This is a genomic window from Novosphingobium sp., assembly GCF_025351285.1.
GTDB lineage: Bacteria > Pseudomonadota > Alphaproteobacteria > Sphingomonadales > Sphingomonadaceae > Novosphingobium.
Window position 1 is genome coordinate 1 of sequence record NZ_JANXWG010000038.1, and the last position, 55983, is coordinate 55983.

Here is a 55983-nt window from a genome sequence, read left to right on the forward strand (position 1 = left end):
GTTTCAGGCAGCGAAGACGATGTCGTCGACCACACGAACGGCGTCCGTTGGCTGTTCGAAAGTCTCACCAATAGCGATCGGCGCTTGCTGACCTATCGCGAAGCGCGCCACAACATCATCGGCGATCCCTTCGATCTGACCGACGATGTGCCCTTCGCGGCTTACGAATTCCTGACCGAACCGGTCTGGCGCAGCGACCGGCTGAACGCCATCAATCAGCATTTTGTCACCGCATTCCTCGATCTTCATCTCAAGCAGAAGGTTGAGCTTGCGCCATATCTCGACGTACCGACTGCTGTCGCGAGTCTCGGAAGCTGGCCGCTAGCTCCCGGAGAGATGCCTGGTGACACTGTGGCCTCCGCTGCGCAGCCGGAATACTGGAGGGGCTTTCAAAGGCGGTGGGCGACGGGGCTTGAGCTGGAACGCTTGCATCCATGACCGTCAGACCCTTTGCCCAGCATCCGCGTGGGCAAAGGTTGGGATTGACCACCGCGGCCATCTCCACTATTGACGTTTTATATATTAAGCAAACTGAGTCGCGCAATTGGGCGGGCTGCTGCCGCTCTTCGCGACATCGGGAGGGGAGGGCAGCTCATGACATACGCCGGACAGCGCAGGATCATCGATGTGGACAGCCACCTGATTGAGCTGGAGGATTTCCTCTACCAGACCGCCACCGAGGCCGAAAAGGCGGCGATCCCTTCGATGCTCGACCAGAAGCCGGTGATCCAGAAGCGCGAACGGCTCGAACTGGGGCGCGAGCAGCACGCCGCCCGGCAGTCCGATCCCGCGCTGGCCGCGCGTTTCGAGGCGCAGATCCTCGACAATACGCAAGTCGGCTGGGGCCGGCTCGGCGCATTCGATCCGGCCGAGCGGTCGCGCGCGCTCGACTTGTTCGGCTATGAAATCCAACTGATCCTGCCCACCTTCACCTTCCACCAGTTCTATAACGACCCCGATCCTGCGGTGCGCGAAGCCGGCACGCGCGCGCTCAATCGCGCGATGGGCCGGTTCTGCCAGCACGATCGACGGATGCGCGCGGTGGGCTACATCCCGCTCGGGTTCGGGCAGGAACGGGCGCTCGACATCATGGCGGAGGGCCTCACCGACGGCTGCTACACCTTCGCGATCGACACCAACGAGAGCAACGATGCCGCGCGATCCTACACCCATCGCGACTTCGACCCGGTGTGGGCGAAGTTCGTCGAATGCGGCATCCCGGTGGTCTCGCACGTGGCGCTCAACGGCCATTACGATCCGGTTTCGCCCAGCTTCCGCAACAACGGCCGCGTGTTCCACGAAATCGGCGACGATGCCCCTGCCGGCGAAGTGGGCGTGCTCACCATCGCCAATTCGGTGCAATTGTTCCTGGGCGCGATGATTTTCGACGGCGTGTTCGAACGGCACCCCGCCTTGCGCGTGATATCGATGGAGCATGGCTGCATCTGGCTTCCCGGCTGGCTGAAGATGCTCGATTTCACCGCCGGCGTGTTCAAGCGGTTGCGCCCCTTTGCCGAGGCGCCGTCGGAAACCGCCCGGCGGCACATCCGCGTTGCGCCGTTCGCGGGCGAGCCGGTCGGCTGGGTGATCGACCAGGTCGGGTCAGGAATGCTGGTCTACGCATCCGATTATCCGCACCCCGAAGGCTCGGCCGACCCGATCGGCAAGTTCGAGGAAACAATGACCAACTGCGATCCAGCGGTGCTCGACGCGTTCTATTTCGGTAACATGGCCGAAATCCTGCAACCGGTCGGGGCCTGATTCGGAATGTCGGAAAAAGTACACAATCCCTGGCCCAATTCCGGAAACGACAAATTGGTTGAACTCGATATCGCTGCGATACGCGCGCACCTTGCAGCGAACAACGGCCTCAAGGGCCTCGACGTCTTGCGACCCGCAGACATGGCGCGCGCGGTCGAGCTGTTCCGCCGCGACGGCTTCGTGGTGATCGCCGATGTGCTGAACCCCGAGCAAACCGACTTTCTCAAGCGCGGCTGCGATGAAGTCGCCGCCGAGATCCTGGCACTCGATACCGCGCGCAACGGCAACCGCGGTTCACACCGCTATTCATTCGGCGGATCGAGCCTGACCCGCAGCCAGTTACACCGGCCCGAATGGCAGATGATGCTCGAAGTGCCGTTTGTCGATGACCTGGTCAGCGCGATTTTCGGATCACCGCATTATGCCTTGCGCGCGGCGAGCGGCGATTTCTGCCTGCCCGGCGCGCTCGGCTACCAGCCACTGCATTCTGACGTGGGCGACTGGCGCAGCACCGAGCAATCGCCGTTCAGCGCCTTCGTCGATCCCCGCGGGCAGATGACCGTCCGCGACCTGCCGTGCCCTTACGTCTGCGTCAATTTCCTGCCGCAGGACATCACCCCGCTCAACGGGCCGACCCGGCAGATCGCCGGCACCCAGCATTCGCGCGCACCGATCCCGACGCTGGAGGACGAGCCCGAATGGATGCGGCTCAGCACCGTCTGCCCGGCGCCGGCCGGCGCGATCATGGTGCGCGACGTGCGTGCATGGCACGGTGGCACGCCCAATGTTTCCGATGAAATGCGCGCGATCCCCAACCTGGAATTCTACGCGCCGTGGTTCCACGAACCGATCGTGCCGGGCATCGGCTTTGCCGAACACAAGCAGCTTTCGTCGCGCGCGCAATATCTCAGCCGCTTTTGCGTGGCGGATTCGGGCGCACCGCTGGTGACCGGTGCGACGCTGTGGGCGCCGTGACGTGAACCACCGTCGTCTCGGCCGAACCGCACTCAAGGTCAGCGAACTGTGCCTGGGCACGATGAACTTCGGCCCGCGCACTGGCGAGGCGGACAGCCACGCCATCCTTGATTCCGCAATCGACCTCGGCATCAATTTCATCGACACCGCCAACCAGTACGGCGGGGATGGCGGCGTCGGCACGACCGAGACCATGCTCGGCACCTGGCTGGCGCGCGATCCCGCGCGGCGCGATCGGATCGTGCTGGCGACCAAGGTTTACGAACCGATGTCTGCCGACATCAACGATCGCGGCTTGTCGGCCCGGCACATCATCATGGCCTGCGACGCCAGCCTGCGCCGGTTGCGCGTCGATTACGTCGACCTTTACCAGTTTCACCACATCGACCGCGCCGCGCCGATGGACGAAATCTGGCAGGCGGTCGACCGGCTGGTGGCGCAAGGCAAGATCATCTACGCCGGATCGAGCAACTTCCCCGGCTGGAAGATCGCGCAGGCCTGCGAAACGGCCAAAGCCAGCCACCGTCTCGGGCTGGTCGCCGAGCAAGGCCTCTACAACCTGATCGAACGCCGCGCCGAACTGGAAGTGATCCCCGCCTGCGCCGAATACGGGCTTGGCCTGCTGGCGTGGAGCCCGCTGGCGGGAGGTCTGCTCGCCGGGGCCGGCGAAACTGGCGATCGTCGCCAGACGGGCGCCATCGCCGATGCCCGCGCGGCGCGCGCCGATCAACTCGTGCGGTTCGAAGCGCTTTGCGCCGATCTGGGCGAAACGCCCAGCGCAGTCGCGCTGGCGTGGACACTGCACCAGCCGGGCGTGACATCCGCGCTCATCGGCCCGCGTACGATCGACCAACTGGCGGCAGTGGGCCATGTGCCCGAACTGAAACTGTCGCCCGAGGCGCTAACGCGGCTCGACGCGATCTTCCCGCCTTGCGGCCCCGCGCCTGAAGCCTACGCGTGGTGAGCGAGGCCGCCTGGCAAAGCGGGACGGTTCCAGTCAGCGGCGGGCGCATCGCGTGGCATCGTACCGGCGGTCCCGGTCCGGCGCTGGTGCTGTCGCACGGGTTGAGCGACAATGGCCTGTGCTGGGCGCGGTTGGTTGAATTGCTGCCGCCGGTGCTCGACGTGGTCATGCTCGATGCGCGCGGCCACGGTGGCAGTTCCCGCTTCGTCGCGAACGACGCATTCGAGCCCGCGCGTGACATAGCCGAGGCGATGGACGGGCTTGGCCTGCAATCGGCTGTGATTATGGGCCATTCGGTTGGCGCGCTGGCAGCTGCGCGATTCGCGGCCACGTACCCCGAACGAACGCGTGCGCTCATCCTCGAAGACCCGCCATTGCTGCCCCAGCTTTTGCCCGCCGAATTGACCGAGCGGCGCGCCCGCTTTGCTGAGCAGATGCGGGGCTTGCAGGCGATGAGCGATGCCGAAATCGTCGCGGTCGGGCGCGCGCAATCGCCCGGCTGGCACCACGCCGAATTCCCCGCCTGGGCCTCAAGCAAGCGACAAGTCGATCCCGATGCCCGGATCGCGCTCGATCGGTCGTGGCAGGAGATATTCGCCGCCATCCGTGCGCCCACCTTGTTGCTGCATGGCGATAGCGAGCGTGGCAGCATGGTCGACGCGGATGCCGCCGGCACCGCCGGCCGGATCAATCCGAGGATCCGCTTGCAGGGCATCGCCGGCGCCGGCCACAACGTCCGACGGGAGAATCTGGACACTTTTGCCGCAGCGGTGAACACATTCCTGGCTCAGGAATTGCCGGAAATTTCAGGGGAAAAAGCAGAATGGCCGAGATGACCATCGCGACCGGGAATCGGCCATCGCTGATCGCCGCGCCGCGGCCCCCGGTGCTGGTCAAGCTGGCCTATTGCCTTGGACAAGCCGCGCAGAACGGAGGTTTCGACGTGGCTGTCGGCTTCGTCTTCTTCTATTATTCGGCCGTCCTGGGCCTTTCGGGCACGCTGGTCGGCGCGGCACTCGCGGTCAGCCTGGCGTTCGATGCGGTGGTCGATCCAGTGGTCGGCTCGTGGTCGGACAACACGCGATCGAGGCTGGGGCGGCGCTTGCCGCTGATGATTGCCTCGATCCCGCTGATCGTGATCGCGATCGCGCTGCTCTTCGCGCCGCCCCGTGGACTGGGCTCGTCCGGCCTGTTCGTGTGGCTCGCGACGTTCTCGGTGGCAGTGCGCAGCTGCATTTCTCTGTTCAACGTGCCTTACATCGCGCTCGGGGCCGAATTGACCGCGGACTACAGCGAGCGGACCAATATCGTCGTCTATCGCGCATTCGCCGGGCTCTTTGCCGGGTTGGTGGTGACCGCGATGGGTTTTTCGGGCTTTTTCGCCAACGGTGGCTTGCAACGGCCAGACAGCTATCCCGGCTTCGGCCGGGCGGTCGCGGTGCTGCTGGGGGTGTGCCTGACGCTTTGCTGCCTGGGCATCGCGCGCTATGCTGCCGCACTGCCGCAGCCCGAACAGAAGCCAGGATCGACGCTGCGCCGCCTGCCGGGCGAATTGCGCGAAATCTTCGGCAACCGCAGCTTCCGCCTGCTGTTCGGATCGGCGGTCGTCACCTTCGTGGCGATCGGCGTGAACATGAGCCTCAACAACCATGCCTTCGTGTTCGTGTGGAAGATCCGCAGCGAGCAGATCCAGTTCATCGGCTATGCCTACCTCGCGGGCATCCTGCTGGGCGTAATGGGCGCGCCGTTGCTCCAGAAGGTGATGGAAAAGAAGCACGCGGTGATCATCGGGTTCCTGCTGCTGATCGGCAACTGGCTGGTGATTCAGGGGCTGATGCTGACCGGTCTCTATCACCCGGTCGGTGACACCGCGCTGCGGGCGATGGAGATCAATTCGTTCGTCGCCGGGATCGGCACGGGCTTCGTGTCGGTCGCCTATCCCTCGATGATGGCGGACGCGGCGGACGAGCACGAATTGCTTTACGGCCACCGGCGCGAAGGACTCTATTTCGCCGGGCTGGGCTTTGCCGGCAAGGCTGCGACCGGCCTTGGCGTGATGGTCGCGGGCGTCGCGCTAGACCTGATCCGCTTCCCGCACGATCCTTCGCATTCAGGGCTTACCGCATTGCCAGGGGCGATGCAGTTCCGGTTGGTGATGATCTGGGGGCCGGTCCCGGCGGTGTTCGCGCTGGTCTCGCTGGTGATCCTGACCGCCTATGGCATCAGCCGCGCGCGCTACGCCGAGATCGCGCGCGCATTGGCCAAGGCGCGCAGCGAGGTCTGATTCAGCCGTCCAGCACGCAGACCCCGGCGGGCGGCAGCAGCCGTTCGCCGATCAACACATTGCCGCCAACGCTATCGGGTAGCTCGACCGCGCGCGCGGAGTAGTTGAACGCGAATGTCCGCGATCCGGCTCGGCGCAAGCGCAGGCCTTCGGGCAGCGCGTGCCACTCCAAACGCGCATCGGCCGTCGCCCGGCCCAGGACCGCATCGGTCAATGCGCCACCCGGCCAGGCGGCAAGATAGCGGACGTTGCCATGGTACCAGCCCGCGACCGTGCCATCATCGGCGATGAATTCGGCCGTCGCGTCACCCTCGACATGGTCGAGCCAGCGTTCGATCGTCCAGCCCGGCCCGACGTGGATCAGCCCCGGCGGCAGGCTTTCGACATGCGTCACCCGGATCGGCATGAGTCCTTGCAGGACTCCGGGCGCTAGTTCCGGCGGAATCGCAAATTCGGCAGTACGGCTGCCGCTGCGTGGACCGATGACGACTTGCCCAGCAAAACCGGCAAGCTCGCGCACGAGATTATCCGGAACGTGCGGCAGGCACGGAATGACGCACAGCGCATAGCCATCAAGCGAATGGCCGGACGGCACGATGTCGATATCGAGCCCCATCCTGCGCATCGACGAATAGCAATCGAACGCGGCCCATAGCGCGGACAGTCCCTTGCCCTGCGGCTGGATCGCGGTGATCCAGTCAGCGTCGTAGGCGAACACCAGCGCCACTTTGCGCGCGGGCTCGCCCGCGGGGCCGAGCCGGGCAATGTCGTCCGCCGCCGCGCGCGCCTCGGCCAGCCCAGGCGCCGCCACGCTGTCGGGCCGCAGCAGCCCGGCGTGGTTCTGCTCCTGCGCCTGGGGAAATTGCCGCCAGCGGAAATAGCTGACCAGTTCGGCGCCGTGCGCCATCGCTTCGAGCGTCCACAACCGCACCATGCCGGGCAGCGGGGCGGGATTGTGCGCCGACCAGTTGACCGGGCCGGGTTGCTGTTCGGCCACCCACCACCTTCCGTCGGGGCGGCAGCCACGGTAAAGATCGTGGTGGAATGCGGCGATGTCGGGATGGCCCTGCCGGGCGTAAGCCAACTTGTCTTCCGGGCTGAAGCGGAAGCTGTCGAGGAAGCCCAGCGGATAGCTGTCCCATCCCACCACATCGATATCCGCCGCGACGTCGTGATGATCGAACTGCGTGAAGAAGCCCATGAAGTTGTGCATCACGTCGCGGCCCGGCGCGTTTGCGCGCAAGATCTCGACTTGTGCGCGGTTGAACGCGACGACCTGGTCCGAGGAGAAGCGCCGGAACGCCAGCCAATGCGCGGGGTTGGCCTCGGTGACGGTCAGGTTGGGCAGGTCCACTTCGGCAAAGCTGCGGTATTCCATGCTCCAGAAGCGGTTGCCCCATGCGGCGTTGAGCGTGGCCACATCGTCATAGCGCGCTACCAGCCACACCCGGAACGCAGCGCGTGCGGCGGACGAGTAGCTGATGGCGGTATCGTGGCAGCCGTATTCGTTGTCGGTCTGCCAGGCGACGATTGCGGGATGCTGGCCATAGCGATGGGCTAGTGCCTGCGTGATTCGCACCGCCTCGGCGCGGTAGCCGGCGTGGCTGAAGCAGTAGTGGCGGCGCGACCCGAAGCCACGCGGGCGACCTTCGGCGTCGATCGCCACCATGTCGGGCATGCGGTCGACCAGCCATTTCGGCGGTGTCGCGGTGGGCGTTCCCAGAATTACGCCTAGCCCGGCACGCTCAAGCGTCGCGATGGCACGATCGAGCCAACCCCAATCGTACGTGCCGGGTTCGGGCTCGATCAGGCTCCACGCGAATTCGCCGATCCGCACGCGGCTGAGCCCGGCTTCGACCATGCGCGTGGCGTCATCGGCCCACTGCGCCTCGGGCCAGTGTTCGGGGTAGTAGCACACGCCCAGCCGCATAGCGGTTCCGCTCGCTTCTGCAGGCCTGTTCATGCGGTCGCCACTCCTCAGCTTATTGACTTATTGTATAATAAAGCGCAGACATTCCTGCAAGCTTGGAGCAGCAAGTATCATACCGGGAGGAATGCCATGTTTGATCTGAAAGGTCATGTCGCGCTGGTGACCGGCGGTAACATGGGCCTGGGGCTGGGCATGGCGCGGGGCCTCGCCAAGGCAGGGGCGTCGATTGCAATCTGGGGCCGCAATGCCGAGCGCAACGCCTCGGCAGCGGCCGAACTGCGCGAGCTGGGTGCAGATGCGGCGGACTTTGCCTGCGACGTCACCGATGCGGCGGCGGTCGATGCGGCGATGGCCGCGACGCTAGAACGGTTCGGCCGGCTCGACAGCTGCTTCGCCAACGCCGGCGGATCGGGTGTGCGCGGACCGTTCCTGAGCCTGGAACCACACGCCTGGCGCGATACGATGGATCTTAACTTCCACAGCGTGGTCAATACCTTGCGCGCGGCTGGCAAGCACATGGCCGAGGCCGGACACGGCGGGCGGCTGGTGGTGACTTCGTCGGTCGCGTCGATCATCGGGCTGCCGGGTGGTGGCTATTCGTCTTCCAAGGCGGCGGTCAACGGACTGGTGCGGCAACTGGCGATCGAGCTTGGCCAGGCGCAGATCACCGTCAACGCGATCCTGCCAGGCTATATCGAAACCGAAATGTCGCTTGATACGCCGACCGCATTCCGCGCCGCGCCGCTGCGGCGGACCCCGTCGGGCAAGATCGGCACGCTCGAGGACATGGAGGCAATCGCGGTCTTCCTCGCTTCGCCCGGGTCGCGGTTGATGACGGGGCAATGCCTGGTGCTCGACGGCGGATACACGATCTTTCCGATGTAAGTGCAGCGGCGTTGCAAGCGCGGAGCAAGGCGCTTGCAACGCTAGCGACCGGCCTCGATCCGGGCGACCACGTCGCGATCGGCCAACCCGGCCAGGGCCAGATCGCTGCTGGCCATGCGCACGAATTCGATCAGCACACCATCGGGTCCGCTGACGAAGCGCGAGTCCAGCGCACCCGGCGTGGGCCGCGGTTCGATCGCGCGATCGGCGGGGATCGCCCCGAGCGTTATCGCGCGTTCCATATCCCGCGCCGGATCGTCGCTCTCGAAGGCGAGATGACTGAAGCCCGGTTCGTAGAAGCGGCTTCGGTCGGCCGCGCCGTCATGGACGGGCTCGCGAAATTGCCAGAATTCCAGCCCGATGTTGCCCGCCGAGAGCCAGGCGCCGTTGAGGATCGCCCCGCTCATGCCGCCCATCCGATCGACCGCAGGTGAAGGTCCGACTTGGCGCGGCCCCGACGCTTGTGTGCCGAGCAGCGCGGAATAGAAGCGCAGCGTCGCGTCGATATCGCAGGTGACCAGCGCCACGTGCCCTGCCCAGTTCGGTTGTTCGGGCGGCGCGTAAGGGAGGCCCTCGATCTCGACGATGTTGCCTTCGGGATCGCGTGCATAGGCATACATGTTGCCCGTGCCGAGATCGAGCGGCGGCGCAATCAGCGAACCGCCGTTGGTGATCACCGCGGCTTCAAGCCTGCCGCAATCGAAGTTCTGGACGCAGAGATGGCGGATTCCGGGCCGATTGAGGGCGGGCACCGTGGTGGCCGGGCCGCTTGCCTGGTGGAGCTCGATCCGCACGTTGATGGCGGTCAGCAACCCGCCAGCCACTTCGTTCGGCGTGGCGCCCGTCAGCGCGCCATGGAACCGTGCGGCGGTCGCGATATCCGCAGCCGCCAGCCCGACGTGATGCAATCCGGAAATCATGTCGGTGCATATCTGCGTGCCCGCAGCGGCTTGGGTCCCGAGAGAGAGATCGGAACGCCGGCCACTGCGGAACCGCGGCGTGAGGCGTCAGAACTTGAAATGGACGCTGACCTTCCAAGTGCGCGGATCGCCGATGAACTGCGCCGAGGTGGTGCCGTCGAGCGCCGAGTACGAACTGCGCAGGATGTAGTTGGCGTAGACCTTGTCGGTCACGTTCTCGACCGAGAAGGTTATGCCGTAGCGATTGCCCGGAGCGTTGAGCCCAACCCGCAGGTTGAGCAGTCCGTAGGCATCGACATTAGCGAAAGCGCGGCCGTCGAGATCGGTATTCTTGGCGGACTGCCAGGTGTATTCGGCGCGGCCGAACGCCTCGAAACCCGATGCCGTGATCGGAGACCGATAATCGCCGACGATCGAGTAGAAATCGTGCGCGTTGTCACGGAACCGCTTGCCGTTGAGATCGGGGCGCGCGGTGAACTTGTCGATCTTGATGTCGTTGAGCGTGTAGGCACCCGACAGCGTCAGCCCCGGCAGCGCGCTGGGCCGCAGGATCACTTCGGCTTCGATGCCGCGCGATTTCAGCTTGTCGATCGACAAGTTGAGTGTCGCGCCGACGGAATTGCTGCTGATCGTCTGAAGGTTGCGGATCTGCTGGTCATAAATGGTGACGTTGGCGGTCAGCGACTTGTTGAAGAACGACGAGCGCACCCCCGCCTCGAACAGCCGCGGGATTTCGGGCGGCAGCACCGGCAAGCCGCCGGGGGTGGCGATTGCACCGACGTTAACGCTTTCAGCCACGTCGATGCCCGGTCCCTTGTACCCCTTCGAGTACGAGACATAGGTCATGAAATCGTCGGTCCAGAAGTACCGGCCGATGACCCGTCCCGAGAAGTTGTCGTTGCGCACGACCTGGAAGCCCGTGACATCTGGGCCGAAGAACGCCCCGAACGGCGCGGCCGTATTGAGCGCGACCGACTTGCGCGTGTAGTTCGCGGTCAGCACGTCATGCGTGTAGCGGCCACCGAAGATCAACGAGGCCTTGTCGGTCACGTTGAAGGTCAATTCGCCGAACGTGGCATAGCTTTCGGTCGTGACGTTGCGGTTGGCGAAAGTGCGCACGTTAAAGAACGGCGGGAACGGCAGGCCCAGGTTGATGTCGACGCGACCCTGCGCGGCAAGGTTCTGGTGGAAGAAATACAGCCCGGCGACATAGTCGAGCACTTTGCCCACTTTGCCGTTGACCCGCAGTTCCTGCGAGAACTGCTCGGTCTGGACGGCGGTGCCGTTGCGGTCGTTGACGCTGGAATTGGAAACGCCGTCGGCTTCGTTGAATTCATCGATGTTGAATTTGCGCCAGGCGGTGATCGAACTCAGCGACGTGCTGCCGATGTCGTAATCGATGTTCAACGCCACGCCGCCCGATGACGTGCGTTCGCCGATGCGGTCACCGCTCACGGCCACCATGCGGTTCGAGGGGCTGGCGACAATGCCGAGCGCGGACAGCGCGCTTTGCAATTGCAGCGCGCCGCTGTTGGTGGCGAACGGGATCGCGCCCGATGGCGGGCCGGCGACGCGGAAAGTCGGCAGGCAGCAGCGCGCGTTGCCGTGTTCGATATCTCCGGTCAGCTTGATCTTGAGTTCGGGGATCGGCTGGAACAGCAGCTTGCCGCGCAGCACGTAGGAATCGCGGTTGTTGATGTCGGGCTGGCCGGGGATGGCATTCTTGAGCACGCCGTCGCGGCGATCGTATGTGCCGGTCAGCCGGAACGCGAGCTTGTCGTCCAGGATCGGGCCGGTCACCGTGCCGCGCAGTTTGAGTTCGTTGAAGCTGCCGTAGCTGACATCGCCGTTGCCGCCGAACGCGAACGCCGGATCGTTGGTCTGGATGTTGATCACGCCCGCCGAAGCATTCTTGCCGAACAGCGTGCCTTGCGGGCCCTTGATCACTTCGATCGACTTGATGTCGAGAAAGTCCGAGAAGCCCTGCGCCTCACGACCGAGCACCACCCCGTCGACCACCGTCGAGACGCTCGATTCGAAGCCGTCGCTGAAACTGAAGGTGGAAATGCCGCGTATTTTGGTGCCGGTGGCGCGCGCGGTGTTGAGCGGCGAGATCGACACACCTGGCACGAACCGCGCCACTTCGCTGACCTGGGTAAAGCCGGTGCGTTCAAGCGATTCGCCAGTGATCACCGATACGGCTATCGGGGTATCCTGAAGCGTTTCCTTGGTTTTGCGCGCCGAAACCACGATTGCGTTGGGATCGTCGTTCCGGTTGGCCGCGCTGGCGGCATCTTCTGCGGGTTTTTCCTGAGCATGCGCCTGGATGGATGCCAGTGGCAACGCCACCAGAGCAACGCTTGTGCGCAACGCGATCGTAAGCAGCCTCGACATCGATAATCCTCCCTGGTTCATGCAGCGGATTACCCGCTTCCATCAGCGACTCGGGTGCTTTCAGGAAAGCAGCCCTTGCCAAGCTTAGTCATCTCTTATTATATAGATCGTCAATTGTCAAATGGGCTTGTGCAAAAAATGCCGAATATCCGGCGAGTGGTAGCGGCACCCGATATGCTAGGAATGTTTCATAGTTGACGAATCATCGATCCCGGCCAGAGCCGGACGGAACGGGGCAGCATCACATGAACACTCGACGGCTTAATGGATTGACCATCCTGGTCACCGGTGCGGCGCAAGGCATCGGGCTGGCTGCCGCCACCCTTATGGCACGCGAAGGCGCCGATATTGCAGCGGTCGATCTGCCGAACGCCGATTGGGCAGCGCTGGAACAAGCGATCGACGACACGGGCCGCAAGCTGGTGCGGATCGGCGCGGATGTAGGTGACGAGACGGACTGGGCCCGGATCGAAGCGACCGTGCGCAAGGAATTCGCCGCGCTTGATGTGTTGTTCAACAATGCCGGCATTTCGGGACCAAGCACCCCGCTTACCGACTATCCGCTCGCGGCATTCGACCAGGTGATGCGCGTCAATTGCCGCGGTGTGTTCCTGGGATTGCAAAGTGCGGTTCGGCTGATGGGCGAAAGCGGCGGCTCGATCATCAACACCTCGTCGGTTTCGGGCCTGGGCGGTGGACGCAACCTGATTGCCTATAACGCCAGCAAGCACGCGGTGATCGGGCTGACCAAAGTGGCGGCGGTCGAGCTTGCCTCGCGCAAGATCAGGGTCAACGCGATCTGCCCGGCGATGACCGAAACGCCGATGATGCTCGGTGCGGGAGCCGGGCGATCGCCCGAGCAAGCGTCCGCGATTCGCAATCTGCTGACGGCGATGATCCCGATGGGGCGCTATGCGATGCCCGACGAGATCGCAGCGGTGGCGGTGTTCCTCGCCAGCCCGGAATCATCATTCGTCACCGGGGTTGCCCTGCCGGTCGACGGCGGGCTGAAGGCACAATAAGCCCGGTTGGGCGGACTGCATTCAGGGCTTCGCGAATTGCCGACCAAGCGACTCCATGCTGCCGTCGAACAGGCAGAGGATGATCTCCTCGACTTTGTCGCGGCTGATGTCGCCGCGGCTGATCATTTCGCCTGCTGCGCCGGTCATCGCCATGGACAATTCGGTTGCCACCTTGGCCACGCGCAAAGGAACCTGGTGCGTTTCGGCCATCTGCCGCGCCAGCGAATTGACGATCCGCGCACGCTCTGCCCGATCATGCTCCTCGAACGCGGCGGCGACGTTGGGCTCGTTCAGGAGCCGCTGCAGCAGAACGCCGTTTTCCTCGAAATAGCGCAAGTAGGTGCGCGTGGTGTTCTGGATCCGGCCCTTGAAATCGCCCGCACGCCCGACCGCCGACGATTGCTGTTCACTCAGCCGGCGCTGCTCGCGCAGCAGAAGGGCTTGCAGCAAGGCGGTTTGGTTCTTGAAATAAGCGTAGACGAGCGCCTTGCTCACCCCGGCCTCGCGACCGACGCGCTCCATTGACACCGCCGACACACCTTCGCGCGCGATCAACACCGCGGTGCGGTCGAGGATCATGTTCTTCCGCTCTATGGGGTCCAGCCGCTGGCCCGGCGACTTTGCGGGTTTTGTTTTTGTCATTGTCCTAACCTGGTGCCTGAATTGCGGTCAGCCATCAGTACGAGCGTTAGTGGCCAACTCGCACTCTAGCAAGTTTACACCAACAGCCATTGTCGGCGACTGCGAACCGACTCGATGCATGGTGAAGATCAATCTGGCAGGCAATTTTTTCTGTCCAAACTGCTGATGCACCGTTTTGGTAAGTGCATCGCTTGTCGTGCATGATTTGTCGCATCGACAGGACCTACATGAACCAATGGCGGCTAAATTTGATTGGCACTCCAAAGGAGCAGTTCCGGAGTGTCCGCATTAGCTGACCTTTAATCCTGGTCGGCTCGGAACGTCGACTGCTCGTCCAATGGGTTCCAGAGGGATGCAAGGACCCAAGCGGCTGCGGTTCCCCCTCAAGCTGATTGTCCGTTTTGGTCCAGACTCGTTCGAAAAAAGCCGCGCGTAAAGTGGGCACCGGAGTGGGCACGAAGTAAAAAAAACTCGAATTTATTCAATAAAATCAGATATTTTTGGCGGAGCGGGAGGGATTCGAACCCTCGATACGCTTTTGGCGTATACTCACTTTCCAGGCGAGCGCCTTCGACCACTCGGCCACCGCTCCGCATGCTTGGAGAGGGGCGCCTAGCCGTTGCGGAGGGCTTTCGCAAGGCGTGGTGCGGTGGCAGAGTGCAGGGATGAAAAAGCTCATCCCGCTCGCCTCGCTGGCCCTGCTGATGCAGAGTACCGTTGCTCCCCCCGTGCTGGCGCAAGCCTCAGCCGCGATTGCGGCCGGGCGCGCTGCCCCATCGCCGCTGGCGCCGAGCGAAATCGTCGCCGCGGCGCCCGCGGGCGACTGGACGCCGATCGCGGCGGCGGACTTGCTGGTGATGACTCTGGCGCCCGACGCAAAGGGTGCTGCGCGGCGGGTGGTGATCCAATTGATGCCGCCGCCGTTATCGCAAGGGTGGGTTGGCAACATCCGCAAGCTCGCCGCCGCGCATTGGTGGGACGGGCTGAGCGTCAACCGCGTGCAGGACAACTATGTCGCGCAGTGGGGCGATGCGAATGCGGAGGAAAAGGCGAAGGCGAGGGCGCTGCCGAGTGGATTGGCGGTGGTGCCGGAGAGTGAGTACTACGGTTTCTCGCCGATGGAAGTTTTCTACACAATTCGTACTTTGAAGACGCCATCGGCGGTGCGAACAAAGGACGCTTATGCCCCGGTGAGCAGCTTCGTTCGTGGTTGGCCGGTAGGAATAAACGACGGCGGCTACCGGTTCCGTGGCAAAGTACCCCGCCGAGTCGTTGCGGACCCGCCGCCAGCGCCTGCGATCTGGCCCGTCCACTGCTACGGCATGGTCGGCGTTGGCCGCGATCTTTCGCCAAACACGGGCTCGGGCGCCGAACTCTACACCGTGATCGGCCACGCGCCGCGGCATCTCGATCGCAATATCGCGCTGGTTGGCCGTGTGATCGAGGGGATCGAGCACTTGTCCTCGCTGCCGCGCGGGACCGAGGCGCTGGGGTTCTACAACACCGCTGCCGAGCGCACGCCGATCGTTTCGATCCGGCTGGGTGTCGAGGTGGCGGATTTGCCGCGATATGAATACCTTTCGACCGAGAGCGGCAGCTTTGCGAAGTATGCCGATGCGCGGGCCAATCGGCGCGATGCGTTCTTTATTCGGCCGGCGGGTGGGGCGGATATTTGCAACATTCCGGTGCCGGTGCGGCGGGTGAAGTGATTGGAACTGCACTCAGTTGAAGAAAGTGCCCACCCCCAGCCGCTGTTCCTTCGAAACGCCTTCGGCTCCCCGCAAGCGGGAGGGGGGCGATACGTTGCTTCACACGGGGCCGTTGTGGCGGTGGACCACGCCGGCCGCACCGGCGGCCTGGTATTTCGTCACGATCGACGGAAAGGCGGGCGAGGCGCTTTCGGCGATCGCGCTGATGCGGCGGCTCGAGGGCGGGCGCAAACCGGGGTGGGGTTCGCTCAAGACTACCGTTACTGTGGACGACAGCCGGTGGAGCACGTCGGTGTTCCCGTCGAAGGATGTGGGCTGGATGCTGCCGATCAAGGCTGCGGTGCGCAAGGCCGAGGCACTGGGCGAGGGCGATCAGGTCTCGCTCGAATTCGAGATGTGAGGCTCCAACAGTTCGATGCGGTTGCCGAAGGGATCGTCGACATAGATGCGGTCGAAGCCTTCGAGCAATTCGTCGTCACGCACCGTGCAGCCAGCCGCCTTGAGCCTTTCAGTCAGCCTTGCCAGCCCGTCGACCAGCAGCGCGGGATGCGCCTTGCGCGCCGGGCGAAAATCGGCCTCGACGCCCAAGTGGAGCCTGACCGCCTCACTTTCGAACCAGCAGCCGCCACGCACAGCAAGAGCGGGCGGCTTGGCGCGTTCTACCAGTCCGAGCAGGCCGACATAGAACGCGCGTGCCGCATCCTCTTTGCCCAGCGGCATCGCCAGTTGAACATGATCGATTGCCCGCAGCGTCATGTCCGCTCCGCCTGCGCCACCGCGTCGCTGGCGCGCAAGGCTGCGACGATGCGGGTGAGGTGGGCCAGGTCGGTCACCTCGAAATCCACCTCGTAAGTGCCGAATGGATCGTCGCGCTGGACCATGCGCAAGTTGGTGACGTTGGCCAGGTTCGAGGCGAATATCCCGGTCATTTCCGCCAGCGTGCCCGGGCGGTTGTAAAGCACGGTGCGCACCCGCCCGACCGCGCCGTCGCTGCGTTTGTCCCACGACAAGTCGATCCAGTCGGCATCGACACCATCGGCAAGCGACAGGCAGTCGATCGAGTGGACTTCCACGCCGCGGTCCTTGTGGCGCAAGCCCACGATGCGATCGCCTGGCACCGGGTGACAGCAATCGGCAAGCTGGAACGCCATGCCCGGGGTCAGCCCGCGCACCGCTACGGCGCGTTGCTGCTTGGGCCAGGCGGCCTGTTCGGGCAAGCCGACGGCGCTGCCGGGCAGCAGCGCTTCCATCACCTGCCGATCATCCAGCCGGGCCGAGCCGATCGCCACCATCAGGTCTTCTTCGGTGGCGAGCTTGAGGCGCTTGAGCGCTTCCTTCAGCGCTTTCTTGCCGATCTTGCTGGGCAGCCGCTCGGTAATTTCCTCGTAGAGCTTGGTGCCGATCGCGGCGATCTCCTCGCGTTCCTTCTGGCGCACCGCGCGGCGGATCGCGGCGCGCGCCTTGCCCGTCACGACGAAGCCCAGCCATGACAACTGCGGGCGCGCGGTGCGGCTGCGAATGATCTCGACCACGTCGCCGTTGGTCATCTGCGTGCGCAGCGGCATGTGGCGGCCGTTGATCTTGGCGCCCACCGCTTGCGCGCCAAGATCGGTATGGACCGCGAAGGCGAAGTCTATCGGGGTCGCGCCCTTGGGCAACTGGTAAAGCGCGCCCTTGGGAGTGAAGGCGAAGATACGGTCCTGGTAGATGGCCAGCTTGGTGTGTTCGAGCAGTTCTTCCGCGTCGTGGCTGGCTTCGACGATTTCGAGCAGATCGCGCACCCAGCCGACCTGGCCGTCCGGCTGAATTGTCCGGTTCGGGCCACCCTGCTTGTAGGCCCAATGCGCGGCAAGGCCATATTCGTTGGTGCGGTGCATTTCGTGCGTCTTGATCTGCACTTCCACGCGCATCGATCCGCCGTAGATCAGCGAAGTGTGGACGCTTTGGTAGCCGTTCATCTTGGGGGTGGAGATGTAATCCTTGAACTTGCCCGGGATGCACTGCCAGTTGCGGTGGAGCAGGCCGAGCGCGCGATAGCAATCGTCGGCGCTGTCGGTCAGCACGCGGAATGCCATGATATCGGTGATCTGTTCGAAGCTGACGTGGCGTTCGGCGATCTTCTTCCAGATCGAATAGGGATGCTTTTCGCGTCCGGTCACTTCGACCCGCAAGCCCGATTCGGCCAGCGACTGCTTGATTTCCAGCGCGATCTGACCGACTTGCGCGCCCGCCTGCTCGCGGATCGAGGCAAGCCGCCCGGTGATCGTGGCATAGCCTTCGGGTTCGAGCTGTTCGAACGCCAGCAACTGCATTTCGCGCATATATTCGTACATGCCCACGCGCTCGGCCAGCGGCGCGTAGATATCCATCGTTTCCTTGGCTATGCGGCGGCGTTTGTCCTCGCTTTTGATGTAATGCAGCGTGCGCATATTGTGCAGCCGGTCTGCCAGCTTGACCAGCAATACGCGCAAGTCCTCGCTCATCGCCAGGAAGAACTTGCGCAGGTTTTCGGCCGCGCGCTCGGTATCGGTGAGCGTCTCGATCTTCGAAAGCTTGGTCACGCCATCGACCAGCCGCGCCACATTCGGCCCGAACAGCTTTTCGATTTCCGCCGTGGTGGCGAGCGTATCTTCAACCGTATCGTGCAGCAGCGCGGTGACTACGGTGTCCTGATCGAGCTTCAGCTCGGTCATCAGCCCCGCCACCTCGATCGGGTGCGAGAAATAAGGGTCCCCGCTCGCGCGCTTCTGTGATCCGTGCTTCTGCACGGTATAGACATAGGCGCGGTTGAGCATGGCCTCGTCGGCCCCCGGATCATAGGCCAGCACACGTTCGACGAGTTCGTATTGACGCAACATCAGGCCAGTGTGCGGGGGCGAGGGGGGCTAGGGCAAGGCCTTATCCGCCCGATTGCCAACAACTAGGTATTAGCAGGTGGCGGTGTGGCCGATCCGCACACCGATCGACGCGCCGAATAGCGCACCGATCAGCACACCAGCCAGCTCCGGCCACCTGCTTCAAATCAAGACGTCAGTGGCCAAGCGCGGTCAGGACCGCAACCACGACCAGCGCCAGGTTGGGCACCATCGTGGTGATCATGCCGATCGGGCGGCCTGCGGAAAAGTTGCCATCCATGCCGATGGCGTGGCAGATCCGGCCAATCATGTAGACCGCGCCGAGCGGCGCCAGCCACATTCCGCCTTTGCCCGCAGCTTCGATTGCCGCGAACAGGATCAGCGAAAGCGGCACGTTCTCGACGAAATTGGCCTGCGCGCGCATCCGCCGCATGACCTGTTCGTTGCCACCATCGCCGACCGAGATCTTGAGCGTGGTGCGCAGCTTGCCGATCCGCATGCTCAACCAGAAATTGATCAGCACGGCGGCCGCAGCCAGGCACAGAGTGGTCTTGAGTAACAGCATCGCGATCCCCCATTGGTGGCGCCGGCATAGCTGCCGTGCCATTATCCGCCGCGCACCGGTGACCCCCTGCCGCCGTCGTGCGCGAACGATCGCGGGTGACTAGCCCCCCGGTGCTTGCAACGCACGCGAAATTCGATATAGGCGCGCCTTCGCTGCCCCCGGTTCCCGCAACCGGATGGCTCTATACTTCATTACCAGACTCCGCAGGAACAGGTGCCGCAATGGCCGTCCCAAAACGCAAGACATCCCCTTCACGCCGCGGCATGCGTCGCAGCCACGATTCGCTCACGCCCGACGCATTCCATGAATGCTCGAACTGTGGCGAACTCAAGCGTCCGCACAATTTGTGCAACGCTTGCGGCCACTACAACGGTCGCGAAATCCTCGCCATTCCGGCTTAAAAGCCGGGCACTGGGGGAGGTGCTCGTACCATGACATTGCCGCGGATCGCCATCGATGCGATGGGCGGCGATGAAGGGGTCCGCGTGATGATCGAAGGCGCGGCCCTGGCCCGCCGGCGCCATGATCGCTTCCAGTTCCTGTTGGTGGGTGACCAGGCGCGCATCGAAGCCGCGCTCGAACAGCACCCGAACCTGCGTGCCGCATCAGAAATTCTCCACGCTGACGATGTTGTCTCGGGCGACGAAAAGCCGACTCAGGCGCTTCGCCGTGCCAAGACTACGTCGATGGGCCTCGCGGTCGATGCGGTGAAGCGCGGCGTCGCTGGCGCTGCGGTCAGCGCGGGCAACACCGGTGCGCTGATGGCGATGGCCAAGATGTCGCTGCGCACGATGCCGGGGATCGACCGGCCCGCGCTTGCCGCGTTGCTGCCCACGCTCGGCAAGAACGATCTGGTGATGCTCGATCTGGGCGCCAACACCGAATGCGATGCGCGAAACCTGGTGCAGTTCGCGATCATGGGCGCCGCCTATTCGCGGATCGTGACGGGCCTGGCCGAACCGCGCGTGCGGTTGCTCAACATCGGCAGCGAAGAAACCAAGGGCACCGGCGAACTGCGCGATGCCGCCACCCAGCTCAAGATCGCCACCGCCGAACTGGCGATGTCGTTCGATGGCTTCATCGAAGCCGACAAGATCTCGCGCGGCGATGTCGACGTGGTCGTAACCGACGGGTTTTCGGGCAATATCGCGCTCAAGGCGATCGAAGGCGCAGCGCGCTTTGTGGGTGACCTGTTGCGGCGCAGCTTCATGAGCTCGCTGCGGTCCAAGTTCGGGTTCCTGATTTCGCGGCCGGCCACCAAGCTGCTCAGCCACCACCTCGATCCCAACAACCACAATGGCGCAGTGTTCCTGGGCCTCAACGGCATAGTCGTAAAAAGCCACGGTTCGGCCAGCGCGGCTGGCGTGGCCAACGCGGTTGCTGTCGCGGCGCGGTTGCTTGAAGAAAGTCTGACCGAACGGATCGCCGCCGATCTCCATCGCGTCGGCGCCGACGTGATCCGCAAGCCGGTCGCGCGCAGCGGACCAAGCCACGAGCCCCGCAGCGGAGCAAGTCATGAGCCCCGCAGCGGAGCAAGTCATGAGGACGCAGCGTGACTGAGCAGACGGTTCGGCGCGCGGTGATTTGCGGCAGCGGCTCGGCGTTGCCGAAGCGCGTTGTCAGCAACGCCGAACTAGCGACCACCGTCGATACCACCGATGAATGGATCGTCGAGCGCAGCGGCATCCGCCAGCGTTATATCGCTGGAGAGGGCGAAACCACCTCCACGCTGGCGATCGAAGCCGCCACCAAGGCATGCGAAGCGGCCGGCTTCGATCCGGCGTCGATCGATCTGATCGTGCTGGCCACCGCCACGCCCGACCACACCTTTCCGGCGACGGCCACGCAAGTCCAGCACGCACTGGGTGCGCACGGTGGGATCGCTTTCGATGTGGCGGCGGTGTGTTCAGGCTTCCTCTACGCACTGGGCGTGGCGGATTCGATGCTCAAGACCGGCATGGCCAGACGAGCGCTGGTGATCGGCGCCGAGACTTTCAGCCGAATTCTTGATTGGGAAGACCGCACCACCTGCGTGCTGTTCGGCGACGGCGCCGGCGCGATCGTCCTCGAAGCGCAGGAATTTGCGGCCGACGATGCAACCGCGCCGGGCGTGATCGCCACGCGCCTTCACGCCGATGGCCGCTACAAGGACATGCTGCTGGTCGATGGCGGCCCGTCGACCACCGGCACCGTCGGCAAGTTGCGCATGAAGGGCCGCGAGGTATTTCGCCACGCGGTCGTCAACCTCGCCACCGTGCTGCAGGAAGTGTTGACCGACGCGGAATTGACCGCTGCGGACATCGACTGGGTCGTCCCGCATCAGGCCAATGCGCGCATCCTCGATGCCACCGCGCGCAAGCTCGGGCTCGATCCGGCAAAAGTCGTGGTCACGGTGGACAGGCATGCCAACACCAGCGCTGCGTCGGTGCCGCTCGCGTTCGATGTTGCGATTCGCGATGGGCGGATCAAGGCAGGAGACCTGGTGATGTTCGAAGCGATGGGCGGCGGCTTCACCTGGGGCGCCACGTTGGCCCGGATTTGAAACTATCCATCGGTGAGTCGCTTGCTGCAACCGATTGTAGAAATCTTGTCGTGCTGCGTTGCTATCGCATAGAGACCTGATAAGCTTACAAGCGGGTTGTTTTGGAAATTTGTGGAGAGACGGCGCCATGCGCTCTGTCGGTACGCTTACTCGCGCAGATCTCGCGGAGAGCATCAATCGCCGTGTCGGATTGTCGCGTGCTGATTCGCTCAGCATGGTCGAAGGCATTCTGCGCCACATGTGCGAAGCCCTGTCCGAAGGTGAAAACGTAAAGATTTCAGGCTTTGGCACGTTCCTGCTGCGCGACAAGACCGAGCGCGTGGGACGCAATCCCAAGACCGGGGTCGAAGTGCCGATCACCCCGCGCCGGGTGCTCACCTTCCGCGCCAGCCAGATGCTGAAAGACCGCATCGTCGCCGGCAAATGAGCCAAGGCGTGCCCGAATCGGTTGATGCCAAGGCGCCTGAAGCCTTCCGCACGATCGGTGAGGTCGCCGCTTTGCTCGGGGTACGCCAGCACGTCTTGCGCTATTGGGAAGACCAGTTTCCGCAACTGCGCCCGCTGACCCGCGCCGGCAGTCGCCGCTATTATCGCCCGGGCGATGTCGCGCTTGCGGCTGAGATCAACCGTCTGCTCCACAGCGAAGGCTTCACCATCCGCGGCGCAAAGCAATTGCTGGCCGCGCGGGGTGGCAAGTCCGCGTCGGTCGATGCTGTCCCGGTCGAGCCTGAAGTCGCTGCCGATCCAGCCATCGCAAGCTACTTGCGCGTGCTGCGCAACCGGCTCGCATCGGCCCTGGAACGCGATTCCGCCGCAGCCTAGTCGATCAGTTCCGGCCCCAGCGACGGATCGAGATCGCGCGGCCGGGTCAATTCGACCATCGCGGCGGTGCCTTCCTGCAAATCGGCCCAACGATCGATCGGCAATTGCAGCACCGCGAACGTCGCGGTCGGGAACTTGATTTCGACTTCGTCGCGCAACGGGCTGGAACCGTCATCGGGCACCAGGTCGAAAATCACGTCCTCGGTGCCGGGATTGTGGCCGACCAGCAGCACGCTCGGCAGCGAATCGGGCAATTCGCGCAGCAGTTCGATCAGCGTCTGCGAACTGGCGAGATAGATCCGCCGGTCCCACTCGATCGCAAAGCTGCGGCCCCAGGCTTCGCCCGCCAGTTCGATCGTTTCGGCCACGCGCACCGCCGGGCTGGCGATCACCCGCGCGAACGGGTAGCCGGCGGCCTTGATATGCTGGCCCATCAGCCGCGCGCCGCGTGCCCCTCGTTCGTTGAGCGGCCGGTCGAAATCGCGGGCGCGCGCGTCGGTCCAGTCGGACTTGGCGTGGCGAAACAGGCCGAGGGTTTTCACACAAGTCTCGCTTCGGGGAGGGTCGCTTGCGGACCAGAAACACCGCCAGAAGAAACACTGGACGCCACGCTTTGTAAAGCAGCATCCAGCGTCACCCGTCGGATCGGCGTGCCTGGCGGGAACGCGCCTAGCAGCCGGCTGGGAAATGCCGCTGAAAGCACGACGAAAGTTCCATGATCGTCGGCCGAACGGATCAGGCGACCAAACGCCTGCGACAGCTTGGCGCGAATCAGCCGATCGTCCCAGGCTTGCCCGCTACCGCCTGATGCGGCGAAAGCGGCACGGCGAGCGCGGTGGAGAATCGACGGCTTGGGCCACGGCACCTGCTCCATCACCACCAGCCGCAGCGAATGGCCCGGCACATCGACCCCGTCGCGCAAAGCATCGGTGCCGAGCAGAGAGGCGCGCGGATCGTCGCGGAAAATGTCGACCAGCGTGCCGGTATCGATCGGATCGACGTGCTGCGCGTAAAGCGGCAGCCCATCGCGTGCCAGCCGGTCGGCGATCCGGCCATGTACCGCGCGCAGCCGCCGGATCGCGGTGAACAGCCCCAGCGCGCCCCCGCCCGATGCCGCGATCAGCCGCGCATAAGCCGCCGCCAGCGCTGAAATGTCGCCCTTGGGCACGTCTGTCACGATCAGCACTTCGGCCTGGTTGGCGTAATCGAACGGGCTGTCGGCCGAAAAGCGGAACGGCGGCGAATCGAGGTGCGCCGCCCCGCTGCGTTCGATCGCGGCGGTCCACGCTGCGCCGTCGCCCAGCTCGACAGCCGCCCCCGATTCGCCGACGCGATCGCATAGCGTGGCGCTGGTAACCAGCGCGCCATGCGCGGGCTTCAACACCAGTTCGGCGAATGGCTTGGTCGGGTCGAGGTAATGGCGGTGCAGCCCGAAATCCCATTCGCGCCCTTCCGATCGGTCGACTGCCAGCCAATCGACGAAGCTCGGATCAGCCGGGCCGCCCAGCCGCGCCAGCAAGGCGATCCACCCCGACAGCAGGTCGCTGCGCCACTGGATCGCTCCGCGCGCACCTTCGATGCGCGCGCGGGCTGGGCCGTCGAGCCAGTCGGGCGGCTCGCTGACGATCGCCTCCAGCCGCAACGAGAGCCGCACCAAAGGCTGGCGTAGCGCCTCCAGCGCCGCTTGCGCAGCGGTGGTTGCCTCGATGAATGCGCCATCCAACTGCGCAGCTTCGGTCTCGAGCCCATAGCCCGATTCCTGTCCGCCGCTTTCATCGCGCGCATAAACCGTGGCGCGGGTGGCGGCGAGCAGCGCTTCGACCGGACCCCACGGCGCGTTCTCGCTGATCCGTTGGAGCCATCCTTCACCGGGCAGCGCATCGGCGGCGGCGCGTGCATCGGCAATCGCGCGGCCGCCGTCATCGTCGTAGCTGGCAACATCGGCCAGCCGTGCCGCCAGGCCCCGCCGTCGCCCGCGCGACTTGCCCTCGGGCCCGATCACCCAGCGGCGCAGTTCAACGGTTTCGGCGCCGGTCAGCGCGGCGGCGAAAGTCGAATCCGCCGCGTCGAACAAGTGGTGGCCTTCGTCGAACAGGATACGCGTCGGGCGTTGCGCGGCATCGCGTCCTCTGGCGGCGTTGACCATCACCAGCGCGTGGTTGGCGATCACCAGTTCGGCCTGCGCCGATCCGCGCGCGGCGCGTTCGATGAAGCATTTGCGGTAATGCGGGCAGCCGGCATAGATGCATTCGCCGCGCTGGTCGGTCAGCGCGGCGATCCCGCGCCGGCGGAACAGCGGGCCGAGCCAGCCGGGCAGATCGCCGCCGATCATGTCGCCGTCCTGGCTGTAGCCGGCCCAGCGCGCGACCAGTTGGGCCATGATCGCAGGCCGGCCGGTGAAGCCGCCCTGAAGTGCGTCTTCGAGGTTGAGCAGGCACAGATAGTTCTCGCGGCCCTTGCGCACCACGACGGCGGGCTTGCCCCCCCCTTTTTCATTGGCGCGGGTTTCCGAGAACGCGCGGCGGCTTTCGCGGCGAAGCTGGCGTTGCAGGGCCTTGGTATACGTCGAAACCCAGACCGTGCCGCCCGATGCCTGCGCCCACAGCGCGGCGGGGGCGAGATAACCGAGCGTCTTGCCGGTGCCGGTGCCGGCCTGCGCAAGCAGCATGTTGGGTTCGCGCTCGCGCTTGCGGGGGGCGAAGACCTGGCCGACTGCTTGCGCATAAGCCTGCTGCCCGGGGCGGACTTCGGACCCGGCGCCGGTCAGTTCATCGAGCCGTGCGGCGATCTGGGCTTCGGTCAGCCGGACTTGCGCGGGCTGGGGGCGTTCGGGCGCTTCCTCCCATTCGGGCAGGCGCGAGAACAGCCAGCGTTCGGCGCGTTCGGGCTGCCTGATGTGCGGGCTGAGCAGCCCCGCCCACGGCCAGCGCAGCCGCGCCAGCGATTGCAGCGCGCTCCATGCGCCCTCACGCTCGGCCCATTCGGCGCTTTCGCACACCGCGAACAGTGCGGCGGTGGCTTGCTGGAGCAGCGCGGGCATATGTTCGTCGCCCGCCGGTTCGGGCAGGCCCAGCGCGTGCGCCAGCCCCTTGGGTGTAGGCACCATGAACTTGGCCGGATGGATAAAGGCGTACAATTCGAGCAAGTCGAGCCCCGACAGATCGGGATAGCCCAGCCGGCTCGCCACCAGTGGCGCGTTGAGCATCAGCAGCGGTGTATCGGCGGCGGCGGTGATCGCATCGCCTTTGCCGACGCCCCGGGTCGAAGTCGATTCACGCAGCCAGCAGCCGCCGTGGCTGGCATGAAGCGCGGGAATCGAGGTGGCCTGCATCGGGCGACCCTAGAACGGAACTGGAACAGGGGGCAAGCGTGCGCGAAGCCGGGGCTTGCGCTTGTCGCCCAAAGCCGCAAAAGCCGCGCGATGACTGATGAAGCCCTGATTGCCGCCGCCCAAGTGTCCAAGGCCTGGCCGTTCGAGGAAGCGCGCAAGCTCCTCAAGCGTTACCCGAACGGGAAGCCCGACGCACCGGTGCTGTTCGAGACCGGTTACGGGCCATCGGGCTTGCCGCATATCGGCACGTTCCAGGAAGTGTTGCGCACCACGCTGGTCCGCCGCGCCTACGAGACTTTGACCGGCGGCGCGCCGACGCGGCTGGTGGCGTTCAGCGACGACATGGACGGTTTGCGCAAGGTGCCCGACAACGTGCCGAACGCCGATATGCTGCGCGAACACCTGGGCAAGCCGCTGAGCCGCATTCCCGATCCGTTCGGCAAGTTCGAGAGTTTTGCCGCGCACAACAATGCGATGCTGCGGCAATTCCTCGATCGCTTCGGCTTCGAGTACGAGTTCGTCTCGTCGTCCGATCGCTACAATTCGGGTGCGTTCGATGCGGCGCTGGCGAATGTGCTGCGCCACTACGATGCGATTCAAGGCGTGATGCTGCCGACATTGCGCGCCGAACGCGCGGCGACCTATTCGTCGGTGCTGCCGGTCAGCCCGACGACAGGCGCGGTGCTGCAAGTGCCGGTGACCGTGATCGATGCCGAGGCTGGGCTGATCCGCTTCGACGATGGCTGCCAAACGGTCGAACAATCGATCTTCGGTGGGCGGGCCAAGCTGCAGTGGAAGGTCGATTGGGCGATGCGCTGGGTCGATCTGGGCGTCGACTACGAAATGTACGGCAAGGACCTGACCGACAGCGGCGTGCAATCGGGCAAGATCGCGCGCATTTTGGGTGGCCAGAAGCCCGAGGGGCTGATCTACGAACTGTTCCTCGATGAAAACGGCGAGAAGATCAGCAAGTCCAAGGGCAATGGGCTGACGATCGAGCAATGGCTCGACTATGGCAGCAACGACAGCCTGGGCTTTTACATCTATCGCGAGCCCAAGAGCGCCAAGTCGCTGCATCCCGGCGTGATCCCGCGCGCGGTGGATGAATACTGGCAGTTCCGTGAAAAGATCCCCGCGCAACCGGTTGAGCAACAACTGGGAAATCCCGTGTGGCACCTGCTGCGTACGAACGGCTATCAGGGCGGCGCGGGTGATACCTTGCCCGTCACTTACGGCTTGCTGCTCAACCTGGTCGGCGTGCTGGGCGCGGGCGCGACGCGTGAGCAGGTGTGGTCCTATCTGGGCAATTACGTTACCGATGCCGACCCGGCCGCGCATCCGCAAATCGATACGCTGGTCGACAAGGCCATCGCCTACAACCGCGATTTCGTGGCGCCCACGCTGGTGCGGCGCAAGCCCGAGCCCAACGAGGCGAGGGCGCTAGCCGCGCTCGATGCTGCATTGGCGACGCTGGGCGAGGGGGCGAGTGCGGAAGATATCCAGACGCTGGTTTACGAAATCGGCAAGGATGAAACGTTCGAATTCAGCGGCTTGCGCGACTGGTTCAAGGCGCTTTACGAAACCCTGCTGGGATCGTCACAAGGCCCGCGCATGGGCAGCTTCATCGCGCTTTACGGCGTGGCCAACACCCGGGAACTGATTGCGGAGGCCCTCGTTCCGGCTTGATGCCACTGGACACCAGCCCCGAAGCGCTTGCCGAAGAACTGCTGGGCCGGTCTTTCGAAGACCTCGACGAAAGCGAGCAGCGCGCGTTGCAGCGAGTGGCCTCGAGCAAGATCGAGCTCGACGACGACGAGCACGAGTTCATCAACGTCAAGCTGGGCGATCGCGTGGCCGATCGGGTGGCGCGCGTCGGCGGAAGCTGGGGTTTCATCATCGTATTCGGCTGCGTGCTGTTCGGCTGGATGCTGATCAACAGCGCCGAAGGCCAGCGCCTGGGCACGGTGTGGGACCCATACCCTTACGTGTTCCTCAACCTGATGCTGTCGACCGTCGCCGCATTCCAGGCGCCGGTCATCATGATGAGCCAGAATCGCGAGGCCAAGAAGGACCGCATTTCCAACCGCCACGATTATGAAGTGAACTTGCGTACCACGGTCGAATTGCTCAAGCTGCACCGCAAGATGGATGTGCTGATCGCGCGGATGAGCCGGTTCGAACAGCGCGCCGAACCGGTGATCAGCAACGCTGTGGACGAGGCGAACAACAAGGCCGACTGAATGGGCCTAGCGCACCGCGGTGATGGGTGCGCCACCGCCACGCGCGATCCAGCGATCGATCTTCGCTTCGAGCACCGGCAGCGGCAGCGATCCCGAATCGAGCACTTCCTCGTGGAACCGGCGGATGTCGAAGCTTTTGCCCAGCGCGGTTTCGGACTGCTTGCGCAGCCTTTGTATGGTCAGTGCACCCAGCTTGTACGCCAGTGCCTGGCCCGGATTGGCGATGTAGCGCTCCACCTCCGCAGTTGCGTCGCTGCGGCCCATGCCCGAATTGGCGAGCATGTAGGCGATGGCCTGGTCGCGGGTCCAACCTTTGGTGTGCAGGCCGGTATCGACCACCAACCGCATCGCGCGCAGGATTTCATCGTCGAGCGTGCCCCAGTGCTGCCACGGGTCCTTGTAGAAGCCCATCTCGTAGCCGAGCGTCTCGGCATAGAGCGCCCAGCCTTCGACGTAGGCGGTATTGCCGCCGAACCGCTGGAAATCGGGCAGGTTTACGTTCTCCTGCGCCAGGCTGATCTGGAAGTGATGCCCCGGCGCACCTTCGTGAAGATAAAGCGTAGTCACCCCGGTCAGGAACCGGCTCTTGAGATCGTACGTGTTGTAAAAGAACGTGCCCGGGCGGCTGGCGTCGGCGGCGCCTTCGCTATAGCTGCCGCCGGCTTCGAATTTGGCGCGGTATTCGGGGTAGGCCTGGATCGACAGCGATGTGCGCGGCACGTGGAGGAAATAGCGCGGCGCAGCATCATCCACCGCGCGGCCGACCTTGCGGAAGCCGTCGGACAATTGTCCTGCGTTTTGCGGATGATAGCGCGGATCGTTGCGGATGTTGTCGAAGAACGCGGATAGCTTCCCGGTGAAGCCCATTTCGGTTTTCACACCATCCATTTCGGCATGGATGCGCGCGACTTCGTCAAGCCCAAGCTGGTGGATCTGCGCCGGCGGCATATCGAGCGTGGTGTGTGCGCGGACCAGTTGGCGGTATAGCGCCGGGCCACCGGGCATGGCCGATAATCCCACGCTGGTGCGCGCGGCAGGCAGATATTCATCGTGCAGGAAGCCGCGCAACCGTTTGTAGGCGGGAAGCACGTCATGTGTGAGGACGGTGCGATAGTCGTTCGCCAGCCGTGCGCGCGTAGCCGTGTCGAAGCTTTTCGGGAACGCATTGACCGGTTCGAGGAACGGCGATTTGTCGAGCGGTTGCGCCAACAGGCCATCGATCTGCGCGATCATGTTCTGCACGGTCAGCCGCGGCTCGGTCTGGCGCCCGGCCAGACCTTCGCGGAACCGCGCGATCGCATTGTCGAGCACCGTGGCGAAGGCCTTGTTGCGCGCCAGGGTGGCTTCGTAATCGGTGACGGTGCGGAACGGTTGCGCGCCTGCGCCCGAGGCGATGCCGGCGTATTCTACGTGGAACCCGCCAAAGTGATCGAACGGCTGGACGCTGGTGATCGCAACGATCTCGGGGCGCAGTTCATCGCGTTCTTCGAGCTTCATCGCGCGGAACACGTCGAGCGAAATCCGGTGCGCCGGATCGAGTTGTGCGGGCTGGAATTGCGCAAGGCGCGCCAGTGCGCGCGTATTGAGCGCGCGACGCCGCGCCGCCAGTGACGGCGTGTACAGCAGCCGCAACTGATCGGCGCGCACCGGCTCTCCGCGTTCGAGCGAACCGATCGGATCGAGCGCGGCGCCAGCGCGCTCCTGCTGCGCGAAGAACTGGTCCAGCTCGGCATCGGCGGCGGATTCGGCCGCATATACGGGCATTGCGGCCGTCAACAGCGCCAACGCCATCATTACATTGCGCCCGTTCAAGCCCAAGGCCGCGACCGATACCACTTGGTCATCACATATTTGACACCGGCCTTGACCGGGGTGCCGGCGTGCAGGCTCGACAAGTTAGGCGTGCCGTCCGGCTTCATGTTGTTCCACACCAGCAGCGCGCCGGGCTGCGCGGGAACCGATAGCGGCAGGCGCGGAAAGTCGGTCGATCCGCCTTCCTCGACCGCGCTCAGATACGCCATCGCGGTCCAGCTCCGCTGCCCGCCGCGCGTGGTTTCTTCGGGCCAGTAGCTGGTGTTGGTATTGAAGAAATCGAAGTGCGCGCGAAATTCCTGGCTGACCTGATAGCGCTGGCCCTGGATCGTCTCGCCAAGCTGAGGCTCGATGCCGAGCAAATCGTCGATCCGGCGCTGGATCATCAGGATGAACGGATCGGTGGGATCGACATCGCCCGAATAGCTGGTGCGCCCGCCATCCTCGTTGTTGTTGTACGTGGGCGAGGGGCGGGCAACCGAATCGACCATCCGGCACAACCGCTCGCACTGGGTGGGCGACAGGAAATCGCCGACACCGTAGATTTCGAGATCGTCGACCGGCAGGCGATAGACCGACGGATCATCGGCCAACCGCGCGCGCACTTCGTGGCCCAACCGCTGCAGCGCGGGGGCATCGCTGTTGTCGACCTTTTTGAAGCGTTTGGCTCGGAGCATGGCTACAAGGTTCATGCCGCAATCGCGTATTCTGAGCAAGAGGCCCCCGTCCTTGCGGGCGGAGGCCTCAGCGTGGTCTTGGCGTTGTCGCTTACCAGAAGAAGTCGTGGATCTCGTCGACCACTTCGCCGGTATAGACGTTCACCAGCAGCACGTCATCGTAGTAGCGCACCCAGCGATACGGACCCGATGCCGGGGGCAGGCGGTAGTAACCGGGATCGCCGATCCAGTAGTTTTCACCGAAGAACGCCTGATCGAGGAAGAACCCTATGCCCAACTGGCGGTACGAATAGCCGTTATAAGGCGCATAGTACCGGCCGCCGCGGAAGATGTCGCGGTTTTGGCTGCGATAACCCTGCCAGTTGTAGCGCTGGTCCCGCCGCCAACCGTTGTTCCATGCCTGGTTCTGCCCGCGGTTGTACTGGGTTCCGCGATACTGGTTGCCCTGGTACTGGCTACCGTAATGGCCCTGATACTGGCCACGGTTGCCGTCGCGATATCCTTCGCGCCGGTCGCCACCGTAAGCGCGGTTGCGCTGCCCATCGACATAACCCTGGTTGCGGCCCTGGTACTGTCCACCCTGCCAATTGCGGCCATCCGCGCCGCGTTCGGCCCTTTCGCGCTGGACGGGAACGGCTTGCGGAGCCTGGGCCTGGCCCTGATAGCGGCCCTGCCAACCGGTTCCGGGCTGCGGAACGGCCTGCGGCACACCTTGCGGCCGAGCCTCGGTCTGGCCCTGACTCTGACCCTGATTCTGGCCCTGCCAGCGACCTTGCCAACCACGCTGCGCCTGACCTTGGGCCTGCGCTTGCTGCTGGGCCTGGACTTGGGCCTGGTACTGTTGCTGACGCTGCATCTGCTGCGGCATCTGCTGTTGGCGCTGCACCTGCTCGGCCTGCGGCCGCACCATTTCCGGGGTGCGTTCGCGGTTGGAGCCGCCGCCACCACCACCACCACGTTGCTCGCCGCGGTCACCGCGCTCGTGCCCGGCATCCTGCGCATGGGCGATGCTCGGCAGCGCAACCGTGGCGGCTGCCAGCGCCATCAGGGCGGAAGTTTTCAGAATAGTCGTGCCGGACATCGCCGTTCTCCATTCGCTCGTGCCGCAAGGGGCGGCCTCGTTGAAACCGATGTAGGCGAGTCGCGCTGACACGATACTGAACGGGTTGTAAGGCCTCCTGTTCATATTCGTCGCGACTTGTCTGAACGTGCTTCGGGTCAACGTCGGCCTGCACAAGCTGGTTCCGGGCCGGAGTTATCCTATCGCGTCAGCTTCTTGTATGCCAATCGCGTCGGCCGATCCGCCGCATCGCCCAGACGGCGGCGCTTGTCTTCTTCATAGGCCTCGAAGTTGCCTTCGAACCATTCGACGTGGCTGTCGCCCTCGAATGCCAGGATGTGCGTGGCGAGGCGATCGAGGAAGAAGCGATCGTGGCTGATCACCACCGCGCAGCCGGCGAAGTTCTCGATCGCCTCTTCCAATGCGCGCAGCGTTTCGACGTCGAGATCGTTGGTCGGTTCGTCGAGCAGCAGCACGTTGCCGCCGGTCTTCAGCATCTTGGCGATATGCACGCGGTTGCGTTCGCCGCCCGACAGCTTGCCGACGTTCTTCTGCTGATCCTGGCCCTTGAAGTTGAACGCGCCGACATAAGCGCGCGTGCTCATGTCCTGCTTGTTGACCTTCATGTAATCGAGCCCGTCCGAGATTTCCTGCCACACGTTGTTGGTGGGGGTCAGGTGATCGCGGCTCTGGTCGACATAGCCCAGCCGGACGGTCTGGCCGATCTCGATCGTGCCTTCGTCGGGGGTTTCCTGCCCGGTGATCAGCTTGAACAGCGTGGATTTGCCCGCGCCGTTCGGCCCGATCACCCCGACGATGCCGCCCGGCGGCAGCAGGAACGACAGGTTCTCGAACAGCAACTTGTCGCCATAAGCCTTCGACAGGTTCTTGGCCTCGATCACCTTGCCGCCCAGCCGTTCGGGCACCTGGATGACGATCTGCGCCTTGTTGACGATGCGGCTTTCGGACGATTGCACCAGTTGGTCGAACGCCTTGATCCGCGCCTTGCTCTTGGTCTGGCGGCCCTTGGTGCCCGCGCGAATCCAGTCGAGTTCGTCCTTGATCGCCTTCTGCTTGCTGGTGTCCTCGCGCTCTTCCTGCTCCAGCCGCTTGCCCTTGGCCTCCAGGTAAGTCGAATAATTGCCCTCGTAAGGGAAGTATTTGCCGCGATCGAGTTCGAGAATCCAGCCGACGACATTGTCCAGGAAATAGCGATCGTGGGTGATCATCAGCACCGCGCCGGCGTATTCTTTCAGGTGGTTTTCCAGCCAGTTGACGCTTTCGGCATCGAGGTGGTTGGTCGGTTCGTCGAGCAGCAGGATGCCCGGCTTCTGGATCAGCAGCCGGGTGAGCGCGATGCGGCGTTTTTCACCGCCCGAAAGGTTGTCGACCGCCCAGTCGCCCGGCGGGCAGCGCAGCGCTTCCATCGCGATTTCGAGCTGGTTGTCGAGCGTCCAGCCATCGACCGCGTCGATCTTGTCCTGCAGTTCGGCCATCTCGGTGCCGAGCGCGTCGAAGTCGGCGTCATCCTCGCCCATCTCGATGCCGATCTGGTTGAAGCGGTCGACCATGTCGGCGGTTTCGCGCGCGCCGTCCTTGACGTTTTCCAGCACGGTCTTGCTGTTGTCGAGCTGCGGTTCCTGCTCGAGATAGCCGACGGTGATGTACTCGCCCGGCCAGGCTTCACCGGTGTAATCCTTGTCGATCCCGGCCATGATCTTGATCAGCGTGGATTTGCCCGCGCCGTTGGGCCCGACGATGCCGATTTTGGCGCCCTGGTAGAATTGCAGGCTGATGTTGCTCAACACCGGCTTGGGCGCACCGGGGAAGGTCTTGGTCATGTTCTTCATGACATAGGCGTACTGGGCGGCCATCGGCGTCCTTACGGGATCGTTGGAGCGGGGAGGAGTTTTGGTTCGACGCGCTCATACAGGGGCGGACGGCGGCTCGCAAGCGGGGGTAGCGGAGGCTCTAACCCGCCGTCCGTTCCTTGAAGAACGCGATCACCGTTTCCTCGACCGACTTCGTCACCGAGCCCGGTTCATCGATCAGGTGGAAGGTCAGCACCGAATGCGGGTCCATCGGCGCTTCGGTACTGGCATCATCGTCGGTCAGTTCCACCGCCTCGAAGCGATCGCCGAAAGTGTCCTTCAGCATCGCGAAGCGTTCGTCGGGAACGAACTTGTCGCTGGTGAAGCGCAGTCCCATCATCGACAGGTCCTCGGTCTCGAAGCGCGCCTTGGCGCAGGCGATTTCTGCCGCGCTGCTGTCGATCATGCCGCGCCCCTTCTTGCCCAGCGGCAAGGACGGTTGCGACAGCACCGGTGCTACCACCGCGGGTTCGGTCATCATCGCCAGCGCAAATCCGCCGGTGAAGCACATCCCAACTGCGCCCACGCCGCGCCCGCCGCAATCGGCATGGGCTTTCCTGGCAAGCGCGCGCAGCCAGTCGACGATCGGGCTGGACCGGCCGTTGGCCCAGACGTTGAATTCGCGCCGCACGCAAATGCCCAGGAGCATCTGGCCGAGCGCATAAGCCTTGGACGGCACCCGGCCATCGGTCCCGAACAGGCTGGGGAGATAAACCGTCATCCCCGCCTCGACGATCCGATCGGCAAAGCGCACGACTTGCGGGTGCAGATTGGGCATTTCGTGCATCACGATCACCGCCGGACCGGTGCCCTTGCGATAGACGTTGCGCGTCCACGGCCCGTCAGTGAACGCAAACCGTTCATAGCTTGCCAGCACGTTCGATACGCTCGTGTCCGTCATTCCTGTTCCCCATGCCGACCCACACTCAAGCTGGCGCAATCGCAGCCCCGCGTCTAGCGTTGCCCGAAATCAGGAGAGGATTCGCCCATGCTTACCGTCCACCACCTTGGCATCTCGCAGTCGGAACGTATCGTCTGGCTGTGCGAGGAACTCGGGTTGGAATACACCTTCAAACGCTATGAACGCCGCGCCGACAACCGCCTCGCGCCTGATGACTACAAGGCGCTCCACCCGATGGGCATCGCGCCGGTCATCACCGATGGCGATTTCGTGCTCGGCGAAAGTGGCGCGATCTGTGACTACATCAACATGAAGTACGGCCAGGGCAAGCTCACACCGCCGGTCGACGATGCCGATTTTGCCGATCACCTGTTCTGGTTCCACTGGTCGAACGGCACGTTCATGGCCACGCTGATGATGCAACTGGTGCTGTCGATGACCAAGGACGAAGGCGGTTTCGCCACAGGCTTCGTTACCGACCGTTCGACCAAGGGCTGGGCGATGATCGAACAGCGGCTGGGCGAAGCGGAGTTCTTCGGCGGCCGGCACCTGACGCTGGCAGACATCATGATGGTCTACTGCCTGACCACCAGCCGCGCTTTCCGCGATTCCACGCTCGACGCATTCCCGAACATCCAGGCCTATCTCGCCCGCATCGGCGCGCGACCTGCGTATCAGCGCGCGATGGCCAAGGCAGAGCCCGGGATGGCGCCACTGTTGAAGTAACGAAACCCTTCGTCACCCCCACCGCGATCGGGGGTGACGAAGGCCTTGCCCGACCGGCTCCCCGCCGATAGGCACGGTTTCATGCGAAACAAACTGCTTGCGCTTGCCGCGCTCTCCGCCCTGATCCCCGCCGCTGCCCATGCCGAGGATGCCGCCAGGAACATGGGGGGCGATGTGGCCTGGGACATCGTCTCGGGACTGACCACCGAGATCGGCCAGCGCCTCGCCGGCTCCCCGCGCGAAGCGGCGGCGCGCGATTGGGGCAAGGCGCGGCTGGAGAAGCTGGGCTTCGTCAACGTCGCGATCGAGCCGTTTTCGATTCGGGGCTACGTCCGCGGCACCGATGCCGCCATGCTCACCGCGCCGGTGCCGCAGCACCTGGCCGTGGCCGCGCTCGGCTACAGCGGCACCACGCCCGATGCCGGAATCGAGGCTGAAGTGGTCTATTTCCACACGCTCAACGATCTCAAGGCCGCGCCTGCCGGTTCGCTCGCGGGCAAGATCGCCTTCATCGACCACGCCATGCGCGCCAACCAGGACGGTTCGGGCTATGGCCCATACGGCCAGGTGCGCCGTGTTGGCCCGTCGATCGCCGCCAGCAAGGGCGCGGTGGGCGTGGTGATCCGCTCGGCCGGCACCGATCACAACCGCGATCCGCACACCGGCGCCACCAACTGGGCGGCGGGCGTCACCCCGATCCCGGCCGGCGCGCTGAGCAATCCCGATGCCGACCTGATCGCGCGCACCGTCAGGCTGGGCAAGCCGCTGCGGCTGACGCTGACGCTGACAGGGCATACGCAGGACGGGCTGCCTTCGGGCAACGTGATCGGCGAATTGCCCGGCCGCGATCCGAAACTGCCACCGGTGCTGGTCGGCTGCCACCTCGATTCGTGGGATCTGGCGACCGGCGCGATCGACAACGCCGCGGGCTGCGCGATCGTCACCGCCGCCGCGTTGAAGGCACAAGCGGGTGGCAAACCTTTGCGCACGATCCGCGTACTGTGGGCAGGCAGCGAGGAACTCGGCGGTTTCGGCGGCGCGGCATATGCCAAGGCGCACGCCGCCGAACCCCACGCGCTGGCGATGGAAAGCGACTTCGGTGCCGACCGGGTGTGGAAGGCGCGGATCAACCTTGCCCCCGCCGATAAGGCCACGGCCGATGCGGTGATCGCCGCGCTCAACCCGATGGGCATCGTCGCCTCGGTCGATGTGGCCCAGGGCGGCACCGACGTCGAGCCGATCATCGCCGCGCAGCACTTGGCCGTGATCGACATGGCGCAGGACGGTACCCGCTACTTCGATTTGCACCACACGCCGGACGATACGCTCGACAAGATCGACCCCGCGCAACTGGCGCAGAATGTCGATGCCTGGGCGGCCGTGCTGAGGGTGGTGGCCAACGCGCCCAGCATCGCGCCGGTGACCTCGGCAAAGTAGGCTCGGCGCCATAATTCGACGGTACTCGAAATATAGATTGACGCAGGAGCGCCGATCGATATTTCGAGCCGCGTCGAAAGGTTGCGCGTGTGTCCGATTCCGATCTCCAAATATGGGCCGTCGATGCGCTTGGCGCGCTCGCGCATGAAACGCGGCTGGTGGTGTTCCGCATGCTGGTGCAGGCCGGCCCCGATGGCCTGATCGCGGGCGCCATTGCAGAGCGGGCAGCGGTGCCGCCCTCTACGATGTCGCACCATCTCGCCACGCTAGAACGCGCAGGTCTTGTCCTGTCCGAGCGCGAGAGCCGCACGATCCATTACCGCACCGATTTTGCCGGAATGCGCCGCCTGCTCGGCTTTTTGCTGCAGGATTGCTGCAACGGCGCGCCCGAGATGTGCGCCGATCTGCTTACCGGACTCGATTGCAAAGCTTGAGGAAACCGCCCCAATGACCACCGATATCACCGTCTATCACAATCCCAAGTGCGGCACGTCGCGCAACACGCTGGCGATGATCCGCAACGCCGGGATCGAACCGCACGTGGTCGAATACCTCAAGACCCCGCCCTCGCGCGCGCTGCTCGAAAGCCTGATCGCGCGCGCCGGCATGACGCCACGCAACCTGCTGCGCGAAAAGGGCACGCCATACGCGGAACTCTGCCTCGGCAGTGCCGATTTGACCGACGCGCAACTGATCGACGCGATGATGGAGCACCCGATCCTCATCAACCGCCCCCTGGTGGTCTCGCCGCTGGGCGTGAAGCTGTGCCGCCCGTCCGAACTGGTGCTCGATCTGATCCCCGCCGCGCAGCAGGGCGCCTTCGCCAAGGAAGACGGCGAGCAGGTGATCACCGCCGATGGCCAGCGAGTCGCCCCCGCATGAACCATCGCGCGATGTGGGCCGAAGCGCTGGGCAGCTTCCTGCTGTTCGCTTGCGTGATCGGTTTGGGCGTGATGGGCGAGCGGCTGTCGGGCGGCAACGTGGCGGTGGCGCTGATCGGCAACACGCTGGCGACAGGCGCGATGCTGTTCGTGCTGATCACGATGCTGGGTGCGATTTCCGGAGCGCATTTCAACCCGGTGGTAACGATGGTGATGCGCCTGCGCGGAGAGATCGATACCCCGGCCGCGCTCGGCCATGTCACCGCGCAACTCGTCGGCGGCATTCTCGGCGTGTGGACCGCACACCTGATGTTCGACCTGCCCATCCTCGAATTCTCGACCCATTCGCGCACCGGCCTGGGCCAATGGGCGGGTGAGGGCGTGGCCACCTTCGGCCTGCTGCTGACGATCATCGGCACCGCCCGCATGGCACCGGCACGCGTTCCTGCCAGCGTCGCGCTCTACATCACCGCCGCTTACTGGTTCACTTCGTCGACCAGCTTCGCCAATCCGGCGATCACGGTGGCGCGCTCACTGAGCGATACCTTCGCCGGAATCGCGCCCGCCGATGTACCCGGCTTCATCGCCGCGCAGATGGCAGGCGCGCTGCTGGCGCACTGGGCGGGCAAGGCGTTGTTCGACAGCCATCCGGAGCCGTCCGCATGAATCGCCTTCGCCACTTGCCAGATCCAGCTCAACTACCCGCGCTGCGCCCCGAATACGCCCATGCCCGCCCGGCGCTGGGCCTTGGAGAACTGCTTCCGCCCCCGCGCATCCTGCTGCTGTACGGTTCGTTGCGCACCCGCTCTTATTCGCGCCTCGTGGTCGAGGAAGCGGCCCGGCTGTTGCAGTACTTCGGCGCCGGAACCCGCATCTTCGATCCGTCGGACCTGCCGCTGCCCGACCAGATCGCCGACGACGACCACCCCGCCGTGGCAGAACTGCGCGAGCACTCGCTGCGGCCGACGGCCAGGTATGGTGCAGCCCCGAACGGCACGGCCAGATCACTGGGGTCATCAAGGCTCAGATCGACCACCTGCCGCTTGCCTACCGTGGCTTGCGCCCCACGCAGGGACGCACGCTGGCGGTGATGCAGGTGAGCGCTGGTTCGCAGTCGTTCAACAGCGTCAACAGCTTGCGGCTGCTCGGCCGTTGGATGCGGATGGTCACCATCCCCAACCAATCGAGCGTGGCCAAGGCCTACGACGAATTCGATGAAGCCGGGCGAATGAAGCCGTCCGCCTATTACGATCGCATCGTCGACGTGATGGAGGAACTGGTGCGCTTCACCGTCCTGCTCCGCCCGCACGCCGAGCAACTGGTCGATCGCTATTCCGAACGCAAGGACCGCGATGAGCCAGTGTCGACGCCGGTGGAAGTGGCGCGGCTTGCGTAACCGTCAAACGACCTGCACGCCTTTCCAGAACGCGATCCGGCCCTTGATTTGCGCTGCTGCCGACTTTGGTTCGGGATAGAACCAGGCGGCATCGCGGTTCACTTCGCCGCCGACTTCGAGGCTATGATAATGCGCAGTGCCTTTCCACGGGCATGAGGTGGTCTTGTCGCTGGGCCGCAGCATCGCCGCATCCACCGATTCCGCCGGGAAATAGTGATTGCCCTCGACCACCACGGTATCGGCGCTGCTGGCGATCACTGCACCATTCCATTTTGCTTCGACCATCATGCGTCTCCTTTTGGCTGTCGAGCTTCGGGGGAAGCCCGGCGCGCGTCAACCCGGGCGCAAGGGCAGTCGATCGGTTCGATCGGCATCGGCAAATAGCATAGGCCTATCGGAAAATTCGTGTGTGTTGCTATGGGCAGGGCGCGGGGCTAATCCGGCGCGGTGGACCAAATCGACGCCATCATCGCCGCTCGTTCTGGCCGACCGGATGAGCCCGGCGGCAACCTGCTGCCGATGCTTCATGCGGTGCAAGCGGCGTTCGGCCATATCAGCGAAGACGCGATCCGCGCGGTGGCCAAGGCGCTCAACCTCAGCCGCGCCGAAGTGCATGGCGTGGTCAGTTTCTACCACGATTTCCGCGATGCACCCGATCCGCGTCCGGTCATCAAGCTGTGCCGGGCCGAGGCCTGCCAGGCGCGCGGGGCCGATGCACTGGCGGCTTCGCTGCCGGATCAGAACCGCGTGGTGATCGAGACGGTTTATTGCCTGGGCCTGTGCAGCGTCGGGCCGAATGCGCTGGTGGGTGACCGGCCTTATGCGCGGCTCGATGCGCGCAAGTTCGCTGCGCTGGTGGAGCAGGCGCATTGAGCCTGCCGGTAAGCGTTATGGTGCGGATTTCCGATGATGCGCTGGCGCTTGCCTGCGGGGCGGACGCGGTTGCGGCGGCTTTCGTGGCGGCAGGCGCAACGGTCGAGCGGGTGTCGAGCTGGGGCATGCACTGGCTTGAACCGCTGGCCGAGATCGACGGCAAGGGCTTCGGCCCGCTTGAGCCTGAGGATGTTGCGGCGGTGCTGGCCGGAACCAGCGACAAGGCCATCGGGCCGGTGGCAGACCATCCATTCCTCGCGCGGCAGCAACGGCTGATTTTCGCGCGCGCGGGCAAGACCCGGCCGCTGAACCTTGACGATTACGCCGCGCATGGCGGCTGGGCCGGGCTCGATGCGGCCCACGCGATGGCGCCGGAGGATGTGGTTGCGCAAGTGATCGGCTCGGGCTTGCGCGGGCGCGGCGGGGCGGGTTTTCCGGCGGGGATCAAGTGGCGCACGGTGGCTGAAACTACCGGTGATACCAAGTACATCGTGTGCAATGCAGACGAGGGCGATTCGGGCACTTTTGCCGACCGGATGGTCATGGAGGGCGATCCGTTCCTGCTGGTCGAGGGCATGGCGATCGCCGGCCATGCGGTGGGGGCGGCCAAGGGCTTCGTCTATATCCGCAGCGAATATCCCCACGCGATCGCCAAGATGCAGGCCGCGATCGCGCTGGCAAAGCGCCACATCGCGCCTTTCGCAATCGAAGTGCGCGTGGGCGCGGGGGCTTATGTGTGCGGCGAGGAGACCTCGCTGCTCAACAGCCTTGAGGGAAAGCGCGGCGAAGTTCGCGCCAAGCCGCCGCTGCCGGCGATTGCGGGCCTGTTCGGGCGACCGACGGTGATCAACAACGTACTGACCCTGGCCTCGGTGCCGTGGATCATGGCGCATGGCGCGGAAGGCTATGCCGCGATCGGATTCGGGCGTTCGCGCGGGACGATGCCGATCCAGATCGCAGGCAATGTCCGCCACGGGGGGCTGTTCGAAGCCGGTTTCGGGATCACTCTGGGCGAACTGGTCAACGATGTGGGCGGCGGCACCGCCAGCGGGCGTCCGGTCAAGGCGGTGCAAGTGGGCGGGCCATTGGGCGCTTATCATCCGCCGTCCGACTTCGGCCTGCCGTTCGACTACGAGGCCTTCGGCGAGGCCGACGGGCTGATCGGTCACGCCGGGTTGACGGTGTTCGACGACAGCGCCGACATGGGTGCGCAGGCGCGCTTTGCCTTCGCATTCTGTGCGGCCGAAAGCTGCGGCAAGTGCACGCCGTGCCGGATCGGCGCGGTGCGCGGGGTGGAACTGGTCGATGCAATCCGCGAGCGTGCCGGGCGCAAGGCCGATGCAGTCGAGGTGCTGCCGCAGATGCACAACGCAGCGAAGGCGAAGCGGACCGTGGCCGAGCAGGTCACGCTGCTTGAGGATCTGTGCGAGACGATGAAGTTCGGTTCACTGTGCGCGCTGGGCGGATTCACGCCCTATCCGGTGCTGAGTGCGCTGCGCAATTGGCCAGAAGATTTCGGCGCGAGATGATTTTGGGTGCGGTTCTTGCAGGCGGCCAGTCAACCCGGTTCGGTAGCGACAAGGCCTTGGCAATGCTTGACTGCCGCACGCTGATCGAGCGCGCGGTCGCGGCGCTCGAAGGATTGTGCGACGCGGTGGTGGTGGTGGGCCGGACCATCGCGCCGGCAGCGGTTCTGCCCGATCGGCCGCGTGCCGGGATGGGGCCGCTGGGTGGGCTGGCGGCGGCGCTGCACCATGCGGATGCGCTCGGCTACGACGCGGTGCTGTCGTGCTCGGTCGACAGCCTGGGGATCGATTCCGCCATGCGCGATGCGCTCGAACCTGCGCCCGCTTATGTCGCCAGCCAGCCGGTGATCGGACTGTGGCCGGCCAGCGCCGCGCGCACGCTCGACGCGTTGCTGGCGGGCGAGGGGCGGCACTCGATGCGCGCCTTTGCCGAGGCAATCGGCGCGCGGCCGGTGCAACTTGCGCGCGATCCTGCTAACATCAACACACCGGAAGACCTGTTGGGGGCCGACCTCGCCGCCGTGGAGCAACGCGATGGGCTATGAACCGCAAGCCGATTTCGGCACACCCCTGGTCGTTTCGGACACCACGATCTCGCTGACGATCGACGGCCGCGCGGTCACCGTGCCCGCCGGCACCAGCGTGATGCGCGCCGCCAGCGAGGCGGGCGGTTCGATCCCCAGGCTTTGCGCCAGCGACAACCTGGCGGCGTTCGGATCGTGCCGACTGTGCCTGGTCGAGATCGAGGGGATGCGTGGCACCCCGGCATCGTGCACCACGCCAGTCGCCGAAGGCATGGCGGTGAAAACCCAGACGCCCCGTTTGCAGAAGCTGCGCAAGGGGGTGATGGAGCTCTACATCTCGGACCATCCGCTCGATTGCCTGACTTGCAGCGCCAACAACGATTGCGAATTGCAGGACCAGGCAGCGGCGGTGGGCTTGCGCGATGTGCGCTATGGCTATGCAGGGGCGAACCACCTCGGTTCCAGCTTGGATGCTTCGAACCCTTACTTCGATTTCGACCCGAGCAAATGCATCGCCTGTTCGCGCTGCGTCCGCGCTTGCGATGAAGTGCAGGGGACGTTTGCGCTGACGATCGAAGGGCGCGGATTTGCCTCGAAGGTCTCGGCCGGACTGGCCAGCGACAATTTCCTCGGCTCGGAATGCGTCTCGTGCGGGGCCTGCGTCCAGGCTTGCCCGACCGCCACCTTGCAGGAAAAGGCGGTCAAGGAGATCGGCAAGCCCGAACGCGCGGTGGTGACGACTTGCGCCTATTGCGGCGTCGGCTGCACATTCCGCGCGGAAATGCGGGGCGAGCAAGTGGTACGGATGGTGCCGTGGAAAGACGGCAAGGCCAACCGCGGGCACAGTTGCGTCAAGGGCCGCTTCGCCTGGGGCTATGCACAGCACCAGGAGCGCGTGCTCTCGCCGATGATCCGCAGCTCGATCGATGAACCGTGGCGCGAAGTGTCGTGGGACGAGGCGCTGTCGCACACCGCCAGCGAACTTAAGCGCATTTCCGCCAGATATGGCCGCAACGCATTAGGCGGGATCACCTCCAGCCGCTGCACTAACGAGGAAACTTTCCTCGTCCAGAAGCTGGTTCGCGCCGGCTTTGGCAACAACAATGTCGACACCTGCGCGCGGGTTTGTCACTCACCCACCGGCTATGGCTTGAAGACCACATTCGGCACCAGCGCGGGCACGCAGGACTTCGATAGCGTGATGGACGCCGACGTCATGCTGGTGATCGGCGCCAACCCGACCGACGGGCACCCGGTTTTTGCCAGCCGGATGAAGCGCCGCTTGCGCCAGGGTGCCAAATTGATCGTGATCGACCCGCGCCGGATCGATCTGGTCAAGAGCCCGCACATCGAAGCCGCTTACCACTTGCCGCTGCGCCCCGGAACCAATGTCGCGGTGCTGAGCGCGATGGCGCACGTGATCGTGACCGAATGCTTGGCCGACGAAGCGTTCATACGCGAACGCTGCGACTGGGACGAATATGCGCACTGGGCCGAATTCGTCGGTCAGGACCGCAATTCGCCCGAAGCGCTGGAACCCGTGACAGGCGTTCCGGCGGCCGATCTCCGCGCCGCCGCCCGCCTGTTTGCGACGGGTGGAAACGGCGCGATCTACTATGGCCTTGGCGTCACCGAACACAGCCAGGGCAGTTCCACCGTCATGGCGATCGCAAATCTCGCGATGGCCACCGGCAACATTGGCCGGCGCGGCGTGGGGGTTAACCCCTTGCGTGGGCAGAACAATGTTCAGGGCGCGTGCGACATGGGCAGCTTCCCGCACGAACTCTCAGGGTATCGCCACGTCTCGGACCCTGACGCGCGCGCGCTGTTCGAGGCGGCTTGGGGCGTGCCGATCGATCCCGAACCCGGCTTGCGCATCCCCAACATGCTCGATGCCGCCACCGACGGCACCTTCAAGGCGATCTACATCCAGGGCGAGGATATTCTCCAGTCCGATCCCGACACGAAGCACGTCTCGGCCGGCCTTGCCGCGATGGAATGCGTGATCGTCCACGACCTGTTCCTCAACGAAACCGCTAGTTACGCCCACGTCTTCTTGCCGGGAAGCACCTTCCTGGAGAAGAACGGCACCTTCACCAACGCCGAACGCCGCATCCAGCCGGTGCGCAAGGTGATGGAGCCGCTGAATGGCTACGAAGACTGGGAAGTCACCCAGGAACTCGCGCGGGCGATGGGGCTCGACTGGAATTATGCGCATCCGTCGGAAATCATGGATGAAATTGCGCGGCTGACCCCGAGTTTTGCAGGCGTGAACTTCGCGCGGCTCGCTTCTCAGGGCTCGCTGCAATGGCCGGTGAACGAAGCCGCCCCCGATGGCAGCCCGATCATGCACATCGACGGCTTCGTGCGCGGAAAAGGCAAGTTCGTGGTGACCGATTACGTACCGACCGACGAACGCACCGGCCCGCGCTTCCCGCTGCTGCTGACTACCGGGCGTATCCTGTCGCAATACAACGTCGGCGCGCAGACCCGGCGGACTGCCAACGTGGTGTGGCACGAGGAGGACCTGCTCGAAATTCACCCGTCGGATGCCGAAAACCGCGGGCTGAAATCGGGAGACTGGGTGCGGCTGGCCAGCCGGTCGGGCGAGACCACCTTGCGCGCGACCGTCACCGATCGGGTGGCGCCGGGCGTGGTCTATACCACCTTCCACCACCCCGCGACGCAGGCCAACGTGGTCACCACCGAGTTTTCCGACTGGGCCACCAACTGCCCCGAATACAAGGTGACCGCGGTGCAGATCACCCCCTCGAACGGGCCGAGCGAGTGGCAGGAAGGGTACGAGGCGCTGAGCACGCGGTCGCGACGCATTGCCGATCCGGTCCCCGCCGAATGAGCGTGGGCACGCCTGAACGGCTCGCCTACATGGCTAACCAGATCGCCACCAACCTGGCGCTGACCAACGACCCGGTAGCCGCCACCGCCGAGCACATCCACAGTTTCTGGACGCCCGCGATGCAGCGCACACTGGCCAGCGAGGCGCTCGATCGGCTTGGCCCGGTGGCGCGTGCGGCGATGATCCAACTGGACGCGGATGCCGGTTGACGGCGCGTTGCCCGCGCGGCTGATCGAACGGTTTGCGCAAGGCCAGGCGCCCCGCGCGATCGAGCGGACCACGATCGTCGAAGCGGCTGTAGCGATCGAAATCAATGGCCTGGCTTACGCGGTGATGATGGCTACGCCGGCCGATTTCGATGATTTTGCGCTGGGTTTCTGCCTTTCGGAGCAGTTGATCGAAACGCCCGAGCAATTCGAATCGTCCGAGGCGAGCGAACTGACACGCGGCTGGTTGCTGCGAGTCGCGCTGACATCCGATTGTGCAGCGCCGCTGGTCGAACGCGCGCGGTTGCGCCTGACCGAGGGCAGTTGCGGCTTGTGCGGGATCGAAAGCCTGGATCAGGTCTTGCGCCCGTTACCGCGTGTGACGACGGTCTTCGACGTATCGGACGCTGCGCTGTTTGCGGCGGGTGCGGCCTTGCGCGATCGTCAGCCGCTCGGACTAGCCACGGGCGCCGCACACGCCGCCGCGTTCTGCCGCGCCGATGGCACGATCGTGACGGTTCGCGAGGATGTCGGCCGCCACAATGCGTTCGACAAGCTGATCGGCGCGCTCGCCCGGGATGGCACGATCCCGGCGCAGGGTTTCGTGCTGCTGAGCGCGCGCTGCTCGTTCGAATTGGTGCAAAAGGCGGTTCTGGCGGGCGTGCCAGTGCTCGCGACGGTCTCTGCCGCATCGACGCTGGCGCTCGATGCGGCGCGGGAACACGGCTTGCGGCTGGTCAGCTTGTTGCGAAACGACAGCTTTCTCGATCAGCCGGCGTAACGTTGTGGTGGGGTGGTTAGGCCTGCCGGTCAGGCGGCCATGGCGTCCAGGGCATCCTTGAGCGCGCTCAGGCTGAACGGTTTGGACAGAAGCGGTGCTTCGGGCGTATTTTCATTGGGTGCGATCGAATTGTAGCCGCTGACGTAGTAGAACGGCTTGCCTTCGCGCCGCAGCCGTTCGGCCACCGGCACCGAAGTTGCGTCATCGGCGAGCGAAAAATCCAGGAACGCGGCATCGACGATATGGCCATCGAGGATTGCCTCGGCCTGCGCCACCGTAGCCGCAACGCCGACCATTTCGTGACCGAGATCTTCGAGGCTTTCTTCCATCAGCATCGCCAGAAGCGGCTCGTCTTCGACCACAAGTATGCGCATGACCCGTCCTTAGCCGGCCCGTCGCCGAATACATGCGTTCGGACATTTGCCCGCAACGCTGCCCGGGAACCATAGCTGCAAGTTCGCAAACGTTCCACTCGCTTTGGCGCGGCAACGGATCACTTCATCGATATTTCTGCAACTTGCGCAGCGTGCTTGCCCCGCCTTGATCGACCGGGGTAATTGAAGGCATGTTTGCGTTCAACTCCGGATCGATTGCGGGCGGCGTAGCCGATCCGGTCCGCTATTCCGACCGGACGGCGCATTCCGCAGCAGACCGTTCTCGTGCAATCGTGGCCGTGGCGGTGCTGCATGGCTTGCTCATCTGGCTGATCCTCCATGGCCTGGCGGGAGGATCGGTGGCCGCCGATGCCAATGGCACGAGCCCGGCGCTGCGGGTGTACAACGTGCCTGCAACGCCCGTACATCCGGTGCCAAAGCCCGCACAAAAGCAGCCTGCTGCGGCAAGCTCTCCGCCGGCGAGGCTGGCCAGGGCAACCGCACATGTGGTGCCCAAACGTGTGATTGACATCGCGCCGCGCGTTACCAGTGCTCAGGCCACATCATCGGGTTCGGCAACCATGTCTGGAGCGGCAGTGACCGGCATCGGCATGGGCGCAGGCGGCGCAGGGAGTGGGAGCGGTAGTGGCGCCGGCGGCAACGGAGCAGGCGGCGGCGCGGCCGAAAAGGCGGTAAAATTGTCTGGCGACATCAATTCCACTCGCGATTATCCGCCCGATCGCGACGGCAGGCGCTTGGGCAGCAGCGTGACCCTGGTGCTGACCGTTCAGGCTGACGGCCGGGTGGGCGGGTGCCGGGTGCTGCGGCCCAGCGTCGATCCCGACGCCGACGCCGTCACGTGCCGCCTAGCGACGCTGCGCTTCCGCTTCCGGCCAGCGACGAATTCTGCCGGCCAGCCCATCGGGTCGACTTTCGGCTGGAGGCAGGCCTGGTTCAAGCCGGGCGAGCCTGGCAAGCTAAATCGCTGAAAAACAAAGCTGTGCGCCAAAGCGCCGCCTTCGTAAGCCGAACCGATCGGGCAATCGGCTGTTTGTGTTGCAATGCAGCGAAACCGAATCCCGCCAGCCGCGTTTTCATCTTGTAACGTCGCGCCGAGACGGGCCGAGATGGGATGCCTTCGATGCCACTGAACGAAGCCTCTGCCAGCAACAGGATGCGCGAAACGACCGATTCGGGCGAAGTTGTCGAATTGTTCGTTCGCGAACGTGCCACGCAACGGCCAAAGCGCCGCGTCGCGCTGATTGGCGGATTTCGACCACGCAAGTGCGGCATCGCCACGTTCACGACCGATATCTACGAACAGCTTGCCACTTATCACCCAGATTTTGCGGTCGATCTCCATGTTGTCGACGGCGCCAATGATTCGCATAGCTACCCTGCGGCGCGTTCGGTCATTCGCCCGGGTGAGGGTGAAGACTATTGCGCGACTGCGCGGGTCATCAACCAGGATGCGGTCGATGCGGTGTGGCTGCAACACGAATACGGCATTTTCGGCGGTGAGCAAGGCGACATGGTGCTCGATCTGGTCGATCGCATCGCGGCGCCGTTGATCGTCACGCTGCACACGGTGCTGTCCGAACCTTCGCCCAAACAGCGCGCCATTCTCGAACGCCTGATCGAGCGTGCGCGCCGAGTCATGGTCATGTCGCAGCACGCGGCCGCATTGTTGAAGCGGCTGTACCACCTCGATGGCGAACGCATCGTGGTGATCGACCACGGCGCGCCCGATCGACCGTTCGGCCGGGGCGAGGCGTTCAGGGCGGCGGCGGGTCTGACGGGCCACAAGGTGCTGATGACATTCGGGCTGCTCAACCCCGGCAAGGGGCTGGAAACCGTGATCTCGGCGCTGCCGGCGGTGGTCGCCAAGCATCCCGACGTGGTCTACCGTATCGTTGGTGCAACGCACCCCAACCTGCTGGCTCTTGAAGGAGAAGCCTACCGCGACCGGCTGATCGCGCAAGCCCGGGAACTGGGCGTGGCGGGCAACATCGTGTGGGAAAATCGCTTTCTCGAGGTGTCCGAATTGCTCGACCAGCTCGAAGCCTGCGACATCTACCTCACGCCGTATCCCAACTTGCAGCAGTCAACCTCGGGCACGCTGAGCTATGCGGTGGCGCTGGGCAAGGCGGTGATTTCCACGCCTTATGTGCACGCTTGCGAATTGCTGGCCGATGGCGTGGGCGCGCTGGTCGAAACGCGATCTGCCGAAGCGATCGCGGACGCGGTCAATGCTCTGCTCGATGATCCGGCGGCGCTGGTGGCCATGCAGAAGCGCGCCTATGCCCGTGGCCGCGAAACGGTGTGGCCGCGGTTTGCCGATGCATCGGCGGCGTTGATCGAGAGCGTTATCCCCACTGCGCGTGCGATGCAGACGGGCTCGGCGAAGGCCAGCCCCGGCTTCGGCGGGTTTCTGGCGATGTGTGATTCGACCGGCATGTTCCAGCATGCGATCGGCATCGTGCCCGATCGGCGCCATGGCTATTGCCTCGATGACAATGTCCGCGCGCTGATGCTGATGGGTGTGGCCGATATGGTGCCCGTGGCCGAGCGGGCGCGCTGGTCGATGGTGTTCGCCTCGTTCATCCAGCACGCCTGGAACCCCGACCTCGGGCGGTTCCGCAACTTCATGGCATTCGATCGTAGCTGGTGCGAGGATGTGGGCTCGGAAGATAGCAACGGTCGCACGCTGTGGGCGCTCAGCCATGCCGTGACTCATGCGCCCGAAGCGGGGCTGCGCGCTTGGGCGCTCGACTGGTTCAACCGGACCGTCCCGGCGCTGGCGCAGATGGAATCGCCGCGCGCCGTGGCCTTCATGATGCTGGGCGCGACCGAAGTGCTGCGGTTCGATCCGAGCCATGCCGAAGCGCGCGGGATCATCGATCGCGGGGGCGCCATGCTCTGCACGCTGCTGGCCACGGCGCGGCGGCCCGATTGGGCGTGGTTCGAGGCGGTGCTGGCTTACGACAATCCCAGGCTGTCGCAGGCGCTGATCGAGGCGGCGCGGATCACCGGCCGCAGCGACTGGCGGGCAGCCGGGCTTGAAAGCCTGGTGTTCATCGCCAGCCAGCAACGGTCTTCGAGCGGCCATTTCCGGGCAATCGGATCGGAAAGTTTCCACAGGAAATACGAAAGCCTGCCGTTCGATCAGCAGCCACTCGAAGCCTGGGCCGCCATCGATGCGGCGGCCGTGGCGTGGCAGGAAACCGCAGAGCCTGTGTGGCTCGACCATGCCGAAGCGGCTTATCGCTGGTATTTCGGCGCCAACGATCGCGGTGTGGTGCTTGGCGATATCGTCAGCGGGCGGTGCCGCGACGGGATCAACCCGCAAGGCGCGAACGAGAATTGCGGCGCCGAGTCAATTCTGGCACTGCAACTCGCTCACTATGCGATGCAGCGGCTCACCCGATGCGGGCAAAATCCTACCGGAGAACCAGAGCTTGCTGGCCGAAGTTGGAATCCTGAAACCACCGGTGCGTCCGTCAGTCGACCAGGTAGTGCAGCCGTCCCACGACCGGGAGCCGCATCCAACCTTGCGCATTCTTGACGAGCGGCTTCATGCCGATCCGTCGCGCGTCGTGCTGCGACCATTCCACCTGGGATGGCAGGCAACCAACGCAGACAATTCGCGCGCGGCCAAGCTGGTGGCCGATATAACCGCGCTGTCGGACGAGGCGGTGGATATTGAGTTGGACCGCGTGCTCCAGGATTTCGATGATCGGCACTGGCAGATCGAGGCAATGTTCGACCAGCGCTTCGTCGAAGTGGAACACGCGCTGGGCAAGCTTGGAAGTGCGGTATCGCTGCCGCGAAAGCGGTTGATCGGCGCATATTTCTGCCACGAATATACGTACGCTGCCGCCGCTTTGATGAACCCGAGCATCGTGCCACACCCCGACCAAAGCGGGATGAGCGGTGGCTCGGTGCGCTTTGTGATGAGCCTGCGCGCAGTGGGTGAAGGGCACATCAGCTCGATCGTGTTTCGCGAAGGGATCGCGCATACCGATGGCAGCTTTGCGCTGTGGCCGCAGTCTTCGTTCGCCACATCGGTGCTGCCCGATGCCGATACGCTCGACGATCCGCCCAAAATTGATGAGGGGGGTATCGTGAAGATCCATTGCCACCCTGACAGCACGATTTCGAACAGCGTGATCTTTCCGATCACCGAACAGCAGCGCAACGGCCTGGAAGACTTGCGGCTGGTGCGGTTCGATCATGGCAAGGGCAAGCATGGTCGCAGGGATTACGAATGGATCGGCACCTATACCGCCTATTCGGGCAGCTCGATCCGCTCCGAATTGCTGCGCACGCGCGATTTTCGCAATTTCACGCTTGAACCGGTGCAGGGCCGGGCCGGTCGGAACAAGGGCATGGCGCTGTTTCCGCAGAAGATCGACGGGCAATACGTTATGGTCGGTCGGCAGGATGGGAAGAATCTGTTCCTGCTGCGGTCTGACCGGCTCGATTGCTGGGACGATGACGGCGTGCTGCTGATGGAGCCCAAATTTCCGTGGGAATTCATCCAGATCGGCAATTGCGGTAGCCCGATCCTGACCGATCATGGCTGGTTGATGTTCACGCACGGCGTAGGCGCGATGCGCAAGTATGCGCTGGGCTGTGCGCTGCTCGATCGCGATGACCCGTCGAAGGTCCTCGCGCGGTCGAGCGAACCGGTGCTGACCGCTGTGGATGCAGATCGCTTTGGTTACGTGCCCAACGTGATCTACACGTGCGGAGTGTTGCCGATCGCGGACCGCATCCTGATCCCGTACGGGATTTCGGACAGCGCGGTCGGTTTTGCGACGACGACCGTCGCAGACCTGATGGCGATGATGGACGCATGACAATAGCGAACGGGAACGAGATGGCACCGAGCACGATCACCCCCGTCATCTTGTGCGGCGGCAGCGGCACGCGGTTGTGGCCGCGTTCACGCAAGGCCAAGCCCAAGCCGTTCCTGCCGCTGGTGGGCGACGAAACGCTGTTCGAGGCAACCGTGCTGCGCTGCCCGCCCGCGGCCGGCTTCGGCCCGCCGGTGGTCGTGACAGGCGTGGCTCACCTTGAGCATGTCGAGGCACAATTGCCCGACCTGGCCACGGCGCAAGTGATCGTCGAGCCGATCGCGCGCAATACGGCGGCGGCGATCGCACTGGCCGCGCACCGCTTGCCGGCCGACACGGTGATGCTGGTCTGCCCGAGCGATCACCACATCGGCGATGTGGCTGCGTTCCAGGCGGCTGCGCGCGAAGCCGCCGGACTGGCCGCGCAAGGCTGGCTGGTCGCCTTCGGCATCGCGGCGACCGCGCCCGAGACCGGCTTCGGCTATCTCAGGCGGGGTGCGGCGATCGAAGGCAGCGGCGGATTCGGGGTGGCGGCGTTTGTCGAGAAGCCCGATGCGGCGCGCGCGCAGGCCTTTCTCGACGACGGGGGCTATTCGTGGAACGGCGGTATCTTCGCGTTCCGGGCGGGCACGTTTCTCGATGAACTCAAGGCGCATCGTCCCGGGCTGGCTGAAGCGGTCCGGCTGTCGGTCGAGCGCGGACACATGGATGGGCGGCGGTTCCATCCCGATCCCGAGGCGTTCGCCGAAGTCGAAAGCGAATCGGTCGATTACGCGGTGATGGAAATCACCACGCATGCGGCGATGGTGCCGGCGGCAATGGCGTGGTCAGACATCGGCAACTGGCAGGCGCTGCACGATGCGCAGGTGCGCGACGAGGCGTCGAACGCGGTGCGCGGCACGGTGGAACTGCGCGATTGCACCAATGTGCTGGTCCACACCGATGGCCCGCGCGTGTCGGTGATCGGCGCCAGCAACCTGATCGTGGTGGTCGATGGCGACGAAGTGCTGGTCACTACGCGCGAAGGCGCACAACTGGTCGGCAAGCTTTCGGGCGCGGCGAACCAGTAAGTGAGCGCTGTGTTGCCGGTCCGCGAAGTGGCAAAGCCGTGGGGTGTGGACCATCTGCCTGCGCCTTTCGTTTCGCCAGGGGGAGTGCGGATCGGCGAGATCTGGTTCGAACCGCCGCCGGCGCTGCCGAGCGTGTTGGTCAAGTACCTCTTCACCAGCGAGAAGCTGTCGGTCCAGGTCCATCCGACCGACGCACAGGCCGCCGACTTCGGCGAGAGCGACGGCGGCAAGGAAGAATGCTGGCTGGTGATCGCGGCCGAACCCGGTGCGACGCTGGGCGTAGGATTTCGTGAGCCGATCGGCGCCGAGGCGATGCGCGCCGCAGCGTTGGACGGGTCGATCGAGGACTTGCTGGTGTGGTTTCCGGTCGAGCCGGGCGACTTCTTCTATATTCCGGCGGGCACGATCCACGCGATCGGCGCGGGGGTCAGCCTGATCGAAATCCAGCAGACCAGCGACATCACCTATCGGCTCTACGATTATGGCCGGCCGCGCGAATTGCACCTGACGCGCGGTATCGCGGTGGCCAGGGGCGAGCCGCACGATCCGGGCTTGCGCAAGCACATCCCGGATCGCGGCATGGTCGAGCTGGCGCGCGGCAAGTATTTTACCGCGCATCGGCTCGATGGGCCGGCCGATGCGGTGCTGATGGCCGAATATTCCGGTGCATTGCTCGTCATCCCGCGTCGCGGAGCAGTTGAAGTCGACGGCGCGCAGGTCATTCCGGGCCAGTGCGCAATAGCGGATTCGCTTGCGAAAGTTTCGATCCCGACCGAAGCGCTGTTGGTGATCGCAAGGCCCGCGGCATGAGCCCGCCGCCCACGCCGATGATTGCGCAGACGATCCAGCTCGCGCTGGCGCCGGTGTTCGTGCTCGTGGCGATCGGCAACATCATGAATATCCTGACGACGCGGCTGGGCCGGGTGGTCGATCGGTCGCGGCATTTGCAGAAGCTTTACCGCGAGACCACCGGCGCGGAACACGATGTGGTGGTGATCGAATTGCGCCATGTTGACGCGCGTATTGCGCTGATCGGGCGCGCCTTGCTGCTGCTGGTGATGAGCGGTCTGGCGATCGGGCTGACCGTCGGCGCGCTGTTCCTGGGCGAAGTGGGTGGCGCCGAATTCCGGCTGACGGTGGGGACGCTGTTCTTCGTCGCCATTCTGCTGCTGATGGTGGCGCTGGTGCACTTGCTGCTCGAAACGCGGATCGTGCACCGATCGCTGCGCCTGCCGCGCGACTTGCTGGAACTCGAACGCCGCGACCTATAGGTCAGCGCAGCAGCTTCTGGGTTTTCTCGCGGATCGTGCTTTCGATCATGCGCTCGACAAAGCCGAGCGCCGGCGGCAGATCGACGTTCACCACCACCGCCTGGCCTTGCAATTCGACCAGCCCGACCACGCGCTGGCCCATTGCGGTGATCACCATATCGAGGTGGTCTTCGTCGCGCCATTCCTGCGTGACTTGCGCCATTCCTGCGGGAAACAACGACTTGAGTTCATCGCTGCGCGCGTGGAAGCGGCGGCGCAATTCGTCTTGCGACAGTGTGTGCGGGAGCGCGACGCGCATCAGCCGGGGTCCTTCTGGCGTTCGATGGTCTTCGGCTCGATGTTCAGCGGCACGCCCGAACCGGGCAGCGTGATATCGGGCGCGGGCAGGGCGGGGGGGTCACCATCGATTCCGCCACCATAACGATAATCGAGAAACCGCGTCTGCACCGCCAGTGCATCGAGATCACCCGATGCAAGCTGGCGCGTGATCGCATCGATTTCGACGCTGATCTTGCCCAGCCCGTCGACCAGTTGCTGATCGGCATTGCGCCCGCCGCGTTCTTCTGCGCGCAAGTGTGGCGGGATCTTGCGGTAACTTTCGACCATGCCGGGCAGGTGTTCACCCACCAGCCGCCGCACTTCGCCGGTGGCGGCTTCCTCGGTGCGCAAGCCTTCGAGCTGCGCGCCCAATGCGTCGAGTTGCACGCCGATCTGGTCCACCAAGCGCACCGCCGGTGGCGGCAGCGCGGGTCGCTGGGCCTCCAGCCACAATTCGGTGCGGCCGACCATCGTGCGCACATCGCCGGTGTTCAGTGCATCGAGCGAGGGAACCGGCATCTTCGGGTATTTGGTCAGGACTGCAAACGCAGCAGCAGCGGCCAGGATCGTCACGAACAGGCCAAGAATGCCGATGCCGTCGAGGATCAACCCCGCGACGGTGGCGGCCAGCAGGATCGCGCCCACCGTAACCAGCAGCCGCGTCAATTTCGCAACCTGGTGCTGCCGCTTCATTTCGGCGGCGCGGCGGCCGATCGAGCGGCGACCGCCCGCGCGCTGTTGGGTCAGGCTGGCACGCGCTTCGGCAAGCACGCGATCGCTGTTGCGGGCCGTCGGGTCCATTGCGATGACGTCAAGCCTCCAGGCTAAGCAGCGGGTTGGCATCGCTTGCGGTCAGCTTGGCCTGCGAAGCGCCTTCGGCCCGCGCGATATAGCCGCGCGATTTCTCGACTTCGCCCGACAGCGTTTCCACGGTCTGCTTCATCGAATCGAGTGCCTTGATCTTGAACGTGTCGATGTTGTCCATCGTATCGTAAATATTCTGGAACGCGCGCTGCAAGGTTTCCATCGGGATCGTGCTGGCGGCGGCCTGTTCGTGGATCTTGCCGGTCTGTTCGCGCAGCAGCTTGCCGGTTGAATCGATGATGTTGGCGGTGGTGGTGTTGAGCGCGGTGATCTGCTGCAACACCAGCCGCTGGTTGGTCATCGCCTGCGCCACCGTAACCGCGGTGCGCAGCGCGGCCACGGTGGTGGTGCTGGCGCGATCGACGCCCTTGACCAGTTCGACGTTGTTCTTCTTGACCAGATCGAGCGCGAGATAGCCCTGCACCGTCACCGCCATTTGCGTCAGCAGGTCCTGCGCGCGTTGGCGGGTGTAGAACAGCGCGCCCTCGCGGATCGCCTTGGCCTTGGCCGGATCGGTGTGGTCGCAATCGTTGGCGGCATCTTCCAGCTTGGCATCGAGCAGTCGCGCGATCTGGACCATCTGTTCCAGCTTGCCCATCGCTTCCCACAGCTTCTGCCGTTCGACGTCGATGGCGGCGTTGTCCATCAGCAGTTCGTCCTTGCCGGCGGCCAGCCGGTCGAGGATCGATTTGATGTGGCCCTGCGCGCTGGTGTAGCCATCGAAATAGCGCTTCATCTTGTTGCCGAACGGCAGCACGCCCAGGAACCTGCGCGGGCCGGACAGCGCGCCCTTGCGCGCCGGATCGAGATCTTCGACCGTGCGGCGCAATTCGGCCAGGCTGGTGCCGACGCCGCTGTCCTTGTCCATCGCCTTGATCGGCCGGTCGAGGAACCGGTTCGACATGCCAGCGGCGGATGCAATTTCCTTGCGGCCCATGTTGGTCAACTGATCGACCCGCTTGCCGAATTCGGGGCTGGCGGCGTCTTGCGCGATCAGGTCGGCCACGAACGCATCGGCCTTGGCTTCGAGCTTGGACTTGTTGTCATCGCTGACCGGAACGAGCCCGGCGGCCTGCATCGGCGCGACCACCGGCACCGGATCGGGCGGAGTCAGTTCCAGCTTGGCTGTGACAGTATCGATCGACGTGGCCATTGTCCCTCCTCGTGCGCCGGCCATACGCCCACGGCCGCGCCCAGAATGCATCGGGGAATATGTGGGGCGTGCAAGGCGCGGTGACAAGCTGTATTATCAGTGTAAGACAGAGCCCTGAGCCATGGCTGCCCGGACGGTCGCCAGCCGGCTACAACCAGCCGATCTTCCTGAAGCGCACGAACAGCCCGACGCATAGCGACACGATTACGCCGAGCACGAGGTAATAGCCGTATTTCCAATGCAGTTCGGGCATGTTCTGGAAGTTCATGCCGTACACCCCGGCGATGGCGGTCGGCACCGCGAGGATTGCCGCCCATGATGCCAGTTGCCGGGTCATTTCACCCTGGCGGTGCTGTTCGAGCAGGCTGGCCGTCTCGACGATCGCTTCGAGCGCTTCCTTGAGCGCGCGCATCCTGGCCATTACCCGGCGATCGTGATCGAGCACGTCGCGGAAAAACACCCGCGCGGCGGGATCGATTGCGGGCAGTTCGTGGACTGCCAGCCGGTCGCAGACTTCCTCCATCGGGCCGATCACGCGTTCGAACCGGCGCAACTGGCGCCGCAGCCGGAAGATCCGGCGGATCGTGCCCTGTTCGGGGAAGGCGTCGATCGCCTCCTCCTCCATTTCCACCGCCACATCGTCGAGCCGGTCCATGATCGGCAGGTAGCCATCGACGATGAAATCGAGAATGGCGTGGAGGACGT

53 protein-coding genes, 1 tRNA gene and 2 pseudogenes (1 of these 56 only partly in view) are annotated in these 55983 nt (G+C 64.5%); 35 read left to right on the forward strand and 21 right to left on the reverse strand.

All coding sequences use genetic code 11. From position 1 onward, the window contains the following. From Q0R16_RS04360 to Q0R16_RS04385, 6 genes and pseudogenes are all read left to right on the forward strand, one after another. A pseudogene (locus Q0R16_RS04360) lies at positions 1-438 on the forward strand (dienelactone hydrolase); the annotation flags it as partial. Positions 439-594: 156 nt separating this feature from the next. Then, the gene (locus tag Q0R16_RS04365) at positions 595-1761 is read left to right on the forward strand and encodes an amidohydrolase family protein (RefSeq protein WP_295632473.1); all 1167 of its coding nucleotides are present in this window, start codon (positions 595-597) and stop codon (positions 1759-1761) included. 54 nt (positions 1762-1815) lie between these two features. After that, the gene (locus tag Q0R16_RS04370) at positions 1816-2736 is read left to right on the forward strand and encodes a phytanoyl-CoA dioxygenase family protein (protein WP_295632476.1); all 921 of its coding nucleotides are present in this window, start codon (positions 1816-1818) and stop codon (positions 2734-2736) included. 1 nt (position 2737) lies between these two features. After that, positions 2738-3700, forward strand: a complete 963-nt coding sequence (locus tag Q0R16_RS04375; protein ID WP_295632479.1) for an aldo/keto reductase — start codon at positions 2738-2740, stop codon at positions 3698-3700. Continuing rightward, positions 3697-4536, forward strand: coding sequence for an alpha/beta hydrolase (locus tag Q0R16_RS04380; protein ID WP_295632483.1), 840 nt, complete (start codon positions 3697-3699; stop codon positions 4534-4536). The genes Q0R16_RS04375 and Q0R16_RS04380 overlap by 4 nt, the downstream gene beginning before the upstream one ends. Further along, positions 4533-5984, forward strand: a complete 1452-nt coding sequence (locus Q0R16_RS04385) for an MFS transporter (protein WP_295632485.1) — start codon at positions 4533-4535, stop codon at positions 5982-5984. The genes Q0R16_RS04380 and Q0R16_RS04385 overlap by 4 nt, the downstream gene beginning before the upstream one ends. A gap of 1 nt (position 5985) precedes the next feature. On the opposite strand, the gene Q0R16_RS04390 is transcribed toward Q0R16_RS04385, so the two are convergent. Continuing rightward, positions 5986-7947 carry a beta-galactosidase gene (locus Q0R16_RS04390; RefSeq protein ID WP_295632488.1) on the reverse strand — a complete coding sequence of 654 codons (1962 nt, stop codon included), beginning with the start codon at positions 7945-7947 and terminating at the stop codon, positions 5986-5988. A 96-nt stretch (positions 7948-8043) separates the two neighbouring features. On the opposite strand from Q0R16_RS04390, the gene Q0R16_RS04395 reads away from it, so the two are divergent. After that, positions 8044-8799 (forward strand): SDR family oxidoreductase, encoded by a 756-nt coding sequence (locus tag Q0R16_RS04395; RefSeq protein ID WP_295632491.1) that lies wholly within the window; start codon positions 8044-8046, stop codon positions 8797-8799. Positions 8800-8840: 41 nt separating this feature from the next. Here Q0R16_RS04395 and Q0R16_RS04400 read toward each other — a convergent pair whose 3' ends face one another. Then, on the reverse strand, positions 8841-9719 hold the full coding sequence (locus Q0R16_RS04400; protein ID WP_295632494.1) for a VOC family protein: 879 nt from the start codon (positions 9717-9719) through the stop codon (positions 8841-8843). A gap of 87 nt (positions 9720-9806) precedes the next feature. Continuing rightward, positions 9807-12113 (reverse strand): TonB-dependent receptor, encoded by a 2307-nt coding sequence (locus Q0R16_RS04405; RefSeq protein WP_295632497.1) that lies wholly within the window; start codon positions 12111-12113, stop codon positions 9807-9809. A gap of 245 nt (positions 12114-12358) precedes the next feature. On the opposite strand from Q0R16_RS04405, the gene Q0R16_RS04410 reads away from it, so the two are divergent. Beyond that, complete coding sequence (locus Q0R16_RS04410; protein WP_295632500.1) at positions 12359-13135, forward strand: SDR family oxidoreductase; 777 nt, start codon at positions 12359-12361, stop codon at positions 13133-13135. A gap of 21 nt (positions 13136-13156) precedes the next feature. On the opposite strand, the gene Q0R16_RS04415 is transcribed toward Q0R16_RS04410, so the two are convergent. Both Q0R16_RS04415 and Q0R16_RS04420 read right to left on the reverse strand, forming a co-directional pair. Further along, positions 13157-13777 carry a TetR/AcrR family transcriptional regulator gene (locus Q0R16_RS04415; RefSeq protein WP_295632504.1) on the reverse strand — a complete coding sequence of 207 codons (621 nt, stop codon included), beginning with the start codon at positions 13775-13777 and terminating at the stop codon, positions 13157-13159. Between the two features lie 501 nt (positions 13778-14278). After that, positions 14279-14369 (reverse strand) — tRNA-Ser (locus Q0R16_RS04420). Positions 14370-14442: 73 nt separating this feature from the next. Here Q0R16_RS04420 and Q0R16_RS04425 point away from each other — a divergent pair. After that, on the forward strand, positions 14443-15486 hold the full coding sequence (locus Q0R16_RS04425) for a peptidylprolyl isomerase (protein WP_295632507.1): 1044 nt from the start codon (positions 14443-14445) through the stop codon (positions 15484-15486). 94 nt (positions 15487-15580) lie between these two features. Continuing rightward, on the forward strand, positions 15581-15886 hold the full coding sequence (locus tag Q0R16_RS04430) for a DUF1905 domain-containing protein (protein ID WP_295632510.1): 306 nt from the start codon (positions 15581-15583) through the stop codon (positions 15884-15886). Here Q0R16_RS04430 and Q0R16_RS04435 read toward each other — a convergent pair. The 3 genes from Q0R16_RS04435 to Q0R16_RS04445 form a co-directional block, all read right to left on the reverse strand. Then, on the reverse strand, positions 15859-16242 hold the full coding sequence (locus Q0R16_RS04435; RefSeq protein ID WP_295632513.1) for a VOC family protein: 384 nt from the start codon (positions 16240-16242) through the stop codon (positions 15859-15861). The genes Q0R16_RS04430 and Q0R16_RS04435 overlap by 28 nt on opposite strands. Continuing rightward, positions 16239-18344, reverse strand: a complete 2106-nt coding sequence (locus Q0R16_RS04440) for a bifunctional (p)ppGpp synthetase/guanosine-3',5'-bis(diphosphate) 3'-pyrophosphohydrolase (protein WP_295632517.1) — start codon at positions 18342-18344, stop codon at positions 16239-16241. Before Q0R16_RS04440 ends, Q0R16_RS04435 begins: the two co-directional genes overlap by 4 nt. 172 nt (positions 18345-18516) lie before the next feature. Beyond that, a complete protein-coding gene (locus Q0R16_RS04445) occupies positions 18517-18906 on the reverse strand; it encodes an MAPEG family protein (RefSeq protein WP_366857106.1) in 390 nt (129 codons plus the stop codon). Positions 18907-19127: 221 nt separating this feature from the next. Here Q0R16_RS04445 and rpmF point away from each other — a divergent pair, with 221 nt between their 5' ends. The 5 genes from rpmF to Q0R16_RS04470 all read left to right on the forward strand — a co-directional run bounded on the left by rpmF (position 19128) and on the right by Q0R16_RS04470 (position 22270). Then, the gene (gene rpmF / locus Q0R16_RS04450) at positions 19128-19307 is read left to right on the forward strand and encodes a 50S ribosomal protein L32 (RefSeq protein ID WP_295632520.1); all 180 of its coding nucleotides are present in this window, start codon (positions 19128-19130) and stop codon (positions 19305-19307) included. 30 nt (positions 19308-19337) lie between these two features. Beyond that, entirely contained in the window at positions 19338-20462 is a 1125-nt protein-coding gene (gene plsX / locus Q0R16_RS04455) for a phosphate acyltransferase PlsX (RefSeq protein ID WP_295632523.1), read from the forward strand. Beyond that, entirely contained in the window at positions 20459-21448 is a 990-nt protein-coding gene (locus Q0R16_RS04460; RefSeq protein WP_295632526.1) for a beta-ketoacyl-ACP synthase III, read from the forward strand. Before plsX ends, Q0R16_RS04460 begins: the two co-directional genes overlap by 4 nt. A 127-nt stretch (positions 21449-21575) precedes the next feature. Next, positions 21576-21875, forward strand: a complete 300-nt coding sequence (locus Q0R16_RS04465) for an integration host factor subunit alpha (RefSeq protein ID WP_295632530.1) — start codon at positions 21576-21578, stop codon at positions 21873-21875. An 8-nt stretch (positions 21876-21883) separates the two neighbouring features. Next, positions 21884-22270, forward strand: coding sequence for a MerR family transcriptional regulator (locus Q0R16_RS04470; protein WP_295632533.1), 387 nt, complete (start codon positions 21884-21886; stop codon positions 22268-22270). Here the strand turns inward: Q0R16_RS04470 and Q0R16_RS04475 are convergent. Further along, positions 22267-22812 carry a histidine phosphatase family protein gene (locus Q0R16_RS04475; protein WP_295632537.1) on the reverse strand — a complete coding sequence of 182 codons (546 nt, stop codon included), beginning with the start codon at positions 22810-22812 and terminating at the stop codon, positions 22267-22269. The genes Q0R16_RS04470 and Q0R16_RS04475 overlap by 4 nt on opposite strands. Further along, positions 22809-25601 (reverse strand): ATP-dependent DNA helicase, encoded by a 2793-nt coding sequence (locus tag Q0R16_RS04480; protein ID WP_295632541.1) that lies wholly within the window; start codon positions 25599-25601, stop codon positions 22809-22811. Before Q0R16_RS04480 ends, Q0R16_RS04475 begins: the two co-directional genes overlap by 4 nt. 90 nt (positions 25602-25691) lie before the next feature. Between Q0R16_RS04480 and Q0R16_RS04485 the strand changes: the two genes are divergently transcribed. Together Q0R16_RS04485 and Q0R16_RS04490 are read left to right on the forward strand one after the other, a co-directional pair. Beyond that, positions 25692-27287, forward strand: a complete 1596-nt coding sequence (locus tag Q0R16_RS04485; protein ID WP_295632543.1) for a lysine--tRNA ligase — start codon at positions 25692-25694, stop codon at positions 27285-27287. Then, complete coding sequence (locus Q0R16_RS04490; RefSeq protein WP_295632545.1) at positions 27287-27841, forward strand: DUF1003 domain-containing protein; 555 nt, start codon at positions 27287-27289, stop codon at positions 27839-27841. Before Q0R16_RS04485 ends, Q0R16_RS04490 begins: the two co-directional genes overlap by 1 nt. Positions 27842-27847: 6 nt before the next feature. Here the strand turns inward: Q0R16_RS04490 and Q0R16_RS04495 are convergent, their stop codons facing one another. The 5 genes from Q0R16_RS04495 to Q0R16_RS04515 form a co-directional block, all read right to left on the reverse strand. Further along, positions 27848-29605 (reverse strand): DUF885 family protein, encoded by a 1758-nt coding sequence (locus Q0R16_RS04495; protein ID WP_295632550.1) that lies wholly within the window; start codon positions 29603-29605, stop codon positions 27848-27850. Between the two features lie 44 nt (positions 29606-29649). Continuing rightward, a complete protein-coding gene (locus tag Q0R16_RS04500; RefSeq protein ID WP_295632554.1) occupies positions 29650-30330 on the reverse strand; it encodes a 2OG-Fe(II) oxygenase in 681 nt (226 codons plus the stop codon). Positions 30331-30421: 91 nt separating this feature from the next. Continuing rightward, positions 30422-31411, reverse strand: coding sequence for an RcnB family protein (locus Q0R16_RS04505; RefSeq protein WP_295632557.1), 990 nt, complete (start codon positions 31409-31411; stop codon positions 30422-30424). A 179-nt stretch (positions 31412-31590) separates the two neighbouring features. Further along, entirely contained in the window at positions 31591-33264 is a 1674-nt protein-coding gene (gene ettA / locus Q0R16_RS04510; RefSeq protein ID WP_295632560.1) for an energy-dependent translational throttle protein EttA, read from the reverse strand. Positions 33265-33361: 97 nt separating this feature from the next. Continuing rightward, positions 33362-34162 carry a dienelactone hydrolase family protein gene (locus tag Q0R16_RS04515; RefSeq protein ID WP_295632563.1) on the reverse strand — a complete coding sequence of 267 codons (801 nt, stop codon included), beginning with the start codon at positions 34160-34162 and terminating at the stop codon, positions 33362-33364. An 87-nt stretch (positions 34163-34249) separates the two neighbouring features. Between Q0R16_RS04515 and Q0R16_RS04520 the strand changes: the two genes are divergently transcribed. From Q0R16_RS04520 to arsH, 6 genes and pseudogenes are all read left to right on the forward strand, one after another. Further along, positions 34250-34888 carry a glutathione S-transferase family protein gene (locus Q0R16_RS04520; RefSeq protein WP_295632566.1) on the forward strand — a complete coding sequence of 213 codons (639 nt, stop codon included), beginning with the start codon at positions 34250-34252 and terminating at the stop codon, positions 34886-34888. 81 nt (positions 34889-34969) lie between these two features. After that, positions 34970-36325, forward strand: a complete 1356-nt coding sequence (locus tag Q0R16_RS04525) for a M28 family peptidase (protein ID WP_295632569.1) — start codon at positions 34970-34972, stop codon at positions 36323-36325. A gap of 89 nt (positions 36326-36414) precedes the next feature. Next, positions 36415-36759 (forward strand): metalloregulator ArsR/SmtB family transcription factor, encoded by a 345-nt coding sequence (locus Q0R16_RS04530; RefSeq protein ID WP_295632572.1) that lies wholly within the window; start codon positions 36415-36417, stop codon positions 36757-36759. Between the two features lie 13 nt (positions 36760-36772). Continuing rightward, positions 36773-37207, forward strand: a complete 435-nt coding sequence (gene arsC, locus Q0R16_RS04535; protein WP_295632575.1) for an arsenate reductase (glutaredoxin) — start codon at positions 36773-36775, stop codon at positions 37205-37207. Beyond that, on the forward strand, positions 37204-37872 hold the full coding sequence (locus Q0R16_RS04540) for an MIP/aquaporin family protein (RefSeq protein ID WP_295632580.1): 669 nt from the start codon (positions 37204-37206) through the stop codon (positions 37870-37872). The genes arsC and Q0R16_RS04540 overlap by 4 nt, the downstream gene beginning before the upstream one ends. Next, positions 37869-38602, forward strand: a pseudogene (gene arsH, locus Q0R16_RS04545) (arsenical resistance protein ArsH). The gene Q0R16_RS04540 and the pseudogene arsH overlap by 4 nt, the downstream one beginning before the upstream one ends. A gap of 3 nt (positions 38603-38605) precedes the next feature. Here arsH and Q0R16_RS04550 read toward each other — a convergent pair. Continuing rightward, the gene (locus tag Q0R16_RS04550) at positions 38606-38887 is read right to left on the reverse strand and encodes a DUF427 domain-containing protein (RefSeq protein WP_295632583.1); all 282 of its coding nucleotides are present in this window, start codon (positions 38885-38887) and stop codon (positions 38606-38608) included. Positions 38888-39049: 162 nt separating this feature from the next. On the opposite strand from Q0R16_RS04550, the gene Q0R16_RS04555 reads away from it, so the two are divergent. The 6 genes from Q0R16_RS04555 to fdhD are packed head-to-tail and all read left to right on the forward strand — an operon-like array spanning position 39050 to position 45369. Next, the gene (locus Q0R16_RS04555; RefSeq protein ID WP_295632586.1) at positions 39050-39475 is read left to right on the forward strand and encodes an NAD(P)H-dependent oxidoreductase subunit E; all 426 of its coding nucleotides are present in this window, start codon (positions 39050-39052) and stop codon (positions 39473-39475) included. A gap of 17 nt (positions 39476-39492) precedes the next feature. Further along, positions 39493-41004, forward strand: coding sequence for an NADH-ubiquinone oxidoreductase-F iron-sulfur binding region domain-containing protein (locus tag Q0R16_RS04560; RefSeq protein ID WP_295632720.1), 1512 nt, complete (start codon positions 39493-39495; stop codon positions 41002-41004). Then, positions 41001-41546, forward strand: coding sequence for a molybdenum cofactor guanylyltransferase (locus tag Q0R16_RS04565; protein ID WP_295632589.1), 546 nt, complete (start codon positions 41001-41003; stop codon positions 41544-41546). The genes Q0R16_RS04560 and Q0R16_RS04565 overlap by 4 nt, the downstream gene beginning before the upstream one ends. Next, entirely contained in the window at positions 41536-44382 is a 2847-nt protein-coding gene (gene fdhF, locus Q0R16_RS04570) for a formate dehydrogenase subunit alpha (protein WP_295632592.1), read from the forward strand. The genes Q0R16_RS04565 and fdhF overlap by 11 nt, the downstream gene beginning before the upstream one ends. Further along, the gene (locus Q0R16_RS04575) at positions 44379-44591 is read left to right on the forward strand and encodes a formate dehydrogenase subunit delta (RefSeq protein WP_295632596.1); all 213 of its coding nucleotides are present in this window, start codon (positions 44379-44381) and stop codon (positions 44589-44591) included. The genes fdhF and Q0R16_RS04575 overlap by 4 nt, the downstream gene beginning before the upstream one ends. Next, positions 44581-45369, forward strand: a complete 789-nt coding sequence (fdhD, locus tag Q0R16_RS04580; RefSeq protein ID WP_295632599.1) for a formate dehydrogenase accessory sulfurtransferase FdhD — start codon at positions 44581-44583, stop codon at positions 45367-45369. Before Q0R16_RS04575 ends, fdhD begins: the two co-directional genes overlap by 11 nt. A 29-nt stretch (positions 45370-45398) precedes the next feature. Here the strand turns inward: fdhD and Q0R16_RS04585 are convergent, their stop codons facing one another. After that, positions 45399-45743, reverse strand: a complete 345-nt coding sequence (locus Q0R16_RS04585) for a response regulator (RefSeq protein WP_295632603.1) — start codon at positions 45741-45743, stop codon at positions 45399-45401. 191 nt (positions 45744-45934) lie between these two features. Between Q0R16_RS04585 and Q0R16_RS04590 the strand changes: the two genes are divergently transcribed. From Q0R16_RS04590 to Q0R16_RS04615, 6 genes are all read left to right on the forward strand, one after another. Continuing rightward, entirely contained in the window at positions 45935-46732 is a 798-nt protein-coding gene (locus Q0R16_RS04590) for an energy transducer TonB (protein ID WP_295632606.1), read from the forward strand. Positions 46733-46884: 152 nt separating this feature from the next. After that, on the forward strand, positions 46885-49308 hold the full coding sequence (locus Q0R16_RS04595; protein WP_295632610.1) for a glycosyltransferase family 4 protein: 2424 nt from the start codon (positions 46885-46887) through the stop codon (positions 49306-49308). Further along, the gene (locus Q0R16_RS04600) at positions 49295-50605 is read left to right on the forward strand and encodes a glycoside hydrolase family 130 protein (RefSeq protein ID WP_295632613.1); all 1311 of its coding nucleotides are present in this window, start codon (positions 49295-49297) and stop codon (positions 50603-50605) included. The genes Q0R16_RS04595 and Q0R16_RS04600 overlap by 14 nt, the downstream gene beginning before the upstream one ends. Continuing rightward, positions 50602-51672, forward strand: a complete 1071-nt coding sequence (locus Q0R16_RS04605; protein WP_295632616.1) for a sugar phosphate nucleotidyltransferase — start codon at positions 50602-50604, stop codon at positions 51670-51672. Before Q0R16_RS04600 ends, Q0R16_RS04605 begins: the two co-directional genes overlap by 4 nt. Then, complete coding sequence (locus tag Q0R16_RS04610; RefSeq protein WP_295632620.1) at positions 51673-52482, forward strand: class I mannose-6-phosphate isomerase; 810 nt, start codon at positions 51673-51675, stop codon at positions 52480-52482. Next, positions 52479-52943, forward strand: coding sequence for a DUF2721 domain-containing protein (locus tag Q0R16_RS04615; RefSeq protein WP_295632623.1), 465 nt, complete (start codon positions 52479-52481; stop codon positions 52941-52943). The genes Q0R16_RS04610 and Q0R16_RS04615 overlap by 4 nt, the downstream gene beginning before the upstream one ends. A 1-nt stretch (position 52944) precedes the next feature. Here Q0R16_RS04615 and Q0R16_RS04620 read toward each other — a convergent pair whose 3' ends face one another. The 4 genes from Q0R16_RS04620 to Q0R16_RS04635 all read right to left on the reverse strand — a co-directional run. Continuing rightward, positions 52945-53241 carry a polyhydroxyalkanoic acid system family protein gene (locus tag Q0R16_RS04620; RefSeq protein ID WP_295632627.1) on the reverse strand — a complete coding sequence of 99 codons (297 nt, stop codon included), beginning with the start codon at positions 53239-53241 and terminating at the stop codon, positions 52945-52947. Continuing rightward, positions 53241-54062 carry a hypothetical protein gene (locus Q0R16_RS04625; protein ID WP_295632630.1) on the reverse strand — a complete coding sequence of 274 codons (822 nt, stop codon included), beginning with the start codon at positions 54060-54062 and terminating at the stop codon, positions 53241-53243. The genes Q0R16_RS04620 and Q0R16_RS04625 overlap by 1 nt, the downstream gene beginning before the upstream one ends. A 10-nt stretch (positions 54063-54072) precedes the next feature. Next, a complete protein-coding gene (locus Q0R16_RS04630; protein ID WP_295632632.1) occupies positions 54073-55278 on the reverse strand; it encodes a toxic anion resistance protein in 1206 nt (401 codons plus the stop codon). Between the two features lie 148 nt (positions 55279-55426). Next, a protein-coding gene (locus tag Q0R16_RS04635) for a magnesium and cobalt transport protein CorA (protein WP_295632635.1) crosses the window boundary here: on the reverse strand, positions 55427-55983 show its 3' portion. It continues 418 nt past the right edge of the window; 557 of the gene's 975 nt are visible here — the last part of the coding sequence; its start codon lies off the right edge, out of view; it ends in the stop codon at positions 55427-55429.

Bases quoted from the DNA above. Each gene is read 5' to 3' on its own strand.
- Q0R16_RS04560 (WP_295632720.1), top strand. From the start codon at position 39,493: ATGGTGCGGATTTCCGATGATGCGCTGGCGCTTGCCTGCGGGGCGGAC.
- Q0R16_RS04605 (WP_295632616.1), top strand. From the start codon at position 50,602: ATGACAATAGCGAACGGGAACGAGATGGCACCGAGCACGATCACCCCC.
- Q0R16_RS04395 (WP_295632491.1), top strand. From the start codon at position 8,044: ATGTTTGATCTGAAAGGTCATGTCGCGCTGGTGACCGGCGGTAACATG.
- Q0R16_RS04550 (WP_295632583.1), bottom strand. From the start codon at position 38,887: ATGGTCGAAGCAAAATGGAATGGTGCAGTGATCGCCAGCAGCGCCGAT.
- Q0R16_RS04465 (WP_295632530.1), top strand. From the start codon at position 21,576: ATGCGCTCTGTCGGTACGCTTACTCGCGCAGATCTCGCGGAGAGCATC.
- Q0R16_RS04480 (WP_295632541.1), bottom strand. From the start codon at position 25,601: ATGCAGGCCACCTCGATTCCCGCGCTTCATGCCAGCCACGGCGGCTGC.
- Q0R16_RS04500 (WP_295632554.1), bottom strand. From the start codon at position 30,330: ATGCTCCGAGCCAAACGCTTCAAAAAGGTCGACAACAGCGATGCCCCC.
- plsX (WP_295632523.1), top strand. From the start codon at position 19,338: ATGACATTGCCGCGGATCGCCATCGATGCGATGGGCGGCGATGAAGGG.
- Q0R16_RS04620 (WP_295632627.1), bottom strand. From the start codon at position 53,241: ATGCGCGTCGCGCTCCCGCACACACTGTCGCAAGACGAATTGCGCCGC.
- Q0R16_RS04520 (WP_295632566.1), top strand. From the start codon at position 34,250: ATGCTTACCGTCCACCACCTTGGCATCTCGCAGTCGGAACGTATCGTC.
- fdhD (WP_295632599.1), top strand. From the start codon at position 44,581: ATGCCGGTTGACGGCGCGTTGCCCGCGCGGCTGATCGAACGGTTTGCG.
- Q0R16_RS04365 (WP_295632473.1), top strand. From the start codon at position 595: ATGACATACGCCGGACAGCGCAGGATCATCGATGTGGACAGCCACCTG.
- Q0R16_RS04590 (WP_295632606.1), top strand. From the start codon at position 45,935: ATGTTTGCGTTCAACTCCGGATCGATTGCGGGCGGCGTAGCCGATCCG.
- Q0R16_RS04485 (WP_295632543.1), top strand. From the start codon at position 25,692: ATGACTGATGAAGCCCTGATTGCCGCCGCCCAAGTGTCCAAGGCCTGG.
- Q0R16_RS04615 (WP_295632623.1), top strand. From the start codon at position 52,479: ATGAGCCCGCCGCCCACGCCGATGATTGCGCAGACGATCCAGCTCGCG.
- Q0R16_RS04595 (WP_295632610.1), top strand. From the start codon at position 46,885: ATGCCACTGAACGAAGCCTCTGCCAGCAACAGGATGCGCGAAACGACC.
- Q0R16_RS04435 (WP_295632513.1), bottom strand. From the start codon at position 16,242: ATGACGCTGCGGGCAATCGATCATGTTCAACTGGCGATGCCGCTGGGC.
- Q0R16_RS04410 (WP_295632500.1), top strand. From the start codon at position 12,359: ATGAACACTCGACGGCTTAATGGATTGACCATCCTGGTCACCGGTGCG.
- Q0R16_RS04440 (WP_295632517.1), bottom strand. From the start codon at position 18,344: ATGTTGCGTCAATACGAACTCGTCGAACGTGTGCTGGCCTATGATCCG.
- Q0R16_RS04505 (WP_295632557.1), bottom strand. From the start codon at position 31,411: ATGTCCGGCACGACTATTCTGAAAACTTCCGCCCTGATGGCGCTGGCA.
- Q0R16_RS04630 (WP_295632632.1), bottom strand. From the start codon at position 55,278: ATGGCCACGTCGATCGATACTGTCACAGCCAAGCTGGAACTGACTCCG.
- fdhF (WP_295632592.1), top strand. From the start codon at position 41,536: ATGGGCTATGAACCGCAAGCCGATTTCGGCACACCCCTGGTCGTTTCG.
- Q0R16_RS04525 (WP_295632569.1), top strand. From the start codon at position 34,970: ATGCGAAACAAACTGCTTGCGCTTGCCGCGCTCTCCGCCCTGATCCCC.
- Q0R16_RS04415 (WP_295632504.1), bottom strand. From the start codon at position 13,777: ATGACAAAAACAAAACCCGCAAAGTCGCCGGGCCAGCGGCTGGACCCC.
- Q0R16_RS04565 (WP_295632589.1), top strand. From the start codon at position 41,001: ATGATTTTGGGTGCGGTTCTTGCAGGCGGCCAGTCAACCCGGTTCGGT.
- Q0R16_RS04575 (WP_295632596.1), top strand. From the start codon at position 44,379: ATGAGCGTGGGCACGCCTGAACGGCTCGCCTACATGGCTAACCAGATC.
- Q0R16_RS04385 (WP_295632485.1), top strand. From the start codon at position 4,533: ATGACCATCGCGACCGGGAATCGGCCATCGCTGATCGCCGCGCCGCGG.
- Q0R16_RS04445 (WP_366857106.1), bottom strand. From the start codon at position 18,906: ATGCTGTTACTCAAGACCACTCTGTGCCTGGCTGCGGCCGCCGTGCTG.
- Q0R16_RS04585 (WP_295632603.1), bottom strand. From the start codon at position 45,743: ATGCGCATACTTGTGGTCGAAGACGAGCCGCTTCTGGCGATGCTGATG.
- Q0R16_RS04400 (WP_295632494.1), bottom strand. From the start codon at position 9,719: ATGATTTCCGGATTGCATCACGTCGGGCTGGCGGCTGCGGATATCGCG.
- Q0R16_RS04425 (WP_295632507.1), top strand. From the start codon at position 14,443: ATGAAAAAGCTCATCCCGCTCGCCTCGCTGGCCCTGCTGATGCAGAGT.
- Q0R16_RS04540 (WP_295632580.1), top strand. From the start codon at position 37,204: ATGAACCATCGCGCGATGTGGGCCGAAGCGCTGGGCAGCTTCCTGCTG.
- arsC (WP_295632575.1), top strand. From the start codon at position 36,773: ATGACCACCGATATCACCGTCTATCACAATCCCAAGTGCGGCACGTCG.
- rpmF (WP_295632520.1), top strand. From the start codon at position 19,128: ATGGCCGTCCCAAAACGCAAGACATCCCCTTCACGCCGCGGCATGCGT.
- Q0R16_RS04405 (WP_295632497.1), bottom strand. From the start codon at position 12,113: ATGTCGAGGCTGCTTACGATCGCGTTGCGCACAAGCGTTGCTCTGGTG.
- ettA (WP_295632560.1), bottom strand. From the start codon at position 33,264: ATGGCCGCCCAGTACGCCTATGTCATGAAGAACATGACCAAGACCTTC.
- Q0R16_RS04625 (WP_295632630.1), bottom strand. From the start codon at position 54,062: ATGGACCCGACGGCCCGCAACAGCGATCGCGTGCTTGCCGAAGCGCGT.
- Q0R16_RS04390 (WP_295632488.1), bottom strand. From the start codon at position 7,947: ATGAACAGGCCTGCAGAAGCGAGCGGAACCGCTATGCGGCTGGGCGTG.
- Q0R16_RS04495 (WP_295632550.1), bottom strand. From the start codon at position 29,605: ATGCCCGTATATGCGGCCGAATCCGCCGCCGATGCCGAGCTGGACCAG.
- Q0R16_RS04490 (WP_295632545.1), top strand. From the start codon at position 27,287: ATGCCACTGGACACCAGCCCCGAAGCGCTTGCCGAAGAACTGCTGGGC.
- Q0R16_RS04515 (WP_295632563.1), bottom strand. From the start codon at position 34,162: ATGACGGACACGAGCGTATCGAACGTGCTGGCAAGCTATGAACGGTTT.